General features: G+C 67.2%; 42 protein-coding genes, 2 tRNA genes and 1 pseudogene (1 of these 45 running past the window's edge). 20 read left to right on the top strand and 25 right to left on the bottom strand.

The window, feature by feature from the left end; genetic code table 11:
• Both FHU13_RS07050 and FHU13_RS07045 read right to left on the bottom strand, forming a co-directional pair.
• Window positions 1-1,342: the 5' portion of an ATPase domain-containing protein gene (locus tag FHU13_RS07050; protein ID WP_183435165.1), read on the bottom strand. It extends 185 nt beyond the left edge of the window; 1,342 of the gene's 1,527 nt are visible here — the first part of the coding sequence; its start codon is at window positions 1,340-1,342; its stop codon lies off the left edge, out of view.
• Between the two features lie 170 nt (window positions 1,343-1,512).
• Window positions 1,513-3,924, bottom strand: coding sequence for a PAS domain-containing sensor histidine kinase (locus FHU13_RS07045; protein ID WP_183435164.1), 2,412 nt, complete (start codon window positions 3,922-3,924; stop codon window positions 1,513-1,515).
• Between the two features lie 692 nt (window positions 3,925-4,616).
• On the opposite strand from FHU13_RS07045, the gene FHU13_RS07040 reads away from it, so the two are divergent.
• A complete protein-coding gene (locus FHU13_RS07040; RefSeq protein WP_183435163.1) occupies window positions 4,617-5,822 on the top strand; it encodes a DUF2252 family protein in 1,206 nt (401 codons plus the stop codon).
• Between the two features lie 15 nt (window positions 5,823-5,837).
• Here FHU13_RS07040 and FHU13_RS07035 read toward each other — a convergent pair whose 3' ends face one another.
• A complete protein-coding gene (locus FHU13_RS07035; RefSeq protein WP_183435162.1) occupies window positions 5,838-6,836 on the bottom strand; it encodes an SDR family oxidoreductase in 999 nt (332 codons plus the stop codon).
• A 123-nt stretch (window positions 6,837-6,959) separates the two neighbouring features.
• A complete protein-coding gene (locus FHU13_RS07030) occupies window positions 6,960-7,646 on the bottom strand; it encodes a GntR family transcriptional regulator (protein WP_183435161.1) in 687 nt (228 codons plus the stop codon).
• 413 nt (window positions 7,647-8,059) lie between these two features.
• Between FHU13_RS07030 and mdcA the strand changes: the two genes are divergently transcribed.
• From mdcA to FHU13_RS06995, 7 genes are read left to right on the top strand one after another with little or no spacing between them, the layout of a single operon-like run.
• A complete protein-coding gene (gene mdcA, locus FHU13_RS07025; protein WP_183435160.1) occupies window positions 8,060-9,706 on the top strand; it encodes a malonate decarboxylase subunit alpha in 1,647 nt (548 codons plus the stop codon).
• A gap of 7 nt (window positions 9,707-9,713) precedes the next feature.
• Entirely contained in the window at window positions 9,714-10,022 is a 309-nt protein-coding gene (gene mdcC, locus FHU13_RS07020) for a malonate decarboxylase acyl carrier protein (protein WP_183435159.1), read from the top strand.
• A 1-nt stretch (window position 10,023) separates the two neighbouring features.
• Window positions 10,024-10,956: a biotin-independent malonate decarboxylase subunit beta gene (locus FHU13_RS07015; protein ID WP_183435158.1), complete on the top strand. Its 933-nt coding sequence runs from the start codon at window positions 10,024-10,026 to the stop codon at window positions 10,954-10,956.
• On the top strand, window positions 10,943-11,674 hold the full coding sequence (gene mdcE / locus FHU13_RS07010; RefSeq protein ID WP_183435157.1) for a biotin-independent malonate decarboxylase subunit gamma: 732 nt from the start codon (window positions 10,943-10,945) through the stop codon (window positions 11,672-11,674). The genes FHU13_RS07015 and mdcE overlap by 14 nt, the downstream gene beginning before the upstream one ends.
• Entirely contained in the window at window positions 11,667-12,350 is a 684-nt protein-coding gene (gene mdcG / locus FHU13_RS07005; protein WP_183435156.1) for a malonate decarboxylase holo-[acyl-carrier-protein] synthase, read from the top strand. The genes mdcE and mdcG overlap by 8 nt, the downstream gene beginning before the upstream one ends.
• Window positions 12,347-13,210, top strand: coding sequence for a triphosphoribosyl-dephospho-CoA synthase MdcB (gene mdcB, locus FHU13_RS07000; RefSeq protein ID WP_183435155.1), 864 nt, complete (start codon window positions 12,347-12,349; stop codon window positions 13,208-13,210). Before mdcG ends, mdcB begins: the two co-directional genes overlap by 4 nt.
• Window positions 13,207-14,130, top strand: coding sequence for an acyl transferase (locus FHU13_RS06995; RefSeq protein ID WP_183435154.1), 924 nt, complete (start codon window positions 13,207-13,209; stop codon window positions 14,128-14,130). The genes mdcB and FHU13_RS06995 overlap by 4 nt, the downstream gene beginning before the upstream one ends.
• Before the next feature lie 77 nt (window positions 14,131-14,207).
• On the opposite strand, the gene FHU13_RS06990 is transcribed toward FHU13_RS06995, so the two are convergent.
• The 8 genes from FHU13_RS06990 to FHU13_RS06955 all read right to left on the bottom strand — a co-directional run bounded on the left by FHU13_RS06990 (window position 14,208) and on the right by FHU13_RS06955 (window position 19,441).
• Complete coding sequence (locus FHU13_RS06990) at window positions 14,208-14,819, bottom strand: SOUL family heme-binding protein (protein WP_183435153.1); 612 nt, start codon at window positions 14,817-14,819, stop codon at window positions 14,208-14,210.
• A 142-nt stretch (window positions 14,820-14,961) separates the two neighbouring features.
• Window positions 14,962-15,444: a YidB family protein gene (locus FHU13_RS06985; protein WP_183435152.1), complete on the bottom strand. Its 483-nt coding sequence runs from the start codon at window positions 15,442-15,444 to the stop codon at window positions 14,962-14,964.
• 167 nt (window positions 15,445-15,611) lie between these two features.
• Entirely contained in the window at window positions 15,612-15,995 is a 384-nt protein-coding gene (locus FHU13_RS06980) for a CsbD family protein (RefSeq protein ID WP_183435151.1), read from the bottom strand.
• Window positions 15,996-16,080: 85 nt separating this feature from the next.
• Window positions 16,081-16,284 (bottom strand): CsbD family protein, encoded by a 204-nt coding sequence (locus FHU13_RS06975; RefSeq protein ID WP_183435150.1) that lies wholly within the window; start codon window positions 16,282-16,284, stop codon window positions 16,081-16,083.
• An 86-nt stretch (window positions 16,285-16,370) separates the two neighbouring features.
• On the bottom strand, window positions 16,371-17,279 hold the full coding sequence (locus FHU13_RS06970) for a PhnA-like protein (protein WP_183435149.1): 909 nt from the start codon (window positions 17,277-17,279) through the stop codon (window positions 16,371-16,373).
• Between the two features lie 45 nt (window positions 17,280-17,324).
• Window positions 17,325-17,666 carry a CsbD family protein gene (locus tag FHU13_RS06965; protein ID WP_183435148.1) on the bottom strand — a complete coding sequence of 114 codons (342 nt, stop codon included), beginning with the start codon at window positions 17,664-17,666 and terminating at the stop codon, window positions 17,325-17,327.
• Between the two features lie 64 nt (window positions 17,667-17,730).
• Window positions 17,731-17,910 (bottom strand): CsbD family protein, encoded by a 180-nt coding sequence (locus FHU13_RS06960; protein ID WP_210287509.1) that lies wholly within the window; start codon window positions 17,908-17,910, stop codon window positions 17,731-17,733.
• A gap of 70 nt (window positions 17,911-17,980) precedes the next feature.
• A complete protein-coding gene (locus FHU13_RS06955) occupies window positions 17,981-19,441 on the bottom strand; it encodes a helix-turn-helix transcriptional regulator (RefSeq protein WP_183435147.1) in 1,461 nt (486 codons plus the stop codon).
• Here FHU13_RS06955 and FHU13_RS06950 point away from each other — a divergent pair.
• On the top strand, window positions 19,428-19,640 hold the full coding sequence (locus tag FHU13_RS06950; RefSeq protein ID WP_183435426.1) for a hypothetical protein: 213 nt from the start codon (window positions 19,428-19,430) through the stop codon (window positions 19,638-19,640). The genes FHU13_RS06955 and FHU13_RS06950 overlap by 14 nt on opposite strands.
• A gap of 173 nt (window positions 19,641-19,813) precedes the next feature.
• On the opposite strand, the gene FHU13_RS06945 is transcribed toward FHU13_RS06950, so the two are convergent.
• From FHU13_RS06945 to FHU13_RS06905, 9 genes are all read right to left on the bottom strand, one after another.
• Window positions 19,814-19,890, bottom strand: a tRNA-Met gene (locus FHU13_RS06945).
• Window positions 19,891-19,993: 103 nt separating this feature from the next.
• Entirely contained in the window at window positions 19,994-21,235 is a 1,242-nt protein-coding gene (gene trpB, locus FHU13_RS06940) for a tryptophan synthase subunit beta (RefSeq protein ID WP_183435146.1), read from the bottom strand.
• A gap of 140 nt (window positions 21,236-21,375) precedes the next feature.
• Window positions 21,376-22,023: a phosphoribosylanthranilate isomerase gene (locus FHU13_RS06935; RefSeq protein WP_183435145.1), complete on the bottom strand. Its 648-nt coding sequence runs from the start codon at window positions 22,021-22,023 to the stop codon at window positions 21,376-21,378.
• Between the two features lie 22 nt (window positions 22,024-22,045).
• On the bottom strand, window positions 22,046-22,414 hold the full coding sequence (locus tag FHU13_RS06930; protein ID WP_183435144.1) for a LapA family protein: 369 nt from the start codon (window positions 22,412-22,414) through the stop codon (window positions 22,046-22,048).
• A gap of 188 nt (window positions 22,415-22,602) precedes the next feature.
• Window positions 22,603-22,911, bottom strand: coding sequence for an integration host factor subunit beta (gene ihfB, locus FHU13_RS06925; protein ID WP_183435143.1), 309 nt, complete (start codon window positions 22,909-22,911; stop codon window positions 22,603-22,605).
• Window positions 22,912-22,957: 46 nt separating this feature from the next.
• The gene (sppA, locus tag FHU13_RS06920; protein ID WP_183435142.1) at window positions 22,958-23,926 is read right to left on the bottom strand and encodes a signal peptide peptidase SppA; all 969 of its coding nucleotides are present in this window, start codon (window positions 23,924-23,926) and stop codon (window positions 22,958-22,960) included.
• 332 nt (window positions 23,927-24,258) lie between these two features.
• Complete coding sequence (locus FHU13_RS06915) at window positions 24,259-25,581, bottom strand: putative sugar O-methyltransferase (RefSeq protein ID WP_183435141.1); 1,323 nt, start codon at window positions 25,579-25,581, stop codon at window positions 24,259-24,261.
• 94 nt (window positions 25,582-25,675) lie between these two features.
• On the bottom strand, window positions 25,676-27,385 hold the full coding sequence (gene rpsA, locus FHU13_RS06910) for a 30S ribosomal protein S1 (RefSeq protein WP_183435140.1): 1,710 nt from the start codon (window positions 27,383-27,385) through the stop codon (window positions 25,676-25,678).
• A 367-nt stretch (window positions 27,386-27,752) separates the two neighbouring features.
• Window positions 27,753-28,562 carry a TrmH family RNA methyltransferase gene (locus FHU13_RS06905; RefSeq protein WP_183435139.1) on the bottom strand — a complete coding sequence of 270 codons (810 nt, stop codon included), beginning with the start codon at window positions 28,560-28,562 and terminating at the stop codon, window positions 27,753-27,755.
• Window positions 28,563-28,709: 147 nt separating this feature from the next.
• Here FHU13_RS06905 and FHU13_RS06900 point away from each other — a divergent pair.
• The 7 genes from FHU13_RS06900 to clcA all read left to right on the top strand — a co-directional run bounded on the left by FHU13_RS06900 (window position 28,710) and on the right by clcA (window position 39,496).
• Window positions 28,710-28,784, top strand: a tRNA-Glu gene (locus FHU13_RS06900).
• A gap of 1,057 nt (window positions 28,785-29,841) precedes the next feature.
• A complete protein-coding gene (locus tag FHU13_RS06895; protein WP_183435138.1) occupies window positions 29,842-31,263 on the top strand; it encodes a cytochrome ubiquinol oxidase subunit I in 1,422 nt (473 codons plus the stop codon).
• Window positions 31,264-31,277: 14 nt separating this feature from the next.
• Window positions 31,278-32,288: a cytochrome d ubiquinol oxidase subunit II gene (cydB, locus tag FHU13_RS06890; RefSeq protein WP_183435137.1), complete on the top strand. Its 1,011-nt coding sequence runs from the start codon at window positions 31,278-31,280 to the stop codon at window positions 32,286-32,288.
• A 35-nt stretch (window positions 32,289-32,323) separates the two neighbouring features.
• Entirely contained in the window at window positions 32,324-32,467 is a 144-nt protein-coding gene (locus FHU13_RS28195) for a DUF2474 family protein (protein WP_312889562.1), read from the top strand.
• A 1,028-nt stretch (window positions 32,468-33,495) separates the two neighbouring features.
• Window positions 33,496-34,767, top strand: coding sequence for an efflux RND transporter periplasmic adaptor subunit (locus tag FHU13_RS06880; RefSeq protein ID WP_183435404.1), 1,272 nt, complete (start codon window positions 33,496-33,498; stop codon window positions 34,765-34,767).
• A 107-nt stretch (window positions 34,768-34,874) separates the two neighbouring features.
• Complete coding sequence (locus FHU13_RS06875; RefSeq protein WP_183435135.1) at window positions 34,875-37,997, top strand: efflux RND transporter permease subunit; 3,123 nt, start codon at window positions 34,875-34,877, stop codon at window positions 37,995-37,997.
• A gap of 131 nt (window positions 37,998-38,128) precedes the next feature.
• On the top strand, window positions 38,129-39,496 hold the full coding sequence (gene clcA, locus FHU13_RS06870) for a H(+)/Cl(-) exchange transporter ClcA (protein ID WP_183435134.1): 1,368 nt from the start codon (window positions 38,129-38,131) through the stop codon (window positions 39,494-39,496).
• 803 nt (window positions 39,497-40,299) lie between these two features.
• Here the strand turns inward: clcA and FHU13_RS06865 are convergent.
• From FHU13_RS06865 to FHU13_RS06855, 3 genes and pseudogenes are all read right to left on the bottom strand, one after another.
• Window positions 40,300-40,659 (bottom strand): acid-activated periplasmic chaperone HdeA, encoded by a 360-nt coding sequence (locus FHU13_RS06865; RefSeq protein WP_183435133.1) that lies wholly within the window; start codon window positions 40,657-40,659, stop codon window positions 40,300-40,302.
• 562 nt (window positions 40,660-41,221) lie between these two features.
• Complete coding sequence (locus FHU13_RS06860; protein ID WP_183435132.1) at window positions 41,222-42,712, bottom strand: Do family serine endopeptidase; 1,491 nt, start codon at window positions 42,710-42,712, stop codon at window positions 41,222-41,224.
• A gap of 619 nt (window positions 42,713-43,331) precedes the next feature.
• Window positions 43,332-43,628: pseudogene (locus FHU13_RS06855) on the bottom strand (carbohydrate porin); the annotation flags it as partial.
• Window positions 43,629-44,575: 947 nt separating this feature from the next.
• Between FHU13_RS06855 and FHU13_RS06850 the strand changes: the two are divergent.
• The 3 genes from FHU13_RS06850 to FHU13_RS06840 all read left to right on the top strand — a co-directional run bounded on the left by FHU13_RS06850 (window position 44,576) and on the right by FHU13_RS06840 (window position 53,822).
• On the top strand, window positions 44,576-52,951 hold the full coding sequence (locus FHU13_RS06850; RefSeq protein ID WP_183435130.1) for an ExeM/NucH family extracellular endonuclease: 8,376 nt from the start codon (window positions 44,576-44,578) through the stop codon (window positions 52,949-52,951).
• 260 nt (window positions 52,952-53,211) lie between these two features.
• Window positions 53,212-53,451, top strand: coding sequence for a hypothetical protein (locus FHU13_RS06845; RefSeq protein ID WP_183435129.1), 240 nt, complete (start codon window positions 53,212-53,214; stop codon window positions 53,449-53,451).
• A gap of 14 nt (window positions 53,452-53,465) precedes the next feature.
• Window positions 53,466-53,822 carry an MmcQ/YjbR family DNA-binding protein gene (locus FHU13_RS06840; protein WP_183435128.1) on the top strand — a complete coding sequence of 119 codons (357 nt, stop codon included), beginning with the start codon at window positions 53,466-53,468 and terminating at the stop codon, window positions 53,820-53,822.
• Between the two features lie 7 nt (window positions 53,823-53,829).
• Here the strand turns inward: FHU13_RS06840 and FHU13_RS06835 are convergent, their stop codons facing one another.
• Complete coding sequence (locus FHU13_RS06835; RefSeq protein WP_183435127.1) at window positions 53,830-55,452, bottom strand: ABC-F family ATP-binding cassette domain-containing protein; 1,623 nt, start codon at window positions 55,450-55,452, stop codon at window positions 53,830-53,832.
• A 383-nt stretch (window positions 55,453-55,835) separates the two neighbouring features.
• Between FHU13_RS06835 and FHU13_RS06830 the strand changes: the two genes are divergently transcribed.
• Window positions 55,836-57,533, top strand: a complete 1,698-nt coding sequence (locus tag FHU13_RS06830) for a methyl-accepting chemotaxis protein (protein WP_183435126.1) — start codon at window positions 55,836-55,838, stop codon at window positions 57,531-57,533.
• The last annotated feature ends 138 nt before the right edge of the window (window positions 57,534-57,671 follow it).

The raw sequence follows: 57,671 nt of genomic DNA, 5'->3' as shown, positions 1-57,671 counted from the left end.
GCGCGGAGCGGATCTCGGCCCGCGCCTCGAAGAAGCGGAACAGCACGATGCAGTCGCTGAGATAGCTCAGATCGATATCGGTTCGGACTTCGCCGATGACGCCGTGCTGCCCGAGCACGAGGAGAGTCGTCACCCCCGTCTGATTGAGGTAGCTCAGGAGCTCGTGCATCTGGAGGACGAGGTATTCCTCGCCCGGCATCGCGTGCAGGTAGGCGTTCAGGCTGTCCACCGTGACGAAGGTCGACTGGCGCTCCTCGACGGCCTGTCTGACCGTCGCGGCAAACTCGCCGGGCGAGAGTTCCGCCGGGTCGATCTGCGTGACGGTGAGCCGCCCGCTCTCGATATGCGGCCTCAGGTCCATGCCGAGCAGGGCGGCGCGGCTGAGCAGGGTGGCGAGCCCTTCGTCGAACAGGTAGTACGTCGCCGTCTCGCCGCGCTCCAGCGCAGCCAGCATGCAGCGCACCGCGGTCGTCGTTTTGCCGACGCCGGACGGGCCGAGCAGGAGCGTGTTGGTCCCGGGCACGAGGCCACCGCCGAGCAGCGAGTCCAGCTCGATCGAACCCGTCGATCGTGTTGTCGCGTCGAAGGTCGCGTGATGGTCGGCCGCGACGAGTCGCGGAAAGACTGCGATGCCGCCGGTCTCCACGACGAAGTCGTGGTAGCCGCCCCGGAACTTGATGCCGCGCATCTTCACGATGCGGAGTCGTCGGCGCTCGGAGCCGAACTCACGCGGCGCCTGATCGAGGGAGATCACCCCGTGCGCGATGCTGTGGAGTTGCAGGTCGCCGGCCTCCGAGGTGCGGTCGTCGAGCATCAGCACTGTGCAGGACCGCTTGGAGAAGAACTGCTTCAGGGCGAGGATCTGGCGGCGGTAGCGCAGCGGGTTCTGAGCAAGCAGGCGTAGCTCCGACAGGCTGTCGAACACGACGCGCTCGGGTTTCACGCTCTCGACCCGGGCGATGACCTCCTTGACAGTCTCACCGAGTTCGATCTCGGACGGGTGGAGGATGGACTGCTCGCTGTCGGGATCGAGGCCCAACTCGTTGACGAGCTCGTAGAGGTCGATGCCATCGAGCGACCAGCCATGGCTCGCCGCCGCGGCGCGGAGTTCGTCCGCGGTCTCCGACAGCGTCACATACAGGCTGCGCTCCTTGCGGGCCGCACCGTCGAGCAGGAACTGCAGAGCGAGCGTCGTCTTGCCGGTACCGGGAGTGCCCTCCAGCAGGTAGAGGCGATCCGGCGTCAGGCCCCCGCCAAGAATCTCGTTCAAGCCCGCGACGCCGGTCGAGATCCTGGTATCGGAGCCGGGTCGAGCGTCTGATGTCCCCATCCCGTCGTTCATTGGTTCCGACGAAGCTCCTATGCCGTTCGGGGACGTCTCGCGTCGGCGAGACTTTAACGTCCCCAATTCGTACGTCAGCCTCGGCGATAACACACGGAAGAGGGAATTGGCCTCATCTCAGTTTCGAGATGAACGCTCACGGCACGTTCCTACTGCCGGCTTCATCCCGCCTATCCGTGGCGAGGCCGCGGACTGATCGCCCTGCAGAGCGCTTGCGAGACTTGTTCGGCCGAGTAGGGCTTCTGCACCAGCTCGAAGCCGTGAGCGCCTTCCTGGGCCAGCACATGGCTGTACCCCGAGGTCAAGATTACAGGCAGGTCCGGATGCGTGCGGCGTAATCGCTTGGCCAGTTCGATGCCGCCCATGCCCGGCATCACGACGTCGGAAAACACCGCCTCGAAGGCCGCGCCCTCGGATCCGAGCGTGTCCAGGGCTTCCTCGGCATTCGCCGCCCAGCGCGTCTCGAACCCGAGATCCTGAAGGATCTGCGTTGCGAACCGGCCGACCTCGACATTGTCCTCCACGACGAGAATCCGCTGACCGGCTCCGATCGGTGGCTCGTCGCCCCGCCTTCCGGGCTCCTTCGCCTCCTGAGCCGCCTCGGTCTCGGGCAGGTAGAGGGTGAAGGTGGTGCCGTGTCCGACCACGCTCTCGACCGAGACGTCGCCACCCGACTGCTTGGCGAAACCGAAGACCTGGCTGAGGCCGAGTCCGGTCCCGCGTCCGACCTCCTTCGTCGTGAAGAAGGGCTCGAAAATGCGGCCGATTCGGTCGGCGGTGATGCCCGATCCCGTATCGGAGAGGGAGATTGCAGCGAAGGGGCCGGGGGCGCCGGCGTGACCGCGGATCGGTGGCATCGGTACGGAGCACGCCAGCCGCAGCGTCAGCGTCCCCTCCCCCTCCATGGCATCGCGGGCATTGACGGCCATGTTGATGAGCGCCGTCTCGAATTGGCTGATGTCTGCACGTACATGACAGGGCGTCTCCAACCCCTCCGTCACGACCTGGATGCGGGCCCCCGTCACCGTGTCCAGCATGTCGGCGACCGCATGCAGCCGGCCGGCGACCTCGAACACTTCGGGCTTGAGCGTCTGGCGGCGCGCGAAGGCGAGGAGCTGGCCCGTGAGCTTGGCGGCGCGGTCCACCGTCTCAGACACGGCGTCGAGGTAGCGCGCCTTGCGTGCCTCCGGCAGCTCCGGCCGGCGCAGGAAGTCGACGGACGAGCGGATGATGGTGAGCAGGTTGTTGAAGTCGTGCGCCACGCCCCCGGTGAGTTGCCCCACGGCCTCCAGCTTCTGCGACTGGCGCAGGGCCTCCTCGGCGAGGCGCTGCTCGGTGATGTCCCGGCCGAAACCGAAGAGGAGGTCGTCTCCCGGTACCACGGTCCACGAGACGTGGCGCGGGCCACTTCCCTTGGTGAGAAGCATGAGTTCGATGTCGCCGGACAAGGGAGTCGCTGCACGCAGCATCAGGTCGGAAGCGGCCTGCTTCCGACCGTCCGGCGCGACGAAATCGAGCACGTTGCGCCCGACGGTCTCCTGTTCAGACCAGCCGAGCGAGCGCGTCCAAGAGGGGTTCACGGACCGGATCTCGCCGTCATGGCGCGCGACGAATTTGAGGACCGGCGACAGGTTCCAGATGCGATCCCGGGCCTTCTCCTGTTCGGCGACCTGCGCTTCGAGCTGTTGCGCCCGCGAGGCCAGCAATTCCTCTGTCTGTTTGCGGTCCGTGATGTCCTGCACGAACACGTAGATGCCGATCACCTCACCGGTCGGGTCGCGATTCGGAATGTAGCGGATCGCCGCCTCACGCGGCCGTCCGTCCACGTGCGGCCAAGCCAACTCGAAGTGGACGTCCGCGCCGGCCATCGCCTGTTCGAGGAAGGGGCGGCGGCTCTCGAACTCGGCGGTGCCGAGGAGTTCCGCGATCGTGCGGCCGACGACCTGCTCGGGCCGACGTCCAAACCACGTTTCGTAGGCGGCGTTGGCGAAGCGGTAGGTGAAGGTGCGGTCGATGAAGGCGATCAGCACCGGCATCGCGTCGGCGATCAGGCGGAGCTCCGCCTCACGTGCAGCGAGACCGGCTTCTGCCTGCTTCCGGTCGGTAATGTCGATGACGAACTCGAAACCGCGGCCGTCCTCCAGAAGCGTGGCGCCGAACAGGGCCCAGAACCGGGAGCCATCCTTTCGGATGTACTGCTTCTCGTAAGGCGTCGTGTGCCCCCTGGTCTTCAGGTCGTCGAAGGCACGCCAGGACACGTCGAGCCACTCGGGCGGCGTCAGAGCCTGCCAATTGAGCCGTCCGGCATTCAGGTCCTCGCGGCTGTAGCCGCACATGGCCAGGAAGGCGTCGTTGGCATCGAGAAGCTGGCCATCCAGATCGAAGTAGATGCCGCCCACCGTCGCGATAGTGAGTGCCTCCTGCAGCCGCGCCCCGCTGGCTGCCAGGGTGGAGGCGGGCATCGCATGCGGGTTGAGCTCGGGTCCGGGCTCCTGATCCTTGAGCGCCTCACGCAGGCGTGCGTTCTCTGCTTCCAGCGCAGCTGCGTGCTGGCGGAGTTCCTCGGCCTCAGCGTCCGTCACGCGCGGGGATCCTGACTTCGATGGGATTGATGGATGCGGGCGCCCCGACCCGGCAACTCACAATCAGCAGGCGCAGATCGTCTCCGACCATCTTACCTCTGGTGTTGCCACGACCCAAGGCGGGCGGATGGCCGATCCGAGCGCCCGAGCCGCTATAGGAGAAAAATCTGCAAGGACGGGGCCGAGGCATACGCTCTCGTCACATGGCCGAGCCGAAGGTGTCAATCAGAACTAAACATTCCGCTCTCGGTTCTATTGCGAAGGATGTTCACGCCCCTATTCGAGCTGTAGCCTTTGATGCTCGGATTCCTTCGATGAATGCTGAGCAATCGTGGCACTAAAGCTGGAAATGCAACCGTTCGGTTGCTGCCTGTGCCAACGGTGGGTTACGGCCCGCAATTTGCAACGCTTTGGTGGCCTCGCTCGGCGCCTGCAACGGGGCAGACGAAACGATCGTGAGGTCCCCGGCCTTCTATTCCGGCACGACGCAAGCTGCCGCTCGTCGGCGCCCTCTCAGGACTGGCCCATCGTTCGAGACGCCGACATGGCCGGCAGAACCTGCAGCCAGCACGTTCTCTGCGTCAACATAATCCCGGCCTTGGACGATCAGCCGCGCTACACGGAGGGGATTGCGCGCGTTGTCGCTTCGGCCTGTGCGCAAAGGGCGCGGCAGTCGGGTGGAAGGTGACTTGATGCGTGTGGTTGAAGCGTATGGTCCGAAGGAGCGAGCGATGGTGCTGGAGCGGCAGCGAACGCTCAAGATGGCTCGGTCGGCCCACGCCTACGTTCGCGGCAACACCCTTAAGTTCTACGAGTGGCTGGACGGACTTCCGCGCGGCACGCTGCCGGAAGGTCCACCGATCTGGATCTGTGGTGATTGTCACCTCGGAAATCTCGGCCCCTTGGCCGATGCCGACGGTCGGGTCGAGATCCAGATCCGCGACCTCGACCAGACCGTGATCGGTAACCCGACGCACGACCTCGTCCGCCTTGGGCTTTCTCTCGCGAGTGCCGCCCGCGGCTCGGATCTTCCCGGCGTCGTCACGGCCCGGATGCTGGAGGAAATGATCGCGGGCTATGCGGCGGGCCTGGGGGAGGATGAGGGCCACAGGCAGCCTCCCGAGCCGGATGTGGTGCGCTCAGTGCGCCGCCGCGCCCTCGGCCGACACTGGAAGCACCTAGCGCGGGAGCGCCTGAAGGGAGCGGAGCCGACCATACCGCTGGGGCGCAAGTTCTGGGCCCTCGATGTGCCGGAGCGCCGGGCACTCGAAGACCTTTTCCAAGAAGAGGAGGTGCATCGCTTGGTGCTGGCGCTGAGCGGGCGAAGCGCGGATGCCGAGGCCCACCTTATCGACGCGGCCTACTGGATGAAGGGCTGCAGCTCGCTCGGTTTCCTGCGCTACGCCGCGCTCGTCGGCATCTCCGAGCCTCACAACAAGCGCCGCCTCGCACTGGTGGACCTGAAGGAAGCGATCGAGCCCGCCGCACCGACTTCCCCGGGCGTCGAGATGCCGTCGGACCCGGCCGAACGGGTGGTGGCCGGCGCACGGGCGCTGTCGCCGAACCTGGGCGAACGCATGCTGCCGGTGCACCTGCTCGGTAAGCCGGTCGTGATTCGCGAGCTCGCGCCGCAGGACCTGAAGCTCGATGTCGATCAGTTCGGCCGCGAGGAGGCGGTCCGGGCGGCGCATTACCTCGCCTACGTGGTCGGTAAGGCGCATGGCCGGCAGATGGATACCGACGCGCGGTCAGGCTGGCGCGCCGAGGTCACACGGGGTACCGGCACGGAGGACGGGGCGCCGTCCTGGCTTTGGTCCAGCGTGGTGGAACTCGCCGGCCGCCACGAGGTCGGCTACCTCCAGCACTGCCTTCGCTACGCCGGCCAGCAGGCTGCCTGAACCCGCGGCGCGTTCTCAGGAGCGGCGGCCTGTGTGCCGCCCACCGAGGACCAGGGCCGCCGTCGCCGCCAGTCCGGCCGCCAGTCCGGCTGTTGCAAGCGGGTGCAGGGTCGCGCGGGTGTAGGCGCTCGTGCGCATGACATAGACCGGCGGATCGCCCCGCTCCCGACCGGCTGCCCGAGGCGCGTGCAGGGCGCCCTCCGGGTTCCGCGGTGGCTCAGACCTTTTCTGCAGGGCGATGATGGCGGGGGCCAGCTCATCGTAGGCCCCCGGCGCGAACTCCTTGCCCATGACGAAGAGCTTGCCTCCACCGCCCACGAAGATGTCGCGCTGCGGGTGCACGGCGGCGTGCAGGATGGCGTTGGCGACCTCCTGCGGCGGGTAGATCGGCGGCGGCAGCGTCGGCTCGCGGTCCATGTAGTTGCGCGCCCGGTTCGGCAGGGGCGTGTCGATGGATGCGGGCTTCACCAGTGTCACGGAGACCGGAGCGCCCTCGGCCCGCAATTCCATGCGTAGCGTGTCGGTGAAGCCTTTCACCGCATGTTTCGACGTGGCGTAGAGCCCTTGGAACGGAAAGGCGAGGTCGGAGGCGATGCTGCCGAGATTGATGATGGCGCCGCCACGCTCGCGCAGGTGCTCCGCGGCGATGAGCGAACCGTAAACGGTGCCCCAGAGATTGGTACGGATCAGCCGCTCGTGGTCCTCGGGTTCGATCTCGCGAAGCGGTCCGTAGACCGTCAGGCCGGCCACGTTCACCCAGGTATCGAATCCACCGAAGGTCGTGACCGCATGGTCGGCGATGGCCTGAACATCCTCCCGCCGGCCGACATCGGCGACCACGTAGGTCGCGCGAGGGCCGAACTCGGCGGCGGCCTTGGCCAGGGCCTCTTCGCTCCGGGCTGCGAGCACGACCCGGGCACCGCGCTGTGCAGCCATGCGGGCGGTCGCGAGGCCGATGCCGCTGGATGCCCCCGTGATGACGATGATCTGCTCGCGCAGCGGCTTATGTTTCATTCCGGCCCGCTCCTGTCCTGTCGCTTCGATGCGATCGCGATGGGGGTACGCGCGACGGGCCGAACTGTTTCGGCCCGCGCTCAAACCGCGCAGGCCGGGCGCGTCAGGAGGATCTCAAGAACCTCACTCGCTTGCATGCTCGGCGACGTAACGGCCGAGGGCACTCGCCGCATTGAGCATATGGGCCCGCATCCGCCGTGCCGCGACGTCGCCGTCGCCTTCGGCGATGGCCTGAAGGATTTCGCCATGCTCGGCGCGCGAGCGCAGGATGCGCTCGCCCTGACGCAGTTGCGTCCGGCGGAAGGCCGCAAGGCGCGAGCGGATCGCGAGAGCCTGCTCGGCCATGAAGCCGTTATGGGTCGCGCGGTACAGGCCTTCGTGGAAGGAACGATTGAGGGCGTCGTAGGTGTCGTAGTCCTGCGCCGCCACCGGCTCCGCCGATTGCTCGTGCAGGTCCATCAGCGCGCTGAGTTCGAGCGGCGTCATCCGGTAGGTGGCGAGGCGCACGCACAGGGCCTCGAACTCCGCCGTCGTCTCGAACATCTCCATGATCCGCGCCGGTGTCATGCGGGTGACGACGACGCCGCGCCGGGGGCGCATCTCGACCAAGCCGCTGGAGGCGAGCTGGCGCAGGGCTTCGCGGACGGGAGTGCGCGAGGCGCCGAAGCGGTCGGCGAGATCCTGCTCGTCGAGGGCAATGCCCGCCGCGAGGACGCCGGAGGCGATCTCGTCCGTCAGGGCGTTGCGGATCTGGTCGGAGAGGAGGCCGCGCCCCTCGGCCGTGCCGTCCATCTCGCTGCCCTCCCCCATCCGCACCATCCCACCAGCCCCCACGATCAGGAACACAACAGCGACGGGCCGAAGAGTCAGCCGATGCCGGCCTGGACGGTCGCGGTCAACGCCCCATAGGCGGCAAGCTCTCAATCGGCGGCGGACAACCCGCCCGTGACGCCGCTGACGGTGTCCATCAGGCCGCCAACCAAGCGACACACGCAGCCGCCATGCGGGATCAAGGCAACGGATCACACAGTTGCATGCATCGGCCGCGAGGCACCACCAACATGTATTCTCTGCATCCAAAAACGCGCTGTAACGTATGCAAAATATTGACTTTGGCGCCAGTCAGAATACAAAATGGCCCGCAGAACGCCGCGAGACATGCGACATAGGTCGCGAGACCGGCTGACGTATGCGCAGCGAAGCCATCATAGGGAGCGGACCGGATGAGCGGCTGGCATCGGGAACGGGAAGCCCGCGATGCGCGGGTCGAGGCGGGCCGAGCCCATGCTACGGGCAAGATCGTGGCAGCCGCGAATGTAGTCGATCTTCTGGAGGCGATCCTTGAGCCCGGCGACCGGGTCTGCCTGGAAGGTGACAACCAGAAGCAGGCGGATTGCCTCGCGCGAGGCTTGAGCCGATGCGATCCCGGCCGCGTGCACGATCTGCACATGGTCCAGTCCGGCATCGTGCTCCCTGAGCACCTTGACATCTTCGAGCAGGGAATCGCCCGCCGCCTCGACTATTCCTATTCAGGGCCGCAGGGCGGGCGCATCGCCCGAATGCTCTACGGCGGACAGATCGAGCTCGGGGCGGTGCACACCTATCTCGAGCTGTTCGCCCGCTACTTCGTCGATCTCACCCCAAACGTAGCGCTGATCGCCGGCGTCTCGGCCGACCGGGATGGAAACCTCTATACCGGGCCGAACACCGAGGACACGCCGACCGTGGTGGAGGCCACCGCCTTCAAGAACGGCGTCGTGGTGGCGCAGGTCAACGAGATCGTCGAGCGCGTGCCCCGCGTCGACATCCCGGGCGACCGGATCGACTTCGTGGTCGAGGCCGACACGCCGTTCTACGTCGAGCCGCTCTTCACCCGCGACCCGGCGGCGATGACCGAGACGCAGATCCTGATGGCAATGATGGCGATCAAGGGGATCTATGCGGAGTACGGCATCCGCCGCCTCAACCACGGCATCGGCTTCGGCACGGCGGCGATCGAGCTGCTGCTGCCGACCTATGCCGAGCGCCTCGGCCTCAAAGGACAGATCGCCACCCATTGGGCGCTCAACCCGCACCCGACGCTGATCCCGGCGATCGAGTCGGGATGGGTGAAACAGGTGCACTGCTTCGGCTCCGAAGTCGGCATGGACCGCTACATCCGCGAGCGCTCCGACATCTTCTTCACCGGCGCGGACGGTTCGCTCCGCTCCAACCGCGCCTTCTGCCAGACGGCCGGGCTCTACGCCTGCGACCTGTTCATCGGCTCGACCCTGCAGATCGACCTCGCCGGCCATTCCTCGACGGTGACGCAGAACCGCGTGGCGGGCTTCGGCGGCGCGCCCAACATGGGCTCTGACCCGCACGGGCGGCGCCACCCATCCGACACCTGGATGAAGGCGGGCCGCGAGGCGCAGGTCACGGGCGATCCGGCCCTGATGCGCGGGCGCAAGCTCGTGGTCCAGATCGTCGAGACCTTCGGCGAGGGGCTGGTCCCGGCCTTCGTCGAGCGCCTCGACGCCCTCGAACTGGCGAAGAAGATCGGCTTGGAGCTCGCTCCGGTGATGGTCTACGCCGACGACGTCACCCACATCGTCACGGAAGAGGGCATCGCCAACCTCCTGCTCTGCCGCAATGCGGATGAGCGCGAGCAGGCGATCCGCGGGGTCGCCGGCTATACCGAGATCGGCCGCGGGCGCGACCGGGCCATGGTCGAGCGCTTGCGCCAGCGCGGTATCGTGCGCCGCCCCGAGGATCTCGGCATCGAGCCCCTGGACGCCGACCGTTCGCTGCTCGCGGCCCGATCGATCAAGGACCTCGTGCACTGGTCCGGCGGCCTCTACGAGCCGCCGGCGAAGTTCCGGAACTGGTGAGGCCGCGATGGAAAAGCTGAGCTTCCGACACGCCACGTCCCGCGCCCTTCCCGGCGCGAAGCCGCAGGCCATCACCGGCGTCGTCGCCTCCGGCAACCTCGAAGTGCTGCTGGAGCGGACCCTCGCCCCGACCGAGTGCACGGTCGAGATCGAGACGCCGATCCGCGGCTACGGCGAGGTCTGGGCGGCGGTGGTCGCCGACTTCGTCGCCCGCAGCCAGCCCGGCGGCCTGCGCATCACCATCAACGACGGTGGCGCCCGCCCCGACACCGTGTCCCTGCGCCTTCTCCAGGGCGCCCGGCTGATGGAGGTCTGACATGGGCGAGCGCATCATCGACCCCGCCGCCAAGGGTTGGGCGATCAGTTGGTACGAGGCGAGCGCCCGCGCGCGCCTCGACGGCCTGCTCGACGCCGGCAGCTTCCGCGAGGTCGTCGGCCCCGAAGAGCGCCGGATGAGCCCGCACCTGCCGCTGTTCGACCTGCCGCGCGCCTTCGACGACGGCATGATCGTCGGCTCGGGCCGCCTCGACGGCCAAGCCGTTCTCGTCGCCGCGCAGGAGGGCCGCTTCATGGGCGGTGCCTTCGGCGAGGTGCACGGGGCTAAGCTCGTCGGCCTCCTGCGCGCCGCCCTGGCGCTGAAGCCCGCCGCGGTGCTGATCCTGTTCGACACCGGAGGCGTGCGCCTCCAGGAGGCCAATGCCGGCGAGACCGCCATTGCCGAAGTCATGCGCGCGATCACCGATCTTCGCGCGGCCGGCGTGCCGGTGATCGGCCTGATCGGCGGCCGGGCCGGCGCCTATGGCGGCGGCGGGCTGATCGCGGGCACCTGCTCGCGCCTCGCGGTCTCGGAAGGCGGACGCATCTCCGTCTCGGGGCCGGAGGTGATCGAGACCAACAAGGGCGCGGAGGAGTTCGATTCCCGCGACCGCGCCCTGGTCTGGCGCACCATGGGCGGGAAGCATCGCCGGCTCATCGGCGGTGCCGACGCCTATGCCGACGACAGCGTTGCGGCGTTCCGGCAGGTGGCCCTGGATCTGATCGGGCGCGCCCCCGCCTTCGATCTCGCCACGCTGGAAGCGGAGCAGGCGCGGCTGGAAGAGCGACTGACGCGCTTCGGCGATTGCCGCGACGCCACCGAGATCTGGGCCCGGCTCGGCGTGAACGACCCGGAGGCGGTCCCGGCCCTCGCTACCGCCGACTTCGATGCCCTGCTCGCCAACCTGCGAGAGACCACCCATGACGCGCGCTAAGACGACGCTGCCGGAGATCCTGTCTGCGCTCTTCCCCGACGGCCATTCGGCCGTCGTGGAGGACGGCCTCGTCGGCGGCGAGGGCCCATTCCGCGGCGGCCGGCTCGCGGTGATCGGCATCGACGGCGACACGGCGCTCGGCGTCGACGGCGCCTGCCGGCTCGCGGGCCATGTCCTCGACGTGGTGCGCCGGGGCGGCGGCACGCCGATCCTCGTGGCCATCGATTCCGACAGCCAGCGCATGAGCCGGCGCGACGAGTTGCTTGGTCTCAACGAGTACCTCGCCCACCTCGCCAAGTCGCTTCTGCTCGCCGATGCCCAGGGCCATCCGACCGTCGGACTGATCTACGGCCACTCGGCGGCGGGCGCCTTCATCGCCACGGCCCTGGCGACCCGCGTCCTCGTCGGCCTGCCGGGGGCGAACCCCAGCGTGATGGATCTGCCGTCCGTGGCGCGCGTGACGAAGCTGCCCCTCGACCGGCTGGAGGCGATGGCCAAGGACACGCCGGTCTTCGCGCCCGGCCTCGACAACATGGTGCGCACCGGCGCGGTGCAGGCGGTGCTCGATCCGGACCAGCCTCTGGCGGACCAGATCGCCGCCGTGATCGACGCCATGCCTAACGAGGATTCCCGCGACCGGCTCGGACGTGAGCGCGGCGGACGTCCGGTGGCGGAAGAGATCGCCGCGCAGGTGGTCCGGGACGCGGCTTTTGGCTGAGGCTTACCGGCGCCACGACCTCCTCGACGTCGAGCCGCAAGCCTGGGCTGCGGCGATCGCCGGCCGAGCAGACCTCGCGGGGGTGCCGCATGTTGCGGCCTGGGTGGAAGACGGGCGGCCGGTTATCCTGCGCCGGTGGCATCCAGGGGAAGAGGCGGAGCTCGTCCCGGTCGGCCTGCCGCTGCCGCCGCGCGACGGCAAGCGCCGCATCGGCCTCGCCCTCCTGCCGGAGGGGGTCCGCCCGCGCCGCCCCGTTCTCCTTGCCGAGGCACGCGGCGCGTGTCCGCCTGCCTGGGCCGCGACGCTGGAGGCGGTCATCGCTCTCGGTGAGCGCCACGGCCTCTCGCCGCGCCCTTTCGGGAGCCTGCTCTGGCAGAGCCTCACCGGTCTGCCCTACCTGTCCGAGCAGTCGGACCTCGACCTGCTCTGGCCGATCAGCGGCGCGGTGCCGCCCGCGCTCCTCGATGGTCTCGCGGAGACCGAGGCGCAGGCGCCGATGCGCCTCGACGGCGAGATCCTGCTTTCGGACAGCGGCGGCGTGAACTGGCGCGAACTGCACGCCGCTGCGCCCGGCGACACGGTTCTGGTCAAGCATCGCGACCACCTCGCCCTGCGCGAGGCCGGCGCCGTTCTGGCGGGCGAACTGGTGGGCGGTTCGGCACGAGGTTTGGAATGAGCCCGCTCTCGGCGCTCCGGCCTCGCCCGGAAGAGGATGTCGATCGCTCGTCATCGGCCGACATGATCGCGCGAGCGGCCGCACAGGCCCTTCGGCTCGAACTCGAAACCTATCCGAAGCCGGGCCTCGTCAGTCCGATCGATTCCGGCAGCCACGCCGACATGGATGCGGGCACGTTTCGGGCGAGCACCGCGGCGATCACGCCGTTCTTCGGCGATCTCGCTCGAGCCGGTGCGGCGGGCGCGCCGATGCCGGCTCTGCGCCGCATCGGTCTCCAAGCGGAGGCGGCGATGCGGGTGGCGACCGGTGGCGTGAACACCCATCGCGGCGCCATCTTCGGGCTCGGCCTCCTCTGCGCCGCGGCCGGAGCCCTGCCGCGCCCGATCGCCGGGGCGCTCGGTGCCCTCGTGCGCGACCGCTACGGTGCGACCATCCTCGAAGGTCCGGTGTTGCTGCATGCCCCTGGGGCGCGGGCACGCCGCCGCCACGGCGTCGGCGGGGCGCCGGCCGAGGCCGCTGCCGGATTCCCGAGCCTCTACCGGGTCGGGCTGCCGGCCCTGCAGAGGGGCCGGCGGCTTCATCCCGGCGACGACGAGGCGGCGCGGGTGGAGGCCTGCCTTGCCCTGATCGGGCATATCGAGGACACCAACCTGCTGCATCGGGGCGGTCCCGAAGGGTTCGCCTTCGCGCGGGCCGAGGCCGCGCGGTTCATCGCCGAAGGAGGCATCGGGCATCCCCGCTGGCGCTTGCGTGCGGAGGCGTTGCACCGCGCCTTCATCGCCCGCAATCTCAGCCCCGGCGGCGCAGCCGACCTCCTCGCCATGACGCTGTTCGTGGACGCCATCGAGGGTCGCCCGTGACGCTCGCGGTCCTCCTCTCCGGCCAGGGCGGCCAGCATCCGAGGATGTTCGATCTCACCGCGGATTGGCCCGATGCCGCACCGATCTTCGCGGCGGCGGAGCGTGTCCTCGGCCACGACCCGCGCGAGTTCGTCCGTTCGCCGGGCGCGGATCTGCACGGCAACCGCACCGGGCAGATCCTCTGCTGCGTCGCGGCGCTGGCGGGTTGGACCATCGTGGAGGCGGCGCGCCCGGCCCGCGTGATCGTTGCCGGGTACAGCATCGGCGATCTCGCGGCCTGGGGCTGCGCCGCCCGCTTCGACGCGGAGGTGATCCTGCGCCTCGCCGCAATCCGGGCCGAAGCGATGGATGCGGCCAGCGGCGAGGGCTTCGCGCTGGCCGGCATCCGGGGGCTGCGCCTCGCGGAAATCGAGACGATCGCCGGACGCCACGGCTGCCACCTCGCAATCCGCAACGCCGCCGACAGCGCCGTCGTCGGCGGGCCGCGTTCAGCGCTGGAAGAGGTCTGTTCGGCGGCCCGAGCGGCCGGCGCGCAGCGGGCCGTTGTCCTGTCGGTTCGGACGCCCTCGCACACGCCGCTGCTGCGCGACGCGAGCCGACGCTTCGAGGAGGCCCTCGCGGCCGAGCACCCGCGGCGCCCCCCGGCCGGGGCTCCGCGGCTGATCAGCGGGCTCGACGGCGCGGCCGTCTTCGAGGTTCAGGCCGGGTTGTCGAAGCTCGCGCGCCAGATCTCCGAGACGATCGATTGGGCTGCCTGCCTGGTGGCCTGCCGGGAATACGGCTGCGAGACCGTGCTCGAACTTGGCCCCGGCCACGCCCTCGCAACCATGGCCCGCGAGGCGATCCCGGGGGCACGTGTTCACGCCCTCGAAGAATTCCGCTCCGCTTCCGGAGCCGCGGAATGGATCAAAGGTCGCTGAGGGTGCCCTGCCACGCGGGGCGACCGACGTGCACCGAGCGGCGGACGCGCGGCGTGGCCGAGAACAATCACTGCCGCTCATGCCTTCGCGGGTGGTAACCGCACGGCGACCTCGTTCCTCCGCAGGAAGGGAATCGAGAAGGGCGGATCATAGCCCATGAAGAAGGGCGGCTGCGCCGGCATCCGTCCCGCTTTGTCCAGTACCTCGGCGAGAATGCGGGCTTGCGTCTCGCGCGCTTCGGGCGTCGCGCGGCCGGAGAAGCGCAGGACCGCCAGCCGTTCGGGCGGGATTCGCGCCAGCCGCACGCCGGGCTCGGTCGGTTCCGGCGCCCCGGCCTCGGCCACTTTCCGAGGCAGGTAGAACCGCATCGTGCCCGCCGCGCCCTGCTCGACCGGCACGGTCATCGCGATCAGGCGGCCTCCGGTCTCGACGGGCGCGGTCATCGCGATACGGGTCCCGCCGCCGTTCGTGCCCGTGATGTACCGGAACAGGCGCCCGAACGCCTCGCCGTCATGCTGGCCCTTGGCGTCCGTCTCGACCGCCACGCGCCCGTCGTAATCCCGGATTTCCACCCTGCGGTCGAGCCGTTCGACCACCGTGTAGCGCGGCTCCTCGTAGGTCGCGCGGATGCCGACGACCGACAGGGCGGATTCGAGGAAGGTGATGAGATAGTAGACGAACTTGTCCATCGGGAGCGAGATCCGAGACGAAGGTTCACGAACAAGGCCGTTCCTCCGAAGCCGTTCCGTCCGTGATCGCCCCGCCTACATAGGCCCGGCTGCATAGGAGAGTGGATGGCGGACCGGACAGATCGCGTCCGGTCCGGAATGGTCAGGCCGGAAGGCGCCCGTCCGGCGAGTACCGGTCGATCGCCGAAGGAAGCTCACGCGAGAGGCGTGACAGCAGCGCGGCGCGGCTCAAGCCGGTCTGCTGCGTGAGGTGGTCGAGCGTCTCGGAGCCGATGGCGCGCTCGAGATCGGCTTCGGCGATGTCGCGGTTCGGTCCCTGCCGGACCCAGGAATTCGCTGCCTCGCCGTGTCCGCCCTTGGTGAAATGCTCGACGAGTTCGTTCAGCCCGGAGGCGATCAGGCCGCCGACACCGGCCGAGCTGATGCCGCCGAGCAGGCCGGCGAGGTTGTCGAGCGTGCCGGTGTCGCCCGTGTTGGGGGCGGCATTCGACGCCGGCGGGGCCGAAACGTGGCCGGCCCGGTCGGGCTGCCCCTTCAGCAACTCGGCGATCTTGTCCCGGTTCTGGTAGCCGGCGATGGCCAGCAGGCCCAGCAGGGCCGTCATCGAGGGGTATCCCTTGCTCATGGCGTCTTCTCCTTCGGAAAGGGTGTACCGCCGGTCCGACTCAGAGCCGGCCGTGCGAGGGGGCTTTGGTCCGACCGCTCAGCCTGCGGCTGACGAAGGCGATGACCCTCGGCAGCACGAGGGCGGTGAGAAGCTTGCGGATCATGGGCGTTTCCAGGTTGAACCGTTCAGCGAGTCGGACGCGCGAACCAGCCGAGGGCGAAGGCGGCGGCCACGAGGCCGAGCAGGGTCGAGCTGCGGTTCGTCTCCGCGTAGCGGACGGCGCGCCGGCCGTAGTCCCGGCCGTGGCGCCGGGCCTCGCCGACGAAGCGGCGGCCGTCCTCGATCCAGTCGTCGGCCCGCTCGCGGGCGGCGTGGGCGAGGTGGCGTCCGTCGCGGGCGAGATCCTCCGCCCGGTCGCGGGCGCTACCATAGGCGTACTGCGCTCCGCCGGCGACCTGGTTCACGGCGCCGCGCACTTGGCGGGCGGGGTCACCCGTGACGCCGCCGAGGGCGGTCTGGGCACGACCCTTGATGTGACGGGAGGCGCCGCGGAACTGATCGCGATTCATGGTTCTCTCCTGCAGTCGAGAGCGAGGGGACGGGGCCGGCCCGGCCGGCCCCGCGGATCGGTCAGCGCAAGGATCAGCGCAAGGATCAGTGTTTGCCGACGACCTTGTCGGCGAGGGTCTTGGCGCCGTCCTTGACGTCGCCCACCGTCTTCTGCGCCTCGCCCTTGAGCTCCTGCGCCTTGCCTTCGGCCACGAGCTTGTCATTGCCGGTCGCGTTGCCGACGCCCTGCTTGATGGTGCCGACAGCCTCGTTGGCGAGGCCCTTGATCTTGTCGGTGGTGCTGCTCATCGGATGGTCTCCTGTTCCGGTTGGTGATGACCGGCATCGCCGGTCGGGGAGGCCCCTGCCGCGTGGCGGGAGCCGAGGGGAAGCGGTCAGGCGCGGCGGGCGTCGTAGGTACCGAGCGCGGTGACGGGGGCCGGCGCGCCGAGGCGGCCGCCGAAGAAGGCGGCAAGAGCACCGAGGATCAGCGCGAGGGCGGCGTAGAAGGCGCCCTGCGTGGCCGCCGACTTGGCGGCGACGGCAGCGGCCTCCGCCTTCTGCTTGGCCGTCGCCACGGCCTGCTCGTACTGCTTCTGGTAGTCGTCGATCTGCGTCTTGGCTTGGTCGGGCGCGATGCCCTGCGCCTTGGCGAGCGCATCGGCCGCGCGGCTCTTGGCCTGCTCCTTCTGCGCGGGATCGCCGGTCAGCACGGCACGGACCGCCGCGACCGCGGCATCGCGGGCCGCCTGCGGATCCTGGCCGGCGGATTGCTCGCGGACCTTCTGCTCGATGCCGTCGAGCGGGTTGGAGATCTTGGACAGCGACGGCGCCGCCGCCTGAGCAGCCGTCTGCACGGTGCCGCCGACGAGGTTGCCCGCGCCGCCGAGGGCGCCCGAGACGGTGCTCAGCGTTCCGCCGACGAGGCCGCCCACCGCGGAGGTCAGCAGGTACAGCACCACCAGCGTGGTGACCGCCCAGGAGACGAGTCCGTGCAGCGCCGCGGCACCCGCCAGCGGCCTGCCGGAGAGGCGACCCGCGATGAGGCCGCCGGCCAGGGAGGCGACGACGCCGGAGATCACGAACCACAGCCCCGCGCCGAGCGAGAAGGTCGAGGCGGCCGGGTTGTCGGCGGCGTTCGTGCCGACCGCGGCCAGACCGACACCCACCCCGACCAGGTTCAGGACGACCTGCGTCACCAGGGCGACGACGGTGCCGGCGAAGATGGCACCCCAGGAGACCTCGTTGAGGAGGACAGCCCGCGTGTCGCCGGCGACGGGGGATAGGTTTGTGATCGTGGTCACGCTTGAACTCCGATGAGTCGGTTAAAGTCGAAGAAGGGGAAAGGGTCAGAGCCGGCTGACGAGCAGGCCGAGGCCGAAGCCGATGGCACCCGCGATGAGAAGCGAGGCGACGGGCGAGTCGGACACGTATTCACCGACTTCGCGGGACCCCTCGCGCAGGGTGCGGCGCCCGTAGTCGTAGCCGTCCTCGGCATAGTCGACCGCCTCGTCGGCGACGTGCCGCACGGCGTCCTTGGCTTGGCCGTAGAGGTTCTCTGCAGTTCCTTGGGCTTCGCGGAAGCGGCCTTCGACCGCCTCGCTCTTCGAGCCCGTAAGATCGCCGACGGCGCCCTGTACCCTGCCGCCAAGTTCCTTCGCGGCGCCGGTGATCCTGTCTGTATCGACCATGGTGTTCTCCTGCTTGGGTTTCGTGGAGGATGGCGCCGTCGGACGGCGCCGGGTCCGCTTCGGCTCAGTCGCGGCGCGGAGGCGGCTCGGATGGCCGCGCCCGTCGCTTCTGAGCCTTGCCTTCGGCTTCGGTCCGGAAATCACCGGTGAGCTTGCCAAGGACCTGCTTCACCGAGCCTTTGGTGTGCTCGGCGCAGTCCGGCTTCGCGCGGCTGGTCACGTCCACCTCGTCGGTGACTGACATTCTCCGCCCCGCCTCAGATGTCCACTGGATCGCGCCGATCAATAGTGCGAAAATACCAGTAGACCGGTTTTTAATTACCGGGCGTGACGAGGGGGAAACCGTTTTCCCGACCCCAGATCACGGCTTCCGACCGCTTGTGAACGCCCAGCTTGCGGTAGAGCGCGGCGCCATGATTGCGCACGGTGTTGCGTGAGAGGTTGAGCCGCTTGGCGATGGCCTCGTCGGCCAAGCCGGAGCAGATCAGATTGAGAATCTGGCGCTCGCGCACCGTGAGAAGCGGGCTCTCACCGCTACCGTCTGAGGTCCCCGGCTGGCGCAGATTGGCCAGCTTCTCGATGAGCCCGCGGCTGAACCAGGAGGTATCAGCCATCACCGTCTCGATGGCCTCGAACAGCTCACGTTCGCCGCGCTTTCGATCGGTGATGTCCTGCAGGACGAGGAGCGCGAAAGTCTCCTCGCCGATCTCTACCCGCTCGGCGGAGGCAAGACAGTCGAGTTCCGATCCGTCTTGGTGACGAAGGCAGACTTCCTGCCCGGAGATGAACCCGGTCCGCCGTACCGTTTCCTCGAACCGTTCACCGGTCATCCCAACGACCCAGAGCCCGATCTCGGTAAACGAGCGCCCCGACACGTCGTCCTCGCCGTGTCCGAACACCCGGGTGAACGCCTCGTTGAAGGCAGTCACCGTGAAGGTGTCGAGCCGCGCCAACAGGGTCGGGACGGGGGTCAGCCGGAACGCCTTGGCGAAGCGCTCTTCGCTCTGGCGCAAAGCTGTCTCGGCCTTCCGGCGCAGTTCGAGGTCGGCGAAGGTGAAAAGCATGCAGGGCTCGTCGCCCATCTCGATGGACTGGCCGGCCACGATGACGAAGCGGCTGTCGCCGTCCGGCAGATCGAGGCAGGCCTCCATCTGGGGAATGGTGGTGCCCTCGTTCAGGCGGTTGATCGCGAGTTCGCGGTTGCGTGCGCCGGCCAGAACGTCGACCTCGTAGACGCTGCGACCGATGACGGCATCATGGGTATGACCCGTCATTTCGAGGAAGCCGGCGTTGACCTTCACGTGTCGTAGGTCCGACAGGCGAGTGATGACGGCGGGTGCGGGGTTCGCGTTGAATGTCGCCTCGAAGCGCTGCTCGGCCTCGAACTGGTCCGAGACGTCCTTCAGGATCAGTGCCAGGCAACTCGGGCGTCCCTCCCGGTCGGTGGCGACCAAGCTGCGCAAGGAGTGGACGAAGGCGACCTCCGGTCGGTCGGCTCGCCGAACCTCGACGACGACGTCGTGGAAGCGTTCGCCGGCGAGTACCCGCTCGATGGGGTAATGCTCGGGCGTCCGATTGTTGCGGTAGCGCAGGGCGAAGCGCGCGCGGTAGGCATCGACGTCACGCCCGAGTTCGTCAATGCTCTCGACCCCGTGCATGGCGAGCGCGGCCTCGTTCGCGTAGGCGATGGTCTGGTCGGGCTCGACAAGGATCACGCCCTCGCTCAGGCCGGCGATGATCTGCCTCAACTCGTGCCTGTCGATGTCCGCCTTCACGCGCGCATCGCTCCTTCGCCGCTGCAACTGCCAAGACGGCAGCGGTGCACAAACGAGTTGCGCACAAACCGGTTCCGATCGACTTCTGGTATTTCGGGATCACATTCCTGATATCGACGGACCGAAGGTCGATGCCGAGATCGCGAAGGAATCGACCAGGCTGAGTGCGCTCCAGACGCAGCAGCAACTCGCCGTGTAGACGCTCTCGATCGCCAACCTTTCGAGCCAAGCCATCCTCAATCCCGTTACGGAAGTAGAGCGACAGGGTGGCAGAGGCGCGGCTTGCCTCGAAAGGTGCGCCCAAGAACGCAAAAGCCCCGGACGGAAGGTCCAGGGCTTCGAGTCTATATGCCTGTTGAGGCGAAAGGATTTTGGTAGCGAGGGAGGGATTTGAACCCCCGACACAAGGATTATGATTCCTCTGCTCTAACCAGCTGAGCTACCCCGCCACACTCGCGGACGGCGCCGACGCGTCGTCCGGTGGGCGCGGTATATGGAGAAGGGCGTGGCGGTGTCAACGGTCTGTTGCGAACCCCACACCCATTCTCCCGCTCAGAGGGTCTGACCGAAGATCTGGGCCACCTGCGGGATGTCCTTGTCGCCGCGTCCGGACAGATTCATCACCATCAGGTGCTCCGCCGGCTTGGTGGGTGCGAGTTCCAGCACCTTCGAAAGCGCGTGGGCGGGCTCCAGAGCCGGGATGATACCCTCCAGCATCGAGCAGAGCTTGAACGCCTCCAGCGTCTCCGAATCGGTCGCCGACAGGTAGGTGACTCGGCCCATCTCGTGCAGCCACGCGTGCTCCGGACCGATACCCGGATAGTCGAGGCCCGCCGAGATCGAGTGTGCATCCGCGATCTGACCGTCCTCGTTCATCAGGAGATAGGTTCGGTTGCCGTGCAGCACGCCCGGACGACCGCCGGTGAGCGAGGCGGCGTGCAGGCCGCTCTGCACGCCATGGCCAGCCGCCTCGACGCCGTAGATCTCGACCTCGCGGTCATCCAGGAAGGGGTGGAACAGCCCCATGGCGTTCGAGCCACCGCCGATGCAGGCGACGAGCGAATCCGGCAGGCGCCCCTCCATCTCCAACATCTGCTGCTTCGTCTCAATGCCGATCACGGACTGGAAGTCGCGCACCATCGCCGGATAGGGATGGGGGCCGGCCACCGTACCGATGCAGTAGAAGGTGTCGGCGACGTTCGTGACCCAGTCACGCAGGGCCTCGTTCATCGCATCCTTGAGCGTGCGCGTGCCCGATTGCACCGGCACCACCTCGGCGCCCAGCATCTTCATGCGGAACACGTTCGGCGCCTGCCGCTCGACATCGACGGCGCCCATATAGACCACACATTTCAGGCCGAAGCGGGCGCAGAGCGTCGCCGTGGCGACGCCGTGCTGACCCGCGCCCGTCTCGGCGATGATGCGCGGCTTGCCCATGCGGCGAGCGAGCAGGATCTGGCCGAGCACGTTGTTCACCTTGTGCGAGCCGGTGTGGTTCAGCTCCTCGCGCTTGAAGTAGATCTTTGCCCCCTGCCCCGCCGGGGCCTGGGCGCGCAGATGCTCGGTGAGGCGCTCAGCGTAGTAGAGCGGACTCGGCCGGCCAATATAGTGGGTGCGGTAGGCCTCCATATCCGCCTTAAACGACGGGTCGGCCTTGGCATCGGCGTAGGCCTTCTCCAGGTCGAGGATCAGGGGCATCAGCGTTTCGGCCACGAAGCGGCCGCCGAAGATGCCGAAGCGGCCGCGCTCGTCCGGCCCGGTACGGAAGGAGTTGGGAGCGGGGTTCAGCGTCACGGGGACGGTCCTTCGCGAAAATCGATCGTCGGCTCGCGTGCTAGACCTATGGGACGGCGGCCGCAATGCGGCACAGCCGGACAAACGCCCCGGAACTTCAGCCTGTCGGTCGCTGCGAGTAGAGGGTTTCGGTTCGTTGACTAGGCCCGGCGGCGCGTGGCGGCGACGAAGGCGGCGATCTTGGCCGGATCTTTCTCGCCCGGGCGAATCTCCACCCCCGACGAGACATCGACGGCGGCGAGCCCCGTGCGAGCCAGCGCCGTCCCGACATTCTCGGCATCGAGACCGCCCGACAGCATCGTGCCGGCGGGCAGCAGAGCCCCCCTCAGGATGTCCCAGTCGAAGCTGCGCCCGTTCCCGCCGGGCAGGTCGGCGCCGGGAGGCGGTTTGGCGTCGAGCAGGAGCCGGTCGGCCACGGCCGTGTAGTCCGGGAGTGCGACGAGATCACCGGCGGCGGCGATGCCGATGGCCTTCATCACGGGCCGTCCGGTCCGGCCACGAATGCTCGCGACGCGCTGCGGGCTCTCCTTGCCGTGAAGCTGGATCACGTCAGGATCGAGCGCGTCGATGACGGCGGCGAGGAGGGTATCGTCGGGGTCGACCAGTAGCACGACGCGTTCGGCCCTCCCCCGCGCCCGCCGCGCAAGATCACGGCCGCGCTCCAGGGTGACGTGGCGCGGACTCTTGGGAAAGTGGACGAAGCCGACAAGGTCAGCGCCCGCTTCGAGCGCTGCGTCGAGCGTCGCCTCCGTTCCAAGGCCGCAGATCTTGACGCACACCTCGGTCATGAGGGGTAATGCTCTCCAGCCCTCAGCGCGCCGCAACCGGAGCCGGCAGCGCCGTATGGGCATTGGTTCGGCCGTAGGTCGGCTCGACGCCCGGAGCGCCGAACGTCTTCAGCTCCGCCGCCGCCTTTGCCAAACGGTCGGCCTCGCGGCGGTGATAGCGCGCACGCTGGCGCGTTCCGGCCTGTCCAAGCCAGCTGCCGATGCCCCCGACCAGGATACCGAGCGCCACCGCGCCAAACAGCACAGCGTAGAGCGGCAAGACGAGGCTGAACACTGGCTCTGGCGAGAACGGATCGAAGGAGAGCGTCACGGGCTCGCGGTTGGCGACCGCGAGCAGGACGATCACCACCGCGATCGGCAGCAGAACCAGCGCCTTTAGAAAACGGATCATGCAACGGGTCTCCGACGGACGGCAGGAGCCTTCAGCCGACCCCGCCCGGATGCCGCTTAACGGCTTTCGGGCGGGCGCCTCTCGGGCTCAGACGGCAGAACTAGAGCGCTCTTCAACGATGTGGATGGCGGTTCGGCGCAAGGGTGCATCGAAACGAAGGGCCGAGACGAGGGCTTGGATCGATGCGATCAGGCGCTCGGCTGCTCCTCGCCGATGCCGGCTCGGTTCAGGCGCAGGCGCATCTCCTTCCCGGTCTTGAAAACCGGGATCGCCTTTTCCGAGACCGCCACAGACTCTCCGGTGCGGGGATTGCGACCACGCCGAGCCTCGCGGCGCTTCACCGAAAAGGCTCCGAAACCGCGCAACTCCACCCGATCGCCCTGGGCCAGGGCGTCGGCGATGGTGTCGAGGATCGCGTTGACGAGAGTCTCGACGTCGCGCTGGTACAGGTGAGGGTTCTGCTCAGCGATCTTGAGCACGAGTTCCGACTTGATCATGCGGCTCTCTTCCGGATGCGGGGCGGGCGCGACATGGCGCGAAACCTCAGGGAGCCGGGCGCCAGACGGCAAGGAGTCCGCCGTGGGCAACGCCGGCAGCCTCTTCCTCGACCGCACGGAAGCGGCTGGCGAGCCCTTCGAGACCGAGAAGGTCCGCGCCCATCCCGAGAGCCGACCAGAGCTTGAACCCGCCCTCTGCCTTCGGCTTCCAATCCTTCACCGGAAGGTTTGCAGGAACCTGCTTTTCCTTCTCCAGCCATGCCACCGCCTGGCGTTCGCCGCCGAGTTCGTCGACGAGCTTGAGGGGCAGGCTCTGGCGACCGCTGAAGACGCGCCCGTCGGCGACGGCCGAGAGCTGGCCGTCGTCCATGCCACGGCGCTCCGCCACCAAGCCCTTGAACCAGCCGTAGGTATCGAGAACGACCGAGGACAGGGCCGCGCGGGCCTCCGGCGAGGTCGGGCTGAAGCCCGAGGGCTCCGCCTTCAGGGGCGAGGATTTGACCGACTCGACCTTCACGCCGATCTTGTCGAGCAAGCCGGAGACGTCCGGATACTGGAACAGCACACCGATGGAGCCGACCAGCGCGGTTTCGCGGGCAACGATGTGGTCGGCGGCGATCGCGGTGATGTAGGCGCCCGAGGCAGCCGTCCCATCGACGAAAGCGACCATCGGCTTCTTCGCCGCCAGAGCGCGCAGATTGCGATAAAGTTCCTCCGAGCCGGTGGTCGTGCCGCCCGGGGACGAGATCGAAATGACGACACCCTTGACCGCGCTCGACTCGCCCACGCGCTCGATCAGCTTGCGGGTCGAATCGCTGCCGGCGATGAAGCCGCCGATCGAGATCCGCGCGATTTGATTTTCGGTGGCCGGGAACAGGCGGCCTTCGCCGACGCGCGCGCGGTAGCCCACGGCGCCGACAGCCAGGATGGCGGCACCGATGCCGAGCATCCGCCACAGCGTCAGCTTGCGGCGCAGACGGCGGCGGTCGATGAGAAACTCGGCGTCTGCGGCCATCCGACGATTTACTCCTCTCCAAGCGGTCCTTCGCGACCGTTGTTCTGTTGGGATCGTACACGCCGCGTCCTGCCGGAACGCAGCCTTGCCCGATCCGTGGATCTGCCCGTCTCGCCGAGACGGGTCGATTCCGCAAAGTATTTCGGCGCCGTTGCAACCCGCCGGCCCGGAGGTCGGCCAAGTCCTTGATGGGCTTGGGTTCGATCGCGGCTGTCGAGTCCGGGACCGTGTTTAACGCTGCCCGAGGCAGGCGGGCAAGAGCCTGTTCCATTCCCGCCGGCACAACCGGCACCGGCTGCCGTCGAAAGCGATGTCCTTAAGCCGTGACAGGTTCAGCGCCGAGCGTAGATTTCCTCGACGTAGCCGTCGCGCAGCCAGAACAGGTTCCGGTTCAATCGGCGATAGCCGCCATCACGCGCAACGAGTTCGGGCACGACAACCTGCCGGAAAACATCGGTGTTCGGTGCCGCGGCCTCCTGGTTGATGGAATAGAACAGGGGCGCGATGGCGCGGATACGTGCGATGTACATGGCCGCCGTCTCCGGCGGCATCTCGGGAAGCGAGTCCTGATTGACGGCCAGATCGTAGCTCTCGTCCCGCTCGATCTCCCACCACGGCAGAACCCGGATCGCGGCCTCGGCCTCGCCAGCCAGGGACACGTCGAGGCCCGCCTTCAACAGAAACCAGCCCTGAAGGACGTTGGTGAAGGGCAAGTCGAGGATCGTGTACCGCCGACCGGTGCCCCGCATGAACCATGCGAGGCCGCCGAAGCCGCCGCCGATCTCGACGACGCGGCTGAGATCGCCCAGTTGCCCGATACGCCACGCGGCGTAGGCGTGGCTGAAGGCGTGCTCGGGCAGGATGCCGGCCCCAAACGGCACGCCGAACGGCGCGCCGACATCGGGAAAGGTCAGAGGAAAACCGAGTTCGGCTTCGAGGCGTGGCGGCTCCACGTGGTGGGCAAGAGGCCCAAGGGGAGCGGCGAAGTCGCCCTGCTCCGGCGAGCGGACATGGGCGAGGCCGAGGGCCTCGGAGAGCCGCAGAAGCCGGTCGCACCAGCTCGCGGCGAACGGCGTCGGTGCGTGGCGGGCTAGTGTCGCCATCGTGCGTCCCATCGCGATGCCGTGCGCGAGATGGGACTGGAACAGGTTGTTCAGCAAATCGGAGAGGACCCCGGCATCACCATCCCGCAGCGCGCGGTGGAATGCGGGAAAGCCCTGTGTCCGCGCCGCCCACATGCCCTCGCTATCCGCCTGCACCGGTGAACGTCCGGCGCCGGACCGCCAAGCGGCGATCAGCCGGCGCGCGATCGTCTCGTCCTCCGCACCGGGGCAAGGGGCAGCGAAGGCGATCGCCGGCAGATCCGGCCAGGCACGGTAGGGATAACGGTACGTCCACGGCCCCGCGATCCCACCGCCGAGTTCGGCACTCGCGGTCGGCGCACGGTAGGGCCGGCCCTCGCGGCGACCGAAGACGCGATAATGCTCCTGCGCGGAGGCGATGTGGCCGGCCTCGACCGCCATCGCGACGTCGGCGTTCAGATCGAGGTACAGCTCGGAGGCGAAATCGGGCGGGAGCCGGCCGAGGTGGCGTTCTCCGGGCTTCCTCTTCAACCATCTCAGGCCGGCGCCTAAGCTCGGGAGGCGGTGTGCCATCGCGCTCGCCTCGGGACGCTTCGAAAAAACAGGATCAAAACAAGTTCGGGGCCGGCAGAGCCGGCCCCGAGACATCGTTGGAAGGCGGCGAGGCTTACTCGTCGTCGCCCTTCTTCTTGTTGAAGGCGGCGCCGAGGATGTCGCCGAGCGAGGCACCGGAATCGGCCGAGCCGAACTGGGCCATCGCCTCACGCTCCTCAGCGACTTCCAGTGCCTTGATCGAGACCTGCACACGGCGGGCCTTGCGATCGAACTGGATGACGCGGGCGTCGAACTTCTCGCCGGCGGCGAAACGCTCGGGACGCTGATCGCCGCGATCACGGGCGAGCTCGGCACGGCGGATGAAGGTCTGCATATCGGTGTCGACGAGCTTCACCTCCAGGCCGGAATCCTTCACCTCGACGACCTCGCAGGTGACGATCTGACCCTTCTTGATCTCGCCGGCTTCCGCGAAGGGATCGCCGCCGAGCTGCTTCACGCCGAGCGAGATGCGCTCCTTCTCGACATCGACGTCAAGAACCTGGGCGCGGACCATGTCGCCCTTCTTGAACTCCTCGATGACCTGCTCGCCGGGACGGTTCCAGTCGAGATCCGACAGGTGGACCATGCCGTCGACATCGCCTTCGAGGCCGATGAACAGGCCGAACTCGGTCTTGTTCTTGACCTCGCCCTCGACCTCGGAACCGATCGGGTGCTTCTCGGCGAAGGCATCCCACGGGTTCTGCAGGGTCTGCTTGAGGCCGAGCGAGATACGGCGCTTGACCGAATCGACTTCCAGGATCTGCACCTCGACTTCCTGGGAGGTGGAGACGATCTTGCCCGGATGGACGTTCTTCTTGGTCCAGCTCATCTCGGAGACGTGGATCAGGCCCTCGATCCCCGGCTCCAGCTCCACGAAGGCGCCGTAATCGGTGATGTTGGTCACGCGGCCCTTGAGCTTGGCGCCCTCGGGGTAGCGGGCGGCGATGCCCTCCCACGGATCGGCCAGGAGCTGCTTGATGCCGAGCGAGATGCGGTGCGTCTCGTGGTTGATCTTGATGATCTTGACCTTGACCGTCTGGCCGATGGTCACGACCTCGGACGGATGGTTCACGCGGCGCCACGCCATGTCGGTGACGTGCAGCAGGCCGTCGATGCCGCCGAGATCGACGAAGGCACCGTACTCGGTGATGTTCTTGACGACGCCGTCGATGACCTGACCTTCCTCAAGGTTGGCCACCAGCTCCGAGCGCTGCTCGGCGCGGCTCTCTTCGAGCACCGTGCGGCGTGACACGACGATGTTGCCGCGGCGGCGATCCATCTTGAGGATCTGGAACGGCTGGGGCGTGCCGAGCAGCGGGGTCACGTCGCGTACCGGGCGGATATCGACCTGCGAGCGCGGCAGGAACGCCACGGCGCCATCGAGATCGACGGTGTAGCCGCCCTTGACTTGGTTGAAGATCGTGCCGGTCACGCGCTCGTTGGCTTCAAAAGCCTTCTCAAGCTTGACCCAGCTCTCCTCGCGGCGCGCCTTGTCGCGCGAGATGACGGCCTCGCCCAGCGCGTTCTCAATGCGGTCGACGTAGACTTCGACTTCATCGCCGACCTTGAGCTCGCCCTCGCGGCCCGGGCCGGTGAATTCCTTGAGGGGGACGCGCCCCTCAGTCTTGGCACCGATATCGATGACGGCGACATCCTTCTCGATGCCGACGACGGTGCCCTTGACGACCGAACCCTCGGTGATCTCGTGCTGGAGGAAAGATTCCTCGAGCAGGGCCGCGAAATCCTCGCGGGCCGCGGAGCTTGCGTTCAGACCAGCAGACATTCTTTCTCCTGAATGGCCTCATCTCGTGAGGCCGCGTCGGCGGCTCGTGTTGCGAAATACCCCCGTCACCGCCGCCCGCCGGATGGACGATCCGGTCGGGCTCGCCTCCTCTCGGAGGGCCGACGCATGCTCAAAGCGATGGTCGAGGGCCGATCTCCCCGGCGATGCGGCCGCCGGGCACGAAACCCGGATCCTGACGGAACCGATGAGGAAATCGGTGCGAGCGATACCGGATCCGCGTCGCCGACGCAACGTCTTGTACTGTCTCACGATCGACCGGCCCATGGCCTCGCAGCGGACCGGGCAGATCGCACTGGACGGAAGCCGGCGGACGCCCGGCACCGTTTCGGCGCGGAGGTTCAGGCGCTCAGGTCGTCGCGCCGGCCGGACGGGTCAGTGCGTAGAGCGTGATCGCCGCCGCGTTCGAGACGTTCAGGCTGCGGATCGCCCCCGTCGCGTCGATGCGCACGAGCAGATCGCAGCATTCGGTCGTGCGCTGGCGCAGGCCCTTACCCTCGGCGCCGAGCACCAACACGGCCGGACGGCGCGGGCCGACGGCGTCGAGCGAGGTGCCGGCATCCGAATCCAGTCCGATCCGGGTAAAGCCGCGTTCGCCGAGCGTGATCAGCGCCTCGGCGAGATTGCGTACGATCACCAGCGGCACGTGTTCCAATCCGCCCGAGGCGGATTTCGCCAGCACGCCGGTGGCGTTGGGCGAGTGGCGCGCGGTCGTGACGATCGCGGTGACGCCGAAGGCGGCCGCCGTGCGGACGATGGCACCGACATTGTGCGGATCGGTGATCTGATCGAGGGCGAGCAGAAGCGCGTCGTCGGGCATTGCATCGAGAGCTGGCGCGTCCAGCGGTTCGGCTTCGGCGTAGAGGCCCTGATGCACGGCGTCCGGACCGAGCAGCCGGTCGATGGCGCTCGGGCGGACGATCTCCGGCTCGACCGGCAGCGCGATCCCCGCCTCGTTGAGGCGAGCCAGCGCATTCTCGGTGGCGAGCAGCCGGTGGAAATGGCGGCCCGCATTGGCCAGCGCCTGCGATACAGGGTGCCAGCCGTAGAGCACGACATGGTCTCTTCCCTCACGGGCCGTTGGCCCCGGCGGCTGTTGCGTTCGCGGGCGGGGCCGGAAGCCGTACGGCTTGGCCGGGCGGTCGCGCGGCGGGGTCATGGGCGGGTCTTTCGGGACAGGAGGTGGAGGCTGCGTCTCGCTCGCCCGAGAAAGCGATGGGACCGCTCCGCGTCAAGCGGCGGAATCACGCGGCAAAGCCGTTGCCGTCCGCCGCGAACCCGACTATAGACCGGGCGCCGCCGGACAGCGCCCTTCGTCTATCGGTTAGGACGTCAGCCTTTCACGCTGAAAAGGCGGGTTCGATTCCCGCAGGGCGCGCCATTTCTGTGCAGAGCCGCGAACACCGGACACGGTCGTGCCGACCTCGACGCGGTTGGCGGTCGCTTGAAGCCTCACCTTCCGGAACGGGATCTTGCCCGTTATCACGTTCTCGGCAACACACGACCGAAGCGTTCGAACAGTTCGGGCGCGATCTCAGTTGAGCCCGGATTAGCCACGCGGATCCGGCCGAGCGCAGCCTTCGCCAGATCTCGCTCCGCTCGCAATGCCGAGAGCCGCTCCCTCAGCAGATCGTCAGGCTTGTCGTTGCCGTCCTCCACTAAACGGTAGAGCCGCTTCGGCGTCCCGGCAGAGCCACTGCAGCGTCCCCTCCGCAGTCGCGAATTCGCTGCGCAGCACCGTCACGCGACCATCGACCTGGGTCGCCCGCTCGGCGCATTGCGGCGCACCGCGAGGCCAATGTCGTCCGCAGGCAGTCAGGCTGCTACAAATCGGCCACGGGATGCTCGGTGACAAGAGCGCTTTCCGACGAAGTGAATGCCGGTTCGGTGAAAGAAATTGCGTCAAAACAAGGACCTAGAGCCATCGGCGCGTCTACGCCCTCTTGCGTCGGCAATACAGATATCAACTGGCTCCTCGCCGCTTCCGTCTGATCTATATCAAGGTGCTTCGTGACGTGATGGGCTTCCCTGTCGAGGTGCTCGTGACAGGCGCCTCCAGCCGACAGGGCGGGCAAGATGGACATAGATGTAGGCGAGGTCCCCTTATTCACGCCGGTGGTGTGCATGAGCATCCGGAAACCTTGGATCAATGACGCAGGAGAAGGGTGAAAACGTTCGCCTCCGTCTGGATGGCCTAAGCCTATGAGACCGTCCGGCCTGCCGAAGGACACTTCCCGGTGCCGGTGACCGCAAGTAGGACGGCCAGTCCAGGCTTCGCAGACGTCCATTGCCGACTCTTGACGCCGTAGCGACTTGGGCGGCCACTGGGCCAGTGCAGATGATAGCGCGCGATTTGGACCGCCGTGGCCGTCGCGGGCAGCTTACTCGAGATCAGACTTAAGCCGTACTTCGTCACTCTTGTGAATCGAGTGTCAGGAATGTTGGCCGACTACCTCCCCAGCGCACTCGATCTGGCTCGAAGCCAGTTCGCCTTTACGGTCGTGTGGCATTTCCTATTCCCGGCTTTCACCATCGGACTGGCCAGCTTTCTTGCGGTGCAGGAAGCCTTCTGGCTCACCACCGGGCGCGCCGTCTATCTCGATTCCTACCGTTATTGGCTCAAGATCTTCGCCATAGCGTTCGCCATGGGCGTCGTCTCGGGGCTCGTCATGAGCTACCAGTTCGGTACGAACTGGTCGGTCTTTTCTGACAAGACGGCTCCGATTCTCGGTCCTCTCCTCGGCTACGAGGTTCTGACGGCCTTCTTGGAGGCGGGTTTTCTCGGAGTCATGTTGTTCGGTCTGGAGCGCGTCGGCCCGCGTCTTCATTTCCTGGCGACTTGCCTCGTTGCCGTGGGCACGCTGACCTCGGCCTTCTGGATCCTGTCGGCCAATTCCTGGATGCAGACGCCGGCGGGCTACGTGCTCGACGCCAACGGCCATTTCGCGCCCCAGGATTGGTGGGCCGTGGTCTTCAACCCGTCCTTCCCCTTCCGTTTCGCCCACACCGTCACCGCCGCCTACCTGACCACCGCGATGATCGTAGGCACGGTGGCGGCGTGGCATCTCCTGCGCGACCGGTCGAACCCGCGCGCCCGCCTGATGTTCTCGATGGCGATGTGGATGGCTGCAATCGTCGCCCCCGTGCAACTCGTCCTGGGCGATCTGCATGGGGGCAACACCTACCACCATCAGCCCGCCAAGGTCGCGGCGATGGAAGGCCATTTCGAAAGTGAGCGGCGCGCGCCCTCGATCCTGGTCGGCTGGCCGGACGCGCAGGCCGAGACGACGCGTTGGGCGATCGGCATACCGGGGCTCGCGAGCCTGTATCTCGCCCACGACCTGAACGCCGAGGTGCGCGGGCTGAAGGCACTTCCGCGCGACACCTGGCCGACCAACCTGCCCCTGGTGTTCTGGGCCTTCCGGGTCATGGTCGGGCTTGGCTTCCTGATGATCGCCCTGGGCGTGGCTTCCCTCTATCTGCGCTGGAAAGAACGGCTCTACACGTCTCGATGGCTGCACCGCTGCGCGGTCGCGATGGGCCCGTCCGGCCTCGTCGCCGTCACGGCCGGCTGGGTCGTGACGGAATCCGGGCGTCAGCCCTTCACGGTTTACGGGCTGCTGCGCACCGCCGACAGCGTCTCACCCATCGCCGCCCCCGCGGTCGCGGCCTCGCTGGCCGCGTTCGCCGTGGTCTACTTCGTCGTGTTCGGGGCCGGCATCTGGTACCTTCTGCACCTCTTCAATCAGCCACCTCGATCGCACGAGGCGGGTCTGCCCGCCGGCCAGCCGGTGCGCACCGCCGGCATTACCCCGGCCCCGGCGCTCGCCGCCGGTCCGAATGCCCAGCCCGCTGAGTGAAGGAAGCGGATTCGATGTCTCTCGACCTCACGCTGATTTGGGCCCTCCTGATCGCCACAGCCGTGTTCCTCTACGTTGCGATGGACGGGTTCGATCTCGGCATTGGCATCCTGTTCCCGGCCATGTCGGCCAAGGCCGATCGGGACGTGATGGTGAACTCCGTTGCCCCCGTGTGGGACGGCAACGAGACTTGGCTGATCCTCGGCGGCGGTGGCCTCTTCGCGGTCTTCCCGCTGGCCTACGTGACGATCCTGCCGGCGCTCTACATGCCGCTGATCTTGATGCTGCTCGCCCTTGTCTTCCGCGGCGTCGCCTTCGAGATGCGCTTCCGCATGGTCACGGCGCGGGGTCAGCTCTGGTGGGACCGGGCCTTCTCCTGGGGCAGCTACGTGGCGGCCTTCTGCCAGGGCATCGCGCTCGGCGCCCTCGTCCAGGGCATCCGTGTCGAGGGGCGTGCCTATGCCGGCGGCTGGTGGGACTGGCTCACCCCGTTCTCTCTGCTGACCGGCGTGGCGCTGGTGGTGGGCTACGCGCTCCTGGGGGCCTGCTGGCTCATCTGGAAGACAGGGGGAGAATTGCAGATCCGCGCTTACCGCCTCTCCCGCCCTCTGGGCCTGGCGACCTTGCTCCTGATCGCGATCATTTCGCTCACGATGCTCGTCCTCAGCACCCCCTTCCGCGAGCGCTGGCTCTCCTTCCCCGGCATCCTCGTCGGTGCGCCGGTGCCCATTCTCGTCGGGCTGCTGGCGCTACGTTTCCAGCGCTCGCTGGATCGGCGTGAGGAGATCATGCCCTTCCTCTGCGCGCTCGGCTTCTTCCTGCTGTCCTACATCGGCCTCGGCATCAGCCTTTGGCCGATGATCGTGCCCCCGGACATCACGATCTGGGCCGCGGCGACGCATCCGAGCAGCCAAGTCTTTCTGCTCGCTGGTGCGGTGGTGCTGGTCCCGATGGTGCTCGGCTACACGGCCTACGTCTACTGGCTGTTCCGCGGCAAGGTCACGTCGGAATCCGGGTATCATTGATGGGGCTTCATCAGCCGACCGCGGAGCCTGTCTTCGTGCCCGATGCCGCACGGGTTCGCAGCGAGACGATCACCGGCAAGCTCCGTCGGATCGGGTGGTTCGTTCTGCTCTGGACGATGAGTGTCGTCAGCCTGACGCTCATCGCGCTCCCGCTTCGATGGCTGCTGAAATCGGCCTGATCGGCGCTCCGAACAAGGGCGCGGACCGGACGGGTGGTTCGGTGCGCGACCTCGCGCCTCGGACACGTCCCGTCGGGAACAGTCCTCTGCGATGAAGAACCCGCAGATCCTGACGGTCTCGGGTGGAGGCATACAGGAATTGGATTGATCATCGTCAAGGTGCTGGCCTGCCCGCCTCGGCTATACTGTCGGTCTTGCAGGGATTGACCATGCCTCAGTTCGATCCGTTTGCCGGCGCCGACTTGAATAGCCACGTCGCCACCGTCGCCCATCCTGACGAAGAGGCCCGGTTCAAACCCTGATCGGTAGAATTTCCAATTTACCGCCGCCAATCGATCAATCATTATGGAGGATGCGCCATGCGGAGCGTTGCAATGCTCGTTGCTGTTCCGGTGATGATGATGGGAGTCAATATCTATACTGCGACAACGGCGATGAGCCGGCCGGGCCAGATCATGACGACGCGCGACATGAATATCGAGTGTCGCGGCAATGGATGGGTTGGACGCGGTGCGAGAGATTGCTGCAGTGGCCGCTGCCGGATTCTGAAATCGAAGCGATGCAAGTGCATCGGCAATAAACCGTCGTTCTAGAGCGCATTCCGACGAAGCTCTGGCCGGGTCTTCGAAAGAATACGCGTCAAAATGCAGACTGAGAGGCGGCGGCCTGATGCAATCGGGCCGGATACGGCTCGAGCATCGCTTGAAAACACATTCGCTGATGTCTGGACAGATGATGCAGCGCGCGCATCCCCCGTGTCGTCCCGGATCAAGCATTCGGGGCGGCACGTTCGGTGTCCGGATCTGCGAAGCGGCGCAGGGTTCGAGCCTGAGGACCTCCGCCATCCCTTCCGCCATCGCGGATGCGCGCGACGGGCATCGGGCCGTGCAAGGCTCCGAGCAAGGCTCCGAGAGTGCCGCGCCAACGGCCCCGTCCCACCACCCCGGCACGTCGCCGACGATGGGTCGCGCCGGACAGGGCTTTCGACCGCTCGTCGAGCGTCGGCGGACGATCTTCCGGAGGCGAACATGACGATGACCGGCATGTTCAAGCTCCGGGTCTGGGTGGCCGCCGCAACGCTCTCCGCCGCGTGCCCGCCCGCCATTTCGACGGCGTTTGCGCAGGCCGAGCCGACGGGCCCCCCAGTCGTCGGCATCATCGCCGCGCGCAAGGAGCCGATCACACAGACAGAGCAGTTCATCGGCCGTATCGAGGCGAAGCAGCGTGTCGACATCGTTGCCCGGGTGACGGCGTTCATCGAGAAACGGCTCTTCGTCGAGGGCGCGGACGTCGAGGAAGGAACGCTCCTCTACCTTCTCGAGCAGGGCCCGTTCCAGGCGGCCGTGGCCGCTCAGAAGGCGCAGATCGCGCAGGTTGAAGCACAATTGGGAAACGCGCGTCTCACGACGCAGCGGGCGAGAATCCTGCTTGGCGGGCCGGCCGGGCAGCAATCGACCTACGACGCGGCACTCGCGAATGAGCGTGCCTTGGAGGCGCAGCTCCAAGCCGCACAAGCCCAGCTCGACACGGCGCAGATCAATCTCGGCTACACGGAGATCCGAGCGCCGATTGCGGGCCAGATCGGGCGCACGTCCCTGACGATCGGCAACGTCGTCGGTCCGAGCTCCGGGGTGCTGACGACGATCATCAGCCAGGACCCGATGTTCGTGACGTTTCCGGTGCCGGTCCGTGAAGCGATCAATCTGAGAGCGCGCTATGGGCCGACGGGCGGATTCGGCGCTGTCCTGATCCGGGCGCAACTACCGGACGGCCGCTTCTACGATCACACCGGGAAGCTCGATTTCGTCAACAACACCATCGCGACGAATACGGACACGATCCTGCTTCGCGGCGTGCTGCCGAATCCCCCGATCTTCGCTCAGACCCGCACGTCCGCCACCATCCGCGAGCTCACGGATGGCGAGTTCGTGACCGTGTTCCTCGAAGGCGTCGAGCCGGTCGAAGTGGTTGCAATCCCTCGCTTGGCCGTCCTGGCCGACCAGCGGGGCAGCTACGTCTATGTGATCGGGCCGGGGAATAAGGCCGAGGAGCGTCGCATTCAGCTTGGCCAATCGAGCACGACGCTCGCGGCGGTGACGAGCGGCCTCACGGTCGGAGAGCAGGTCATCGCCGAAGGCCTTCAGCGGGTCCGTGCGGGCGAGACGGTCTCGCCCAGGCCCGCCGACGCCACGCTTCAGAAGATGATGCGGAATTCAGCCGTGAACGAGGACCGCGCGGGGATCGCTGGCCCCACGGCTCCAGCAGGATCAGCCGGCGGCAGCCCGAGCAGCCGGCGCTAGCACAGCATGGGACGCCGCCTCCCTTGCGACGTCCGATGTCCCGCTCCGCGGCCCCTCGTCCCGGATCGAACTCCGTTTGTCCCAGGCAACTGAGCCCGAGGCGTGTCATGATCTCCTCGATCTTCGTGGACCGCCCGCGGCTCGCGATCGTCATCGCGCTGATCATCACGATCGCGGGCGGGCTGGCACTGTTCCGGATCCCGGTCGCGCAGTTCCCAGACATTGTCCCGCCACAGGTCAGCGTGTCGGGGACGTATCCGGGGGCCTCTGCGGAGGTCGTCGAGGCGAGCGTTGCCCAGCCGCTTGAGGCGCAGATCATCGGCGTTGACCGCATGATCTACATGAAGTCCACCAGCGCCAATGATGGCAGCTACAGCCTGTCGGTTAGTTTCGAGCTCGGCTCCGACCCGGATATCAACGCGGTCACCGTCAACAACCGCGTCCAGTCTGCCTTGTCCCAGCTCCCGTCCGAGGTGCAGCTGCAGGGGCTCAAGGTGCAGAAGAAATCCTCCGCGATCCTGCTGTTCGCCGTCCTCTACAGCGAGACGGGCGCGCAGGACCCGCTCTTCATCACGAACTACGCCATCATCAACGTGCTCGACGAGATTTCGCGCACGGTCGGAGTGGGGCAAGCCAACCTGTTCGCGCGGATGAACTACTCGATGCGCATCTGGTTCGACACGCAGCGCCTGACGAGCCTGAATCTCGCGCCGTCGGACGTGGTGGACGCGATACGGGCGCAAAGCGTGCAGGCGCCGGTCGGCCGCATCGGCGCGCCGCCGATCACGGACGAGCAACAGATTCAGATGAACGTGCAGACGCAGGGTCGATTGTCGACGCCGGCACAGTTCGGCGCGATCGTCCTGCGGACGAACCCCAACGGCTCCGTGGTTCGGATCAGCGACGTCGCCAGAGTGGAGCTCAGCGCGCAGAGCTTCGACAGCGAATCCCGGCTCGACGGCCGCCCCGGTGTCCCCGTTGCGATCTATCTCGTGCCAGGCGCCAACGCGGTACGGACCGCGACCGCCGTGAAAGCAACCCTCGAGAAGCTCTCGGCGCGCTTCCCTGCAGGACTGCGGTACGTGGTGGTGCACGATTCCACGACCTTCGTGAAGGACACCATCTCCGAGGTGCTGCGGACTCTGGCCGAGGCCTTCGTCCTCGTCGTCATCGTCGTGTTTCTGTTCCTCGGAAATCTTCGGGCGACGGTGATCCCCGCGATCGCCGTGCCGGTGAGCCTCATCGGCACCTTCGCTGTGCTGCTCGTGCTTGGCTATTCGGCGAACACCGTCTCGCTCCTGGCGATGGTGCTTGCCATCGGCATCGTGGTCGATGACGCCATCGTCGTCGTCGAGAATGTCGAGCGCGTGATGGAGGAGCATCCGGAGCTGTCGTCGGCCGACGCGACGAAGCTCGCCATGACGCAGATCACGGCTCCCATCATCGCCATCACGCTCGTCCTCCTGTCTGTCTTCGTTCCGATTGCCTTCATCCCGGGCGTCTCGGGAACCCTGTTTCGCCAATTCGCCGTCACGATCAGCGCCGCGATGGTGATCTCGGCGATCAACGCGCTCACCCTGTCACCCGCGCTCTGCGGGGTGTTCCTGCGTCCCACACGCTCGCGGCCGGGCATCATGGGCCGCGTACTCGGCGGGATCGACTGGGTGCGCGACCGCTATACCGCGGGCGTCCGCCGCCTCGTCCGCGTGTCCACGCTCTCGCTCGTGCTGGTTCTCCTGTTCGCGGGCGGCATCTTCGGCCTCTCGCAGATCACACCGGTCGGCTTCCTCCCGGAAGAAGATCAGGGCGCCTTCTTCGTCTCGGTCCAACTGCCCGACGGCGCGTCGGTGGCGCGCACGAGCGCCGTCGCGACAGAGGTCGAGAGGCTCCTGAAGGACATGCCCGGCGTCAACCAAGTGCTTTCGGTTATCGGCTTCTCGCTCCTGGACGGGGCCGCCGAGCCGAACTCCGCGTTCTTGGTGGCGCAGCTCAAACCTTTCGCCGATCGCGGGAGCGCGGCAGAATCCGCCCAGGCCCTGATCGGGCGCGCGGACGCGGCGGCCACGAAGATCGGGCAGGCAACGGTCCGGCCCTTCAACCTTCCGCCCATCGTCGGGCTCTCGACGAGCGGTGGTTTCGAATACGTGCTCGAAGCGCGAGAGGGCCAGGACCCGGCCGCAATCGACGCGGTCGTGCGCGGGCTTGTCGCGGCGGCGAACGGCGACCCGCAACTCGCCCGCGTCTTCTCCACCTTCACGGCGTCGAATCCCTCGATCTTCCTCGACATCGACCGCACGAAGGCGCAGGTGCTGGGGCTGGCGATGAGCGAGGTCTTCAGTTCGCTCCAAGCGACGCTCGGCGGTGTCTACGTCAACAATTTCAACCTCTACGGCCGCACCTGGCAGGTGAATGTAGAGGGTGAGGCGGACAACCGGGGCGACATTCGCGACATCTGGAACATCTATGTCCGCGGTGCCTCGGGCCAGATGGTGCCTCTGCGTTCGGTCGCGGGCGAGCGCATCGTGCTCGGACCGCAGGTGCTCACGCGCTACAACAACTTCCGGGCCGTGAGCGTGAACGGCAGTGCGGCGCCCGGCATCTCCTCCGGCGCCTCAATGGCCGCGATGGAGCAGATCTCCGACCGGACCCTGCCGACAGGCTACAGCTACGAGTGGACCGGGACTGCCTATCAGGAGCAGCAGGCATCCGGGCAGACCTGGATCGTCCTCGGCCTCGCCTTCCTGTTTGCCTACCTGTTCCTCGTTGCCCTCTACGAGAGCTGGACGATCCCCATTCCGGTCCTTCTGTCCGTCGTGGTCGGTGCCTTCGGCTCTTACCTTGCCGTCAAGCTCGCCGGCCTTTCGCTCGATCTCTACAGCGAGATCGGGCTCGTAGTGCTGATCGCGCTCGCGGCCAAGAACGGCATCCTGATCGTCGAGTTCGCGAAGGATCAGCGGGAGGCGGGCCTGCCGATCAGGGAGGCCGCGATCCACGGCGCCGAGCAACGGTTCCGCGCCGTGATGATGACCTCCATCGCCTTCATCCTCGGCCTTGTCCCCCTCGTGATCGCGACCGGTGCGGCCCAGATCAGCCGTCGCGACGTCGGCACCGCGGTCTTCGGCGGGATGATCGCAGCGAGCTCGATCGGCATCTTCCTCGTGCCGATGCTCTACGTCACGGTCCAGACCCTGCGGGAGCGCGTGAGACCGGGGAAGGGTCAGACCGCCTGACCGGTGGTGGTCCGGGCGCCTGCGACACCGCTTGGGTGGGGCTCCGGTGAGTCCCACCGAGACATTCGTTCCGGGGACGGACCGCGTGAAGTCCAGGGTTTGCTGGCGATCAGCAAGAGGAGCGGGCGAGGATGAGGCCGGCAGATCAACCCGCGACGCCCCTGCAACAGGCTCGCTTCGTCGCGGTGGCCCTGATCGTCGGTGCCCTCACGGGCGTGTTCGGCGGCCTCTTTCACCTCGCCATCGACACGATCATCGATTGGCCGACATGGCTCGCCGGCCAGACTGCGGGCTGGCGGTTGGTCGCGGCGAGCGCCACCCTAACCATGGCGGCCACGGTCTTTGCCGTGTTCATCACCCGGCGCTTCGCTCCGGAAGCGAGCGGGAGCGGAGTTCCGGAGATCGAGGGGGCCATCGCCGGCATCAGGCATGTGCGTTGGGAGCGCGTGCTGCCGGTGAAGTTCATCGCCGGCATCGCCGCGATCGGATCAGGCCTGGTTCTTGGCCGGGAGGGGCCGACCATTCACATGGGCGGCTCGGCGGCGCTCGCCGCCTCGGAGATGTTCCGGGTGAGGCACGCCGATCGGCAGGCCTTGCTGGCGGCAGGTGCGGGGGCGGGTCTCGCCTGTGCCTTCAATGCCCCGATGTCGGCCGTGCTTTTCGTCATCGAGGAAACGCGCAAGCAGTTCCCGTACACGTTCCGGAACTACATGGGGGTGTTCGCCGCAGCGATCACCGGAACGGCGGTGACCCAGATCATCTCAGGCGCGCGGCCGGACTTGCCGCTATCCGCCGGGGCAGCGGCGCTGGCTTCGCTGCCTGCCTTCGCAATCCTGGGGATGATCCTGGGTGCGGTGGGCATGCTCTTCAATCGATGCATCATGGCGATGCTGGACGTCGCCGCCGCTTGGCAGAAGCGCGCACCCTATGTGTGGCCTGCCCTGGTCGGACTGCTCGTGGGCGCCCTGCTGATCCTCGCTCCGCGCACTGTCACGGGCGGGGAACGGGTCATTTCACAGATCGCCGCCCTGACCCCGAGTGCGGGCGTGCTCGTGATGCTGGCGGTCACCCGCCTCTTCACCTCGGTTGCCAGCTATTCCGTTGGGACGCCGGGCGGCATTTTTGCACCGATCCTGTCCCTGGCGACCTGCATCGGCTTGGCCTTCGGCCTGCTCGCGCACACGGTGTTTCCCGAAGCCTTATCCGGCCTCGGGGTGACGCCGGTTTCCTTCGGAATCGTGGCAATGGCCGCGCTCTTCAGCGCCACCGTCCACGCTCCGGCCGTGGGGGTGGTGCTGGTGCTAGAACTCACGAGCGCCTACGCGCTCGTCCTGCCTATGCTGACGGCCTGCCTGACCGCGAGCCTCGTGGCCCAATGGCTCGGTGGCCGTCCGATTTATGGAGAGATGCTGGAGCGCACCCTTGCCCAGGCCGGCAGGGGGCCGGCCAAGGGCTCAGATATCGGTCTGGCTTCCAATCGGGATCGTGCGACACACTGAAGTCCGCCACGGAGCCCGCCAATGAGCTCGTTGAGGGCGCGCAGCCGCAACGCTTCCTGCACGGCCGCCCCGAGTGCCGGGCCGCCGGAGTTCGGGGGCGGCACATCAGGACGAGGAGGTTGTCGAGGCCCGCCTCAGTCGCCGTTGAAGGCCGAGCGAGGCGTGGCCCGGTTGCCACTCCGGAGATCGCGGCTGCGGCACGGATTCGGAGCGAATTGGACGATCCGCTCGGGGATGAGCGCCTCGTCAGACCGTAGACATTTCATAGGGGTGGCGGTGGTGGCGGAGGCGGAGGCGGAGGCGGCAGGGGCAATATCGGCGGAGGTGGAGGTGGAGGGGGCGGCGGAGGCGGCGGCAAAACCAACGGCGGTGGCGGAGGGCCGGGCGGACGCGGTGGCGGGAGGGGCTGCGCGAGCGTCACCGTGCTGGTGGCAAGCGCCGCAGCGATGATGATCAATCGCTTCATCATGGGCGAACCTCCATCGAGCTTGCCGACCTGTGCGGCACTTCGGACAGCGCTGAAACGACGGAAGGAGGCTCGTTCGAACCGCGCTTCATCCTCGGCTCCTCTGCTCCCAGCTGCCTCTCTCAATGGGCCCCGTCCAGGGCCTGCCGGTCCGGCCGCCTGGGCAGGAAAGGCCTGAGTATCGAGCGAATCGATATCCGCCCCTGAAGTCGGAGCTTGGTCCGCAGTAGAAGGGATGAAACTGGTCGATCAGCCAGATTTCGCCGACTGATCGACGGCTGAGCGCTGTCGAAGCGCCGATGCAGAAAGGTAATTCGATAATGCAGGCATGTCTGCATCAGAACACCTTCTTCAGCTCTCCATCGATCTTCGACCACAAGGAAGCGGCCGGTGCCTTCCTGCACTCTTCAGCGATAAGGGGCGTGACCTTCTCGACCCCGGCGATATCGATCTCCACCACATCGGGCTTCTTCTGACCCTGTTTGTAGCCGGCGGCCCATGCGATAACTTTTGGTTTGAACGTGTCTTCGAACCCGTTGAATTCCTCGCAGGTGACTTTCTCAAGCGGCTTGCTCGCCAACTTTTCTTGATTCTTATCGGCGCTCTTCCCGCTGGGGGTTTCGGCCTGAACGAGACCGGCGGATAAGACGACCGCAATGGCAGGCAGCAGGTAGGTTTTCAAAGATCCTGTGCGCATGATGAGCTCCTTTGCCTCAGCTTGATGCTATCAACCGTATCTCGTCGAACTTCAGAATACCGAAGTCCGGCGGTCTGACCGGCCAACAGATCTCGGTGCGACGGGCTGATCGCCGGTCGCGCCAATGTCAAATGATGATGACTTATGATTTGATGCGGCTTGAAGATCGACTTGTTCGTTTGATTGAGGCCCGAAAACTAAATCAGCAGGGTCAACCGAGCCAAACACGAAGATGATGAAAGCCCGCTTGTGTGCTGGGCTCCCGGAACGAGCATGCCGTCGAAAATTGATGTCCCGACTATAGCGTGAACGGCCGTCGCTCAGGGAGGTTCCGGACGGTTGCAACTTTAAGGATACGAACCGCGCCGGATTGCTTGGCAAAAGCGCTCAGATCGCCGATCCGGCGCGAACGCGGGATAGCCTCGCGCTGTCAGCAAGAACATCCCGCGATCGTCGGTATACTGGTCCGCTGACGGGCCGGACAGGCTCAGTACGCTTCTGCTCGCCCGCAGTGCTGCAGGCAGTGAGGCGGACGCCGCTAAAGAGGGCGGTCCAGAGCGGATCAGCCTTCCTTGGTGAGGGGGACGGCGACGAAGCGGGTCTGGCCCCTGGCGCTCTTCACCCGCATCAGCACGGCCTTGCGGCCGCTGGACTCGGCAGCGCGGATCTGTGCCTGCACCTCGGAGGGCTTCGAGACGCTGGTGCCAGCGACATCCAAGATCACGTCGCCCTGGGAGATGCCTCTGGCCGCGGCTGGTCCGGTTGGATCGACATCCATCACCGCGACGCCCTCATCGCCGAGGCCAGTCTCGCTGGCAGGGGCTAGGCTGAGGCCAAGCCTGACCTGACCGCTCGGCGCGTCGTCACCGTGGCTCGCCACCTTGCTATCACCCGGCAACGTGCCGAGTTCGACGGTGGCCACCTCGCTTTTACCACCACGCAGATAGGCGAGCTTCACCTCGGTGCCGGGCTTGAGGCCGGCGATCAGCCGCGACAGATCGCGAGCGTTGTTGACGGGCACGCCGTTGACCGACTCGATCACGTCACCCGATTTCAGACCGGCCTTGGCGGCGGGGGTGCCGCTCTCGGCGTCATTGACGAGCGCACCTTTCGCCTTGTCGAGGCCGAGCCCTTCGGCGATGTCCTTGGTGACCGGTTGGACCTGAACGCCGAGATAGCCGCGCACCACCTTGCCGTCGGTGCGAAGCTGACCGACCACCGCCTGGACCGTCTCGGCAGGGATGGCAAAGCCGAGGCCGACCGAGCCGCCGGACGGCGAGGCGATCGCCGTATTCACGCCCACGACCTCGCCGTTGACGTTGAAGGTCGGGCCGCCGGAATTGCCCTTGTTGATCGGCGCGTCGATCTGCAGGAAGTCGTCGTAGGGACCAGCACCGATGTCGCGGCCGCGGGCCGAGACGATGCCCGCCGTCACGGTGCCGCCGAGGCCGAACGGGTTGCCAATGGCCACAACCCAGTCGCCGACCCGCGGCGCGCCCTTGCCGAACTGGACGTAGGGATAGCTGCCGCTCTCGGTGATCTTGAGCAGCGCGATGTCGGTCTTGGGATCCTTGCCGATCACCTTGGCGTCGAGGGTGCGGCTGTCGTCGAGCGTGACCTGGACCGTCTTGGCCTTGTCGACGACGTGGTTGTTAGTGACCACGTAGCCGTCCGCCGAGATGATGAAGCCCGAGCCGACCCCGCCGCGCTGCGGCATGCCGCGACCTCCCGGTCCGCCTTGGCCAAAGCGCCTGAAGAACTCGCGCAGCTGCGGCGGCACCTGCTGCATGTTCGGGCCGCCGGGGCCGTCGTCATCGTCGTCGAGGCTGTTGTCGAGCCTCACCTTCACGGCGACGACGCCCGGCTTCACCTTGTCGACGACGTTGGCGAAGGAGCCCGGCGGGTGCTCGGGTGCCTCGATCGGGGTCTTTGGCAGGGCCTGGGCATAGGCCGGCGTGGCGGGCTCGGTCAGACCGAACCCGCCCGCGCCGCCCGCGACGAGGGCAGCCGCGGCGACGGAGGCGAAGGAGCGGCGGCGAACAATCAGGGTCATGGAAATCTCCAAAGATCAATCACTGGAGCCTGCCGTCCCACCGTGCCGGAACGCGGCCGGACGTCGGACTATTGGGACAATGAGCGAAATTCTAGGTTGTGCCATCTGATCGCCGGACGGCGGGAGGATTACAGCTTGACCAGATGCGGTCGCAGCTGTCTCCCGTCAGCGTTCTTGAGACAGATTGGGTCCCTTTACGAACGGGGGATGGCTGGCTCTTCGTAGCCCCCACCCGCGTGCAATGGGTCTGCCTCGCCGCTGTTATCGATTACGCTGCGGACTTTCAGATGTAGCCGGTTGCGGCAGCCACAAAATTTTATCTATAAACATCAATGATATAAGCGTTCGCGCTTTTGCTCGGATTGGCGCGCCCCTCTCCTGACAGAACTGCGGACACTCCGGCGGCATCGAAACGGGGCCAAGAAGCGGGCCTTCCGAGGAGCTGGGTCCCTGGTGGCAGGCAGCCCATCTTCATTCGCCGTCTTCGTTCCGACCCGCAGGCCCTGCCTCACGGCGGACCACTCCTGCAGGGCGGATCGTGAGCATGTCCTCACGGTCCGGCCGAAACAGCCCGAACGCTTCAGGCCCGACCCCCACCCCACCTCCTGGGACCATACACCTAGAAATCCACGTGCATCCGAGCGGCAAAGAAGTCGGCAGGTCCACGGTCACGATTGTAGGCGAGGTTCTCGACATGCTGGTAGTTGAGCGACATCGCGAGTGTCGTTGTGAGCGCCATGGCATAATAGGCCTCGAAGGCACGCTCAGGCGCGTAGCTGAGGCGTCCATCGCCGATCAGCAACCCGAGGCCGCCGGTGTTGAAATAGGCCCGGTGCCCCTGCGAGAGCTCGTTCTGCGCGAGTCCGACGCCCACCGTGTCGAGCGGGCGCCCCCAGGCCGCCCCCTTGAGGGAGAGACGATCAAAACCGGACGCAGCGTGGTGTTCTCAAGGCTGGCCGACCTGATCGCTTCGCTGACCAAGGTCAGGCGACTGAGGTCTCTCAAATTTCATCGTATGATCGCAATTTCATGCGCTCGCACCTTTTGTTCTAAGCGGCGCGCCATCTTGTTTCCAAACCTTTCTTCGGCGGAATTTCTGACAGTATTTGCATCTTATGCCGCTGCTCGTTGTGCATACGGCCGGCGCAAGCGGGCCATGGCGCCGATCTCGATTCTTATTCGTGATGGACTCTGCACGGTTTGCCTTCGAAGCCTGATGCAGGCGGGATTACGCCCCTCATGCCGTGATCGTGGACTGCCAAGGCGTCCTGAAAGCAACGCCGCAGGATCAAGGACCTAACTGCTTGCACGACGGGCTGGCTGACTGCGAGCAGACCGAGAGTGCGGCGCGCGACGAGATCTCTGCTGCACTTGCCGGACGTGCTCCCGCGATGCCCTGGCCTCGGCCATAGACGGCTGAGCCGCCAAGCAGTGGCTCTGCGCCGCCTAGGCAGTCGCACGTTGCTGCTCCTGCCGCGCGCTCGTGAAAAGCGGCCCGCGCGTGGCCCGTGAGATCAAGCGCCGGTCAAGTCGGCGTGACCGGCGCTTGATCTCACGGAAATCTACCGGGGCATCCGAGATGGGACGGCGCAGAGCTCAGACCAGCATCACACCCGAGGTCTGGATGCAGGAGCCGCTGTAGCCGGCATGTACGAGGCATCCGAGGCTTCACAGTACTGTTGTGGAACGCCGCTAGCCAGAAGCTCGGCTGGCATAGATCGAAGCGATGTCTCCGTGCCGTGAGCGTCCCATCCCCGGGGCGGTCATGGCCGCTGCGTCTTCTCGCATCCGGCCGAGGATCAACCCTTGGCTTTGCATCGAGCGACATCCGCGCTCGGCCTGCTCGGCTGCCTGGAGATGGACATGGCTACGAGCCTTGCCGCCGGCGACATCGCTCTCGTCGGGTACGATGCGGACAATCCCGACGATTTCGCGTTCGCCATCCTGCGCGACATCGAGGCCGGCACCAGAATCACCTTCACCGACAACGGCTGGAGCAGCAGCACCAACGGGCTTCTGACCAGCGAGGGCAGCTACACCTACACGGCGCCGACGGCGCTTTCCGCCGGCATGGTGATCCACCCTACGGCCGACAGCGCGGCCGGAGGGACGAACACCCCCGTCTACACGGCCACCGACGCCCCGAGGTTCTCGTTCAGCACGGATGGTGACCAGATCCTCGCCTACCAGGGGAGCGTGGCGAACCCGACCTTCCTGTATGCGATCAATTTCGCCGATGGCGGCGGCAGCTTCGCGGCGAACGGAACCAATGCCAACACCTCCGCGCTTCCGCCGGGGTTGAGCCTCGGCCGGACCGCCGTGGCGCTGGGTGCCGATAACGGCCGCTACGGCGGCCCCGTTTCGGGCACGCGCGATCAGATCCTGACGGCGATCGGCGCGCCCGGATTCTGGACCCAGGACAACGCCACCCGCGTCGGTGCCGGCAGCTACAACGCCTTCGCGGTGAGCGCCGACGCGGTCGTCCCGACACTGTCGATCGACGACGTTCAGGTGAGCGAGGGCGATTCGGGCACTAAGCAGCTCGTCTTCACCGTTTCCCTGAGCGCGCCTGCGCCCGCGGGCGGCGTGACCTTCGATATCGCCACCGCGGACGGCACCGCCACCGCCGGCAGCGACTACCTCGCCCGGACAGTCACCGGCCAGACCATCGCGGCGGGCCAGACCAGCACGACCTTTGCGGTGGACATCCTCGGCGACACGGCGATCGAGCCGAGCGAGACGTTCTCGGTCGCGGTCTCGAACGTGCGGGGCACCACCGTGGCGGATGGCCAGGGCACCGGCACGATCCTCACCGACGACGTCGGCACCCGCATCAACGGCATCACGGTCTTCGACGCAGCGCCCTCCTTACAGGGCCTCTCCAGCGCAACCACCACGTCGCCGCCCATCCCGACGAATGCGCTTCAACTGGTGCGGCTCGGCGCCTACGCCGCCACGAACGATCCGGCGACGCCGGCGGTGCCTAACGCCGAAGTGGTGGCCTACGACGCCACGACGAGCCGCTTCTACATTCAGAACACCAACGAGAACCGCATCGAGATCGTCGCACTCGACGCGTCCGGCGCGCTGAGCAAGACCGGCGAGATCCGACTGTCCGGCCTGGAGCAGTACGGCTCGGTCAACTCGGTCGCGGTCTTCAACGGCCTCGTGGCCGTCGCCTACGCCAACGCGACCGGCGACGCGCCGGGCCGGGTCGCGCTGTTCAACGCCGACGGCACGCTGCTGCGCTCGCTGACGGTCGGCGTCGGGCCCGATCAGATCGTCTTTACCCGTGACGGCAGCCGCCTCCTCGTCGCCAACGAGGGAGAGCAGGCGAGCGCGGGCAGCAATCCCGTGGGCGGCGTCTCGATCATCGACGTCTCGGGCGGGGCGGCCAACGCCGCCGTCACGGCGACCGTGGGGTTCGAAGGGCTCGACGGCAGTGAGGGCGCCCTGCGCGCCCGCGGCCTCGCCATCACGCCGGGGAAGAGCGCGGCGGCCGACATCGAGCCCGAATACATCGCGATCTCGCCCGACAACCGCTTCGCCTACGTCACCCTGCAGGAGGTGAACGGCGTCGCCATCATCGATCTCGCCAACCCCGGCACGGCGCCGATCGCGATCCAGCCGTTGGGTGCGGTCAACCATTCGCTGGCCGGCAACGAGTTCGACGCCTCCGATCGCGACGGCCCGAACGGCACCGCCTCGATCCGAATCGCGGCGACCCCTGCGAATGCGCCGATCTACGGCCTGCTCCAGCCCGACACGGTGGCCGCGTTCTCCACCGGCGGCGCGACCTACTTCGTCACCGCCAACGAGGGCGACCATCGCGTCATCGGCGGTGCCGACGACACCGGCGACGTCGGCCGTCTGAGCAGCATCGCCAACAGCCGGCTGACGCCCGAACTCCAACTCCTCAAGGCGGACCCGACCTATGCCCGCCTCAACGTCCTGCTGCGCACCGGCGACACCGACAACGACGGCGTGATCGACCAGCTCAACACGCTCGGCGGGCGCGGCATCTCGATCTTCCGCCAGAACGTCGACGGCACCATCACCAAGGTGCGCGAGACCGGCGGCGAGTTCGAAAAGATCTTCGCGCAGATCGCGCCGGAGCGGTTCAACAACGATCAGGTCCTGGCCAACACGCCCGACGACCGCTCGGACAACAAGGGGCCGGAGCCCGAGGGCATCACCATCGGCACCGTCAACGGCCGGATCTACGCCTTCGTCGGCCTGGAGCGGCAGAGCGGCGTCATCGTCTACGACGTCACCGATCCGGCCAACGCGGCCTATGTTTCCTACGTCCCGCCGCTCCCCGGCGCGACGACCGATCTCGGCCCGGAGGTGCTCACCTTCATCGCCGCCGATCGCAACCCGACCGGCACGCCCCTCCTCGTCAGCGCCAACGAGGCCGCCAACGGCGGTGCCGTGCTCTACGCCGCCCTGTCCCAGGGCTTCACTCAAGAAGTCGGATTCGCCGCGAATTCCCTCGCCGTCAGCAAGGCGGAGGGCAACGCGGGCGAGACCGTGTTCACCTTCACGGTTGAGCGCAGCAACGGCACGCTGGGCGCCGTTTCCTTCACCGCCGAGCTGATGGGCACCGGCGCCAACGCAGCCGATGGCGCCGACTTCACCGGCACGCCGAGCCTGCCGCTGACGGTTACCGGCACGATCCCCGCCGGTGCCGCCTCGGCGCAGGTCAGCGTCAGCGTCCGGGGCGACGCCCTGCCGGAGGCCGACGAGACCTTCGCCCTCACCCTGCGCTCGGCGACGTCGAATCAGACCGGCATCGCCGCGTCCGTGCGCCCGGCCGCCGCCACCGCGACAGGCACGATCGTCAACGACGACGTGAGCCTGATCTCGGCGGTTCAGGGCGAGGGAGCAGCGAGCCCGCTCGTCGGCCGCACCGTCACGATCGAGGCGATCGTCGTCGGCGATTTCCAGAACGGCGATGCCGACCCCAAGCGCAACCTCGGCGGCTTCTACATCCAGGAGGAGGCGGCCGATCAGGATGGGAACCCGCTCACCTCGGAGGGCGTGTTCGTCTACGAGGGCACCGGCAATCGACTCGTCGACGTCGCCGAGGGTGACCGCGTCCGCGTCACCGGCACCATCGCCGAGTTCAACGGCGAGACGCAGATCACCGTCCGGAACGCCGCGTCGATCCAGGTGGTGACGCCGCGGGCGCTGACGCCTGAGCAGGTCAAGACCTCGGCGGTCGCCGTCGAACTGCCGGCAGCCGGCACGATCGGCACCGACACAACCGCGCAGCCCGACCTCGAACGCTACGAGGGCATGCTGGTCCGCTTCCCCCAGACGCTCGCGATCACCGAGCAGTTCAACCTCGACCGCTTCAACGAGATCCGCCTCGCCGCCGGCGGCCGATCCGAGACCTTCACCAACGAATTCGAGCCGAATGCGGCGGCCTACGCCGCCTACCTCACCCAGACGGCAGCGCGCTCGATCTCCTACGACGACGGGCTGAACAGCCAGAACCAGCCGGTGGAGAATCTCGACGGGGTCGGCCCGACCTACGGCACGGCGACGGCGCCGCGGATGGGCGACACCATCGCGGGGCTAACCGGCACCCTCGGCTTCGGCCCGACCAACACCTACCGGGTGCGCGCCATCGACGACGGCGAGAACCGCTTCACGACCGCCAACCCGCGGCCCGCCGAGCCCGACCCGGTCGGCGGCACGCTCAAGGTCGGCAGCCTCAACGTCCTCAACTACTTCACCAGCCTCGACACCGGATCGTCCGCGCGCACGGCGATCGGCCTTCAGCCGCGGGGCGCCAACAGCGCTCAGGAGCTCACGCGCCAGACCGAGAAGCTCGTCACCACCCTGATCGGTACCGGCGCCGACGTGCTCGGCCTGACCGAACTGGAGAACCAATTCCGTCCGGGCGATCCGGGCAACGCGCTCGAATACCTCGTCGGGCAGCTCAACCTGCGCGCGGGCGCCGACACCTACGCCTACGTCAATCCGGGCGCCCAGCTCGACCAAGGCCAGTTCCTCGGCGGCGACGCGATCGCGGTCGGCTTCATCTACAAGCCGAGCAAGGTCAGCGTGGCGATGAACACCACGATCGAGCGGCTCGACGACGCGGACGTGGCGGCCTTCAACCCGGCCCTGCTGCAGCAGAGCAGCATCGGCCACATCTTCAACGGTCCCAATACCAGCCGCGCCTCGCTCGCGGTGACCTTCAACGAGATCGCCACGGGCGAGACCTTCACCGCGGTCATCAACCACTTCAAGTCGAAGAGCGGCACCGGGACCGGCGCGGATGCCGACCAGGGCGACGGCCAGGGCGCGTGGCAGCAGCAGCGCGAACTCGCGGCGGCGGCGCTGGCCCAGTGGGTCGCGTTGCGGCCGACCGGCAGCCAGGACAGCGACACGATCCTGCTCGGCGACTTCAACGCCTACATCAAGGAGGATGCCCTCGACATCCTCAAGGCGGCCGGCTTCACCAACCTCGCCGAGGACCGCCTCGCCAACCCCTATTCCTACGTCTTCGACGGCGCTTACGGCGCCCTCGACCATGCTCTCGCCAGCGGCAGCCTGACCCGTCAGGTCACCGGCGTCACCGAGTGGCACGTCAACGCCGACGAGGCGGACGCGATCGACTACAACCTCGATTTCGGCCGGCCGGCCAGCTACTTCGACGGCCGGTCGCCCGTGCGCGAATCCGACCACGACCCCGTCCTCGTCGGCCTACGCCTCGACCAGACCGCACCGGTTCTCGTCGCCGCGACGCCTGCCGACAACGCCGCCAAGACGGCGCCCGGCGCCGACATCGTCCTGCGCTTCAGCGAGGCGGTGCGGGCAGGGATCGGCAGCCTCACGCTCACCGACGGCGCGGGCGACACCCGCACCATCGCGGTCTCCGACACCGCCCAGGTCCGGATCAGCGGCGACACGGTGACGATCAACCCGAGCGCCGATCTGCTGCCCGGCGCCGCCTACGACGTGATCGTGCCCGCCGGCACCCTCACCGACACCGCCGGCAACGCCTTTGCCGGAATCGCCCGAGACAGCCTCGATTTCACCACGGAGCAGGCCACCCCCATGACCTACACGCTTCAGATCCTGCACGCCTCGGACTGGGAAGGCGGATTGCTCGCGACCGAGCGGGCCGCGAGCTTCGCGGCCATCGTCGATCGGCTCGAGGACACGACGCCGAACTCGATCACGCTTTCGACCGGCGACGGCTGGATCCCGAGCCCGTTCTACATCGCGGGCGCCGACCCGCAGATGGCGGCGACCTATAACGGGGTCTACAACCAGTTCTACGGGCTCTCCGGCGCCAATGCCTACGGCCGTCTCGCCGCCTCGCCCGGACGGGCCGACATCACCATCCAGAACATCATCGGCGTCCAGGCGGCGGTGTTCGGCAACCACGAATTCGATGCCGGGCCGACGGAGGTCGCCAACATTATCGGCGCCAATCTCGGTACGGCGGCGGGTGCCGCCGACGACACCTGGGTCGGCGCGCAGTTCCCCTACCTCTCGACGAACCTGAACTTCTCCCGTGAAGCCGCGCTGTCGGGCCTCGTGCACCGCGACGGCGACCTCGCCACCTTCGCCCAGACCGGCCCGACCTCGACCCAGACCGGCACCGGCGCCGACAAGATCGCCAAGTCGACGATCATCGTCGAGAACGGCGAGCGGATCGCCTTCATCGGCGCGACCACGCAGGTCGAGCCGCTGCTGACCACGCTGGGCAACGTCACCGTGGACGGCTTCACCGGTCGCGACGAGATCGCGCTCCTGGCCAACCAGATCAATGCCGAGATCGACCGGGTGCTCGCGGCCAATCCGGGCCTCAACAAGGTCATCGTCGGCACCCACCTGCAGCAGCTCGCCAACGAGCAGGCACTGGCTCCGCTGCTGCGCAATGTCGACGTGCTGATCGGCGGCGGTTCGCACACCCTGCTCGCGGACAGCAATGACCGTCTGCTGCCGGGCGACACCAGCGGCGGCGCCTACCCGCAATTCTTCACCAACGCCTCCGGCCAGACCCTGGCCCTGGTCAACACCGACTCCGAATATTCATATGTCGGCCGGCTCAACGTCACCTTCGACGATCAGGGCAACGTCATCCGCAACTCGATCACTCCGGACAATTCCGGTGCGGTCGCGGTCGATGACACCACGGTGGCACAGCTCTGGGGCTCGAAGACGGCCGCCTTCACCCCCGGCTCCAAGGGTTACCTCGTGCGCGAGGTGATCGAGGGCCTGGACGCCAACAACGACGGCATCCAGGAAACTGCCGGCGTCGCCGACATCATCCGCCAGCAGGACGGCAACATCCTCGGCCGCACCAGCGTGTATCTGGAAGGCCGCCGCGGCGAGGTCCGCACCGAGGAGACCAACCTCGGCGATCTCAGCGCCGACGCCAACCTCTGGTACGCCAAGCAGTACGACGGCACGGTCACCGTCTCGATCAAGAACGGAGGCGGCATCCGCGACTCGATCGGCTCGTTCTCGACGGCCGGCGGCGGCACCGCGGAGCTTCCTCCGGCCGCCAACCCGGCGGCGGGCAAGGCGGCCGGCGACATCTCGCAGCTCGACGTCATCAACTCGCTGCGCTTCAACAACGCGCTCGCCATGGTCACCGTCACGGCTTCCGAACTGGAGCGGGTGCTCGAACACGCCGTCTCCTCGGTCGCGCCGGGCGCGACGCCGGGTGCCTTCCCGCAGATCGGCGGCATCAGCTTCTCGTTCGACGCGAGCCGGCAGGCCCAGACGGTCGATGCCAACGGCAACGTCACCCGCGAGGGGCAGCGGATCATCTCTGCCGCGATCGTCGATCCCGACGGCTTCCTCATCGACACCCTGGTGCAGAACGGCCAGCTCGTCGGCGATGCGAACCGGAGCATCCGTGCTGTCACCCTCGACTTTCTGACCACGGGGTCGAGCGCGGCGCCGGGGCTGGGCGGCGACAATTATCCCTTCCCGGCCTACGGCGAGAACCGCGTCTCGCTGAGCAACGCGACGCCGACGTCCCTGCCCGATACCGAGACCTTCGCGGCGCAGGGAACCGAGCAGGATGCCTTCGCCGAGTATCTCAAGGCCTTCTACAGCGTGACGCCTTACGGCCAGGCCGATACCGGACCCGCTGCCGACACGCGGATCCAGAACCTCGCCTTCCGCGGCGACAGCGTCCTGGCCCGCGGCGTCAGCCAACCCGGAACGAACGGCAACGACGTGCTGCAGGGAACGTCCTTCGCCGACCGACTCTCCGGCGGCCTAGGTGACGACGTCATCACCAACAGCGCCGGCAACGACCTTCTGTCCGGCGGACGCGGCACCGACACGCTGGTGTTCAACTCGTCCTTCTCGACCATCACCGTCGAGGAAGCCGGCCGGTTCACCGTCATCACCGGGCCGGAAGGCCGCGATCTCGTCGATGGGTTCGAGCGCTACCTTTTCTCGGACGCCACGATCGTGGTGAACGACGGCAAGCCACTCGTCGACGACCTCTACTACTTGGCGCGCAACAAGGACGTGTTCCAGGCCGCCCAGGACGCCGATGCGCACTTCGCCCAGTACGGTGCCCGCGAGGGCCGCGACCCGAACGCCTTCTTCTCGACCAAGGGCTACCTGGCGGCCAATCCCGACGTGAAGGCCGCCGGGGTCAACCCGCTCGACCAGTACCAGCAGGCCGGTTGGAAGGAGGACCGCGATCCGGGCGCTCGCTTCGACAATGAGTTCTATCTGGCGGCCAATCCCGACGTGAAGGCCGCCGGTCTGAACCCACTCGCGCACTACCTGCAGTACGGGCAGAGCGAAGGCCGAGCGATCCACGACGCGGTCGGTCGGGCGAGCGACATCCGTGGCGGCTTGGACGCGGAGTTCTACCTCCTCGCCAATGCCGACGTCGCCCAGGCCGCCGGAAGCGGCAACAGCTTCGCCTTCGCCGTCCAGCATTTCGAGCAGTACGGCTGGAAGGAGGGCCGCAATCCGAACGCGGTCTTCGACACCAAGGGCTACCTCGCGGCCTACGCGGACGTGAAGGCGGCGGGTATCAACCCGCTCAGCCACTACGATCAGTACGGCTGGAAGGAGGGCCGCGACCCGTCCGCCTCCTTCGACACCGCCACCTACCTGTCGACCTACAAGGACGTGGCCGCCGCCCAGATCGATCCGATGCAGCACTTCCTGCAATACGGCCTCTACGAGGGCCGGTCGGACTTCGCCGATGGCGGGTTCCGTTACGGCGCCCTCGTCTAGGGCTGCGTCCTCCCAGGCAGCCGTACTCGTCGCGTCAGATCGGGCCGCGCGTCTCGCGCGGTCCGAACGTTCGTGTGGCTCCCTGGATCGGGGCGCAGCCCCCGCCGTGCCGCCTCTCTCGGCATGGCGGCGAAGTGCGGCGTGGTCGATCCGCTCATCACCACGACATTGAAGGAGCGGTAAGCGAACCGCTCCGGATGATCTCTTCCGCCGCGCGGGCGTTGATCGGGTCCTGGGACAGCGGCCGAAGGACTCCTTCCATGACGAAGCTTTTCATCGCACGGGTGCGCGGCACGGGCGGCGAGCGCCCGCTGGTGACCGTGCGCGCGGCCGCCGAGGGCGAGGCCCGCCTGTTCGTGGAGGCGGCCTATCCGGAAGACGAGATCGTCGAGATTACTGAGCCAGGCGAATGGGTCAGCGACAGCGATACCGGGACCCGGAACGGCGACGTGCGCGAGCATCCGGGCACCACGTGGCAGGCGCCGACGAGCCGGGCGTAGCATAGCGCGCCGCCATGGCCTGCCTGCCCGAAGATGTGCGCGCCCTCGCGCTGATGCTACCGGAGGCGCTCGAGGGCGCGCATCAGGGTCATCCCGACTTCCGGGTCGGCGGGCGGATCTTCGCCACGCTCTGGACCGATGAGGCACGGGTGGTCGTCAGGCTGACGCCTGAGGTGCAGTCGCACCTGCTCGACGCAGAGCCGGACGCGTTCGAGGCGGTGCCGGGCGCCTGGGGGGCGCGCGGCTGGACGAGTCTCGACCTCGACATGGCCGAGGAGGAGACCCTTCGCGACGCGCTGCTGACCGCTTGGCGGATCGTCGCGCCGCCCGGCCTCGTCGCGCGCTACGAAGGTCTCGCGCTCGATCCCTAACCGATGATCAGCTTCTCAGGCCCGGCGCTTCCTGGCCGGTGCTCGCCACGTATTCCGTGTAGCCGCCGCCGTACTGCCGGATGCCGTCGCCCGTCACTTCGAGAACCCGGTTCGACAGGGCGGCGAGGAAGTGCCGATCGTGGCTGACGAACAGCATCGTGCCCTCGAAACCTGAAAGCGCGCTGATCAGCATCTCCTTGGTGGCGATGTCGAGGTGGTTGGTCGGCTCGTCGAGGACGAGGAAGTTCGGCGGGTCGTAAAGCATCTTGGCCATGACCAGCCGCGCCTTCTCGCCGCCGGACAGCACCCGGCAGGGCTTCTCCACGTCGTCGCCGGAAAAGCCGAAGCAGCCGGCGAGCGCCCGCAACGAGCCCTGGCCAGCCTGCGGAAAGCTGCTCTCCAGATCCTCGAACACGGTCAGGTCGCCGTCGAGCAGGTCCATGGCGTGCTGGGCGAAGTAGCCGAGCTTGACGCTGCCGCCGACGGCGACCGTGCCGGCATCGGGCTGCGCCGCGCCGGTGACGAGCTTCAGCAGCGTCGACTTGCCGGCGCCGTTGATGCCCATGACGCACCAGCGCTCCTTGCGGCGAATCGAGAAGTCGAGCCCGTCGTAGATGATGCGGCTGCCGTAGCGCTTGTGCACACCCTTGAGCATCGCGACGTCGTCGCCCGAGCGCGGCGCCGGCTGGAACTCGAAGGCGACGGTTTGGCGGCGGCGCGGCGGCTCGACCCGTTCGATCTTGTCGAGCTTCTTCACTCGGCTCTGGACCTGCGCAGCGTGGCTGGCACGGGCCTTGAAGCGCTCGATGAACTTGATCTCCTTGGCGAGCATCGCCTGCTGGCGCTCGAACTGCGCCTGCTGGTGCTGCTCGTTCAGGGCCCGCTGTTGCTCGTAGAAGGCGTAGTCACCGGAATAGGTGGTGAGTGTGCCGCCATCGATCTCGATGACCTTGGAGACGATGCGATTCATGAACTCGCGGTCGTGCGAGGTCATCAGAAGCGCGCCGTCGTAGCCCTTGAGGAAGGATTCGAGCCAGATCAGGCTTTCCAGGTCGAGGTGGTTGCTCGGCTCGTCGAGCAGCATCACGTCGGGGCGCATCAGAAGGATGCGGGCCAGCGCCACGCGCATCTTCCAGCCGCCCGAGAGCCGGCCGACATCGCCGTCCATCATCTCCTGCGAGAAGCCGAGTCCGGCCAGCACCTCGTAGGCGCGGCCCTCCAGCGCGTAGCCGTCGAGTTCCTCGAACCGGGCCTGCACCTCGCCGTAGCGCTCAACCAGCGCGTCCATCTCATCGGCCTGGTCGGGATCGGCGAGGCCCGCCTCCAACTCTTTCAACTCGGCCGCGACGACGCTGACTGGGCCAGCGCCGTCCATCACCTCGGCGACGACCGTGCGTCCGGCCATCTCGCCGACATCCTGGCTGAAATAGCCGATGGTGATGCCGCGCTCCGACGAGACTTGGCCCTCGTCGGGCTGTTCCTGACCGGTCAGCAGGCGGAAGAGCGTGGTCTTGCCGGCACCGTTCGGGCCGACGAGGCCGGCCTTCTCACCCTTCTGCAGGGCGGCCGAAGCTTCGATGAAGACGATCTGCCGACCGTTCTGCTTACCGATCTTGTCGAGACGAATCATGCGTCCGCGGGGCCTGGATGAGGATGGAGAGGGCGGGCAGCCGAGAGAACTTGCGAGGGGCCTTACGCCAAGCTCGACCCGACCGGAAGGCAGCCCGGTTGCAATGCAGGGAGGCGGTACAGCGAGCGATCGCCGGCGCTGGCTCCAGGCTTGCGGCAGCGCGTTCATCGGATTGAGGTAAGAAACACCTTCTCACGGATGGTGGAGCCTCGCCGTAGCGTATAGTTCGGCTTATCACCTCATTAACATAGGTTGCGACCGCGTTGTGGCATTTATTACTTCCGTGGTTGTGCCTTATTAACCCTCTGTGCGTCACAGGATTGTGATCCGACGCGGCTGGGGCGGCCTACAGATGCTTCGCGACGGTCCCAATACGCAGATAGATGCGCTGGTTCACTAATCTCAGGCTTCTCGGAAAGCTTGCCATTCCGGCCGCACTTGTCGCGCTCGTTGCTGCCGGGATCGTCGTTCTGGCGCGCGACACGCTCGAGCGGTTGGAGCGAACGACTCAGGAGGTCGTGGACGTCCGTGCAGCGCGTGTGATCACCGCCTTGCAGACGGTCCTTGCCGTCGACGAAGCGGTGATCAGCGAGAAGAACATCATCCTTGAGACCGAGGGGCCTGCTTTGGCTGCTCACCACAAGCGCTTCGAGGAAGCGCGGGAACGTGCCTTCGGCGGCATGGATCGGTTGATCGCCATGGCCGATTCCGACGCGCGCCGCATGATGCTCGGGGACGTCAAAGCCACCGTCGCCGAGTTCTTCACGACGGCGGAGCGCTCGATCGAATTGGGCATGAAGAATCAGAACACAGAGGCGGCGAAGGTCTCCTTCGAACTGGTCCGTCCGGTTCGAGCCAAGGCGATCGAAGCGATCCAGAAGCGCGTCGCCGCCAACACGAGCGATCTCGACTCGGCGAAGCGGCAGTCCAATGAGGTCAGCAAGTCCGCAGCGCTGGCGCTGACGGGGATTGCGGCCGTCGGCCTGCTCCTGGCCTTCGCCCTGCTCGGTCTGATCGCCATTGCCGGCGTGACCTGCCCGATCAACCGGCTGGTTCGTGTGCTTCAGCGAATGGCCGAGGGTGAGATCGAAACCGATATCGCCGAGGCGCGTCGCGGTGATGAGATCGGTGCCGTCGCCCGCGCCGTGGAAGGGATCAAGGCTCTCGTCGCGCGCAAGGCCGCCGAGCAGGCCGAACTCAAGCGCGTGGCGGATGAGGCTGCAGCGGTCGAGCGCCGCCGCACCATGATCGAGCTGGCGGACGGCTTCGAGCGTGCGGTGGGGAGCGTCGTCGGAATGGTCTCCTCGTCGGCGACCGAACTGCAGGCCACCGCTCAGCAGATGACCGCGACGGCCACGGAGACCGCGAGCCAGTCGACCACGGTCGCGGCGGCGGCGGAAGAGGCCGCATCCAATGTCAGCACCGTCGCCGCCGCGGCCGAGGAACTCGGCGCGTCCGTGCACGAGATCGGCCGACAGGTCGGCACCTCGGCCGACATGGCTCAGCTCGCGGTTGGCGAGGCGGACCAGAGCGCCGTCCTCGTCCACGAACTCAGTCAGGCCGCGGCCCGGATCGGCGACGTAGTGAACCTCATCGCCAACATCGCGAGCCAGACCAACCTTCTGGCTCTCAATGCGACGATCGAGGCGGCGCGCGCCGGAGAGGCCGGGCGCGGTTTCGCCGTGGTGGCGAGCGAGGTGAAGGAGCTCGCCGCTCAGACCTCACGGGCGACGGAGGAGATCTCCGGTCAGATCGCGCAGATCCAGGGCGCGACCGGGCAGGCTGTGACGTCGATCGGCGGCATCACCGGGCGCATCCGCGAGATCAACGCCGTGACGGCGACGATCGCGGCGGCGGTGGAGGAGCAAGGCGCAGCGACCCAAGAGATCGTGCGCAACGTCTCCCAGGCGGCAGTCGGTGCCGGCGAGGTGACCAGCAACATCGCGGGCGTGGCCCAGGCCTCGGAGGAGACGGGCGCGGCCGCGACTCAGGTGCTGGCATCGGCCTCCGAGCTGTCGCGGCAAGCCGAGCATCTGCGGGCAGAGGTCGTCCGCTTCCTCTCTACGGTGCGCGCGGCCTGAGCCAGTCCGAGCGGATGAAAAAAAGGGGCGCCGAGAGCGCCCCCTTTATGGATGGCCCGCCCCTCACCCGGGCTGCGCTGCTAGGCTTGCAGGGTAGCCGAGATGAGGAAGGGAGCGGGACGATGACGATCGCGGTTC

The organism is Methylobacterium sp. R2-1 (genome assembly GCF_014191355.1).
Taxonomy (GTDB): Bacteria; Pseudomonadota; Alphaproteobacteria; order Rhizobiales; family Beijerinckiaceae; genus Methylobacterium.
This window is presented reverse-complemented; position numbering and strand designations above follow the sequence as displayed.

Coding starts and splice junctions, on each gene's coding strand:
- FHU13_RS06845 (WP_183435129.1), top strand. CDS start 53,212: ATGACGAAGCTTTTCATCGCACGGGTGCGCGGCACGGGCGGCGAGCGC.
- FHU13_RS06865 (WP_183435133.1), bottom strand. CDS start 40,659: ATGCGCACAGGATCTTTGAAAACCTACCTGCTGCCTGCCATTGCGGTC.
- FHU13_RS06930 (WP_183435144.1), bottom strand. CDS start 22,414: ATGATCCGTTTTCTAAAGGCGCTGGTTCTGCTGCCGATCGCGGTGGTG.
- FHU13_RS07030 (WP_183435161.1), bottom strand. CDS start 7,646: ATGGGGGAGGGCAGCGAGATGGACGGCACGGCCGAGGGGCGCGGCCTC.
- FHU13_RS06840 (WP_183435128.1), top strand. CDS start 53,466: ATGGCCTGCCTGCCCGAAGATGTGCGCGCCCTCGCGCTGATGCTACCG.
- FHU13_RS06880 (WP_183435404.1), top strand. CDS start 33,496: ATGACGATGACCGGCATGTTCAAGCTCCGGGTCTGGGTGGCCGCCGCA.
- FHU13_RS06850 (WP_183435130.1), top strand. CDS start 44,576: ATGGCTACGAGCCTTGCCGCCGGCGACATCGCTCTCGTCGGGTACGAT.
- mdcE (WP_183435157.1), top strand. CDS start 10,943: ATGACGCGCGCTAAGACGACGCTGCCGGAGATCCTGTCTGCGCTCTTC.
- FHU13_RS06895 (WP_183435138.1), top strand. CDS start 29,842: ATGTTGGCCGACTACCTCCCCAGCGCACTCGATCTGGCTCGAAGCCAG.
- FHU13_RS06965 (WP_183435148.1), bottom strand. CDS start 17,666: ATGGTCGATACAGACAGGATCACCGGCGCCGCGAAGGAACTTGGCGGC.
- FHU13_RS07035 (WP_183435162.1), bottom strand. CDS start 6,836: ATGAAACATAAGCCGCTGCGCGAGCAGATCATCGTCATCACGGGGGCA.
- FHU13_RS06990 (WP_183435153.1), bottom strand. CDS start 14,819: ATGGACAAGTTCGTCTACTATCTCATCACCTTCCTCGAATCCGCCCTG.
- FHU13_RS06960 (WP_210287509.1), bottom strand. CDS start 17,910: ATGTCAGTCACCGACGAGGTGGACGTGACCAGCCGCGCGAAGCCGGAC.
- mdcA (WP_183435160.1), top strand. CDS start 8,060: ATGAGCGGCTGGCATCGGGAACGGGAAGCCCGCGATGCGCGGGTCGAG.
- clcA (WP_183435134.1), top strand. CDS start 38,129: ATGAGGCCGGCAGATCAACCCGCGACGCCCCTGCAACAGGCTCGCTTC.
- FHU13_RS06875 (WP_183435135.1), top strand. CDS start 34,875: ATGATCTCCTCGATCTTCGTGGACCGCCCGCGGCTCGCGATCGTCATC.
- sppA (WP_183435142.1), bottom strand. CDS start 23,926: ATGGCCGCAGACGCCGAGTTTCTCATCGACCGCCGCCGTCTGCGCCGC.
- FHU13_RS07015 (WP_183435158.1), top strand. CDS start 10,024: ATGGGCGAGCGCATCATCGACCCCGCCGCCAAGGGTTGGGCGATCAGT.
- mdcB (WP_183435155.1), top strand. CDS start 12,347: ATGAGCCCGCTCTCGGCGCTCCGGCCTCGCCCGGAAGAGGATGTCGAT.
- mdcC (WP_183435159.1), top strand. CDS start 9,714: ATGGAAAAGCTGAGCTTCCGACACGCCACGTCCCGCGCCCTTCCCGGC.
- FHU13_RS06860 (WP_183435132.1), bottom strand. CDS start 42,712: ATGACCCTGATTGTTCGCCGCCGCTCCTTCGCCTCCGTCGCCGCGGCT.
- rpsA (WP_183435140.1), bottom strand. CDS start 27,385: ATGTCTGCTGGTCTGAACGCAAGCTCCGCGGCCCGCGAGGATTTCGCG.
- FHU13_RS06950 (WP_183435426.1), top strand. CDS start 19,428: ATGTCCGCCTTCACGCGCGCATCGCTCCTTCGCCGCTGCAACTGCCAA.
- FHU13_RS06980 (WP_183435151.1), bottom strand. CDS start 15,995: ATGAATCGCGATCAGTTCCGCGGCGCCTCCCGTCACATCAAGGGTCGT.
- FHU13_RS06905 (WP_183435139.1), bottom strand. CDS start 28,562: ATGACCCCGCCGCGCGACCGCCCGGCCAAGCCGTACGGCTTCCGGCCC.
- FHU13_RS06835 (WP_183435127.1), bottom strand. CDS start 55,452: ATGATTCGTCTCGACAAGATCGGTAAGCAGAACGGTCGGCAGATCGTC.
- FHU13_RS07040 (WP_183435163.1), top strand. CDS start 4,617: ATGCGTGTGGTTGAAGCGTATGGTCCGAAGGAGCGAGCGATGGTGCTG.
- FHU13_RS06915 (WP_183435141.1), bottom strand. CDS start 25,581: ATGGCACACCGCCTCCCGAGCTTAGGCGCCGGCCTGAGATGGTTGAAG.
- FHU13_RS06830 (WP_183435126.1), top strand. CDS start 55,836: ATGCGCTGGTTCACTAATCTCAGGCTTCTCGGAAAGCTTGCCATTCCG.
- ihfB (WP_183435143.1), bottom strand. CDS start 22,911: ATGATCAAGTCGGAACTCGTGCTCAAGATCGCTGAGCAGAACCCTCAC.
- cydB (WP_183435137.1), top strand. CDS start 31,278: ATGTCTCTCGACCTCACGCTGATTTGGGCCCTCCTGATCGCCACAGCC.
- FHU13_RS06985 (WP_183435152.1), bottom strand. CDS start 15,444: ATGAGCAAGGGATACCCCTCGATGACGGCCCTGCTGGGCCTGCTGGCC.
- FHU13_RS06935 (WP_183435145.1), bottom strand. CDS start 22,023: ATGACCGAGGTGTGCGTCAAGATCTGCGGCCTTGGAACGGAGGCGACG.
- FHU13_RS06975 (WP_183435150.1), bottom strand. CDS start 16,284: ATGAGCAGCACCACCGACAAGATCAAGGGCCTCGCCAACGAGGCTGTC.